The organism is Haemophilus parainfluenzae (assembly GCF_014931275.1).
Lineage (GTDB): Bacteria > Pseudomonadota > Gammaproteobacteria > Enterobacterales > Pasteurellaceae > Haemophilus_D.
Genome location: NZ_CP063110.1, coordinates 288,357 through 346,027, shown reverse-complemented (window position 1 = coordinate 346,027; position 57,671 = coordinate 288,357). Strand labels below are relative to the sequence as shown.

The following is a 57,671-nucleotide window of genomic DNA, read 5'->3' as shown; positions in this document are numbered from 1 at the left end:
ATTTGGCAGCATTATACCTTTAAATGTGTTTTGACGACAGACAGTAATCTCTCCAACTCTTTTTTGCCTTTTTCGGAAAGGACTTTGTTGTCGCGCAACATTTGGGTGGCTCGCGCTTCAATAAAACGGAGGTAATCGCTGTTTTGGGTTTCTTGGAATTGCTTTTCGGCTAACTGCATTTCGGTGAAATCTTTATTGGTTTGAGCAATCAGCATTTTTTGACCGATTAACACAATCAGCGCCGCAATTAATGCGATGACGGCACCGTAGCCGTTAGTGGGATAATAAAGAATGCCCGCCAGAACAAAAAGTGCGGTCACTAAATTGGATGAATTTTTGATATAGCCTTCAGCCGGTGGTGGCTTGATGAGATCTTTCAGGTTCATAGGATTTATATGTCATGCTAAAAAATTTGCCTTCCCTCAAGCGAAAGAGGGAAGGCAATATCATAATGTATTAGGCTAACACACCAAAATGATAGCCTAAAATACCCACGCCGAATAAGGCGAAGATGATGTACATGGCGTTGATTTTTTTACGTAATAAATACATACATAAGAAAGTTAAACCTAACGCCGCAAGGCCAGGGAGAAGATCGTTTAACACGCTTTGTACGGTGGTCACTACTTCTTCGCCCATTTGGTTTTTATAGCGGGAAAGTTCTAATGGAATGTTGATACTCGTCCATTTCGATACCAGTGAGCCCATGACAAAGAGACCGAGGATAGACGCCCCCTGAGTCAATTTTTGTAAGCGGCCGCCGCCCATATCGTTAACGATGGTGGTACCTTTTTCATAGCCATATTTAAAGCCATACCAACGGGTTAAGCCGCGGCAAAGGTTGATACCGATGAAGAAAAGTAATGGCCCTAAAAGGCTACCGGTAATGGCTAAACCTGCACCAAGTGCGGCCAATACAGGACGTAATGTTCCCCAGAAAATTGGGTCACCCACACCGGCTAATGGGCCCATTAAACCGACTTTCACCCCGCTGATTGCTGAGTCATCAATATCGTTACCGTTCGCACGTTCTTGTTCCATCGCCGCAGTAACACCAATGATAGATGATGCGACCCAAGGTTGGGTGTTGAAGAATTCTAAGTGGCGTTTTAATGCCGCTGCTTGATCTTCTTTTTTGCTGTAAAGACGTTTAATGGCTGGGATCATCGATACACAGAAACCCATTGCTTGCATACGTTCAAAGTTGAAGGAACCTAGCAAGAAAGTTGAACGCCAGTAAGTGCTACGAATATCGCCTTTTGTTAATGATTTTTTAGTTTGTTCAGTCATAATTTCTTCCTTATAGTCCTTCAAGTTCATCGTCAGCTAATTCACGTTTTGCAACTGCTTGTGGTGCAGTAGATTGATGGAAACGTGGGTTTAATTGAATGTAAATCATCGCTAAGCATGTGCCTAAAATACCGAGACCGACAAGGTTGTAATTGGTGAAAGAGGCGATTACGAAGCCTAGGAAGAAGAATGGCATTAATGCGCCTGCACGCATCATGTTGATTACCATTGCATAACCGACGACTACGATAAAGCCACCGGCGATTTGTAAACCACGAGTGACCACTTCTGGAATCGCGTTCAATGCTTCAGTCACCGTATCTGTACCTGCTACTAAGGCAACGAAGAAGGTTGGAATTGCCACACGTAACGCTTGTAATGCAAGACCGCTGAAGTGACAGAATTCAATACCGCGGAAGTTCGCTTTTGCGGCAAAATCATCGGCTTTGTGTTGAAGGAAGATGGTTAAAGTACGTACGAAGATGGTTAATACTTGACCTGCCGCGGCTACCGGAATCGCAATCGCTAATGCGCTCCCTTTATCTTGGCCGCCTTTGATGACGAGGATCGTTGCAATCACACTGGCTAATGCCGCATCCGGTGCCATTGCCGCACCGACGTTCATCCAGCCTAATGCCACTAATTCAAGGGTACCACCGACAATAATACCGGTTTCTAAATCACCTAATACTAAGCCGATTAGGGTACAAGCAACTAAAGGACGATGAGTTTGACGTTCGTCCAATACACTACCCATACCGCAAATAGCGGCAACGAGCGTGACTAAAATAATTTCCATTGTTGTCATAATGAATTGTCCTCGTAATTAAAATTGAATCGCATCAAGCTCTTTGTGTGTGAGCATTGATTTCGGGCTGCTCGCCACTTGTTGTAAGCTTAATTCCACGCCTTTATCTAAAAGCTGTTTAAATGCCGCCACATCAGTTGGATTGACAGCAACTGCTTGGGAAAGCATTTTGTCGCCTTCACGGAACGTCATACCGCCCACGTTGACTTTATCAATTTTCACACCGCCTTCGATTAAGCGCACGATATCTGTTGGATTAGTCACTAACCAAAGAATGTTTTTTCCCGCATATTTCGGGTTGTGATACACCTTAATGGCTTTTTCCACAGGAATCACATAAGCTTTCAAATGTTCAGGGGCGATTTGAAGTAATAAATCACGACGAAGCGCATCATTCGCCACATCATCATTTATCGCAAAAATCGCTTCACATTTCACTGCTTTCGCCCAAGAGGTTGCCACTTGACCGTGGATTAAACGGCTATCAATACGCAATAAGGAAATGTTCATATTGCCAGAAAGTGCGGTTGGATTTGGAGCGGTTTTTGGTGCTTCAGCTGGTTTAGCGGCTAGCGTTGGAGCAGGCTTGCTTTCTTTAGGTTGACGGAAGGATTTCACAGCAGCGACCCCGACTTCTTTCGCGGTTTCTACCAATTCATCTAAGCTGGCGCCATCTTTGGCATCAAGCACTTCTAGCAACATCGGTAGATTAATGCCGGTAACGATATCGGTATTATCCCTTTCACTGGCCACTCGGCTTGCCGCGTTGTATGGGCTGCCACCAAATAAATCGACCAGAAAGAGCACCGGTTCATTTTCAGGCAGTGTGGCAATAATCGCATTGTATTTCTCGATTAAATGCTCACCGCCTTCACCCGGTAAGAAAGTCACGACATGGCAGTTTTCATCTTCGCCATACACCATAGCGGCGGAATTGACGATTTCTTCAGAAAACTTACCGTGCGTTGCAACGATAATGTGGGTCATGGATATTCCTCCCATTGAGTTGATAAAATCAGTCTATTTTGCTTTCAATACGCATTACGCAAACGATTGCTCCGAATGGAGTTTAGTGTATGGATTTGAAGATTAGCGTCAAATAAAGAATAGTCAAATAGTGATCGAGATCAAATAAACAGGTAAGATGACTTACAACTTTTGAGGTATTTGTGAATGAAGTACAACGTGCGGTTGATTTTGGGACGATTTTTGCCGAATAGAAAGCATTTCACGGCAAATTAGAAAAGGTTAAAATAAACCAAATTTTATGTTGGGAGTTTCGATGTTTTTTGTTTATCTCATCGTCGCTTTAGCGGCAGGCGTAGCACTCGCGACGCAATCAGCGATTAATACGCAATTAGCAAAAGCCATGAGTGGCGAAGCGGTGATTGCTACCTTTATTTCTTTTGCGGTAGGCACGATTTTTCTCTTTTTTATCGCATTGGCTAAAACTGATTTATGGAGCAATCTATCCACAATTCCATCACAACCTTGGTGGAAATTAATTGGAGGGGTACTCGGCGCAGTTGTTGTGTTCACAACCGTTTTGCTTGCACCTAAATTGGGGATTACTGCGATGTTATTTTTTATCATCGTTGGACAATTAATTACGGCAACAACTATCGATCATTTTGGTCTTATTGGTATGCCGATCCGAGAAGTAAATATCACGAAACTCATCGGATTAATTATTGTCGCCTTTGGATTAGTGTTTTATTTCTTTGGGGATAAGTTGGTTGAGCTATTTGGAGCGAGATAGGATAGAATACGCCTCTATTTATTGATTAATCGCGTAATTGGGGAAACTATGCGAAAGCGTTGCCTGTGGGCTTTGATTATTTTGTTGCTGTTGCTCGTAGTAAGCGTTGGCTTAGTGCGCGTTTTTGCGACCCCGAAACGAGTGGAACAACTTGCAAATCATTTTTTAGCACCGCATTATCACGTTGAATTAGCCGATGATTGGCAATGGGAAACCACAGGTTTAACGCTGCCAGAGTTAAAAGTGAAAACAGACCAATGTACGCTTGTAAACCTGAATAATACTCAGGTGACTTGGTGGAATACGCATAGTCTTGATGTTGAAAAGGCTAGCTTGAATTATGATTGTTTAACCCATTTACCCAGTGATAATGGCGAAAAAACACCGCCAAATTTGACCGCACTTTGGGCAGCATTGCCTATTTCTCATGTTAACGTTAAACACTTTCAATTAACGAATGCCGAAGCCTTGACACAAGGGGCTTTAAAACCTTTCTTATCGGCTGATTGGGCGTTAGACGCAAACTATAACGGCAACCAATTAGTACTCGAAGCTCAAGCCAATAATGACGGGCTTGAGCTGCATCATCAATCGACTGTCACGCCACAAGATGGCATTTTCCAATGGGCGGGCAGTACCGACATTAAACAAGCGGAAGATAAAACCTACGATCTTCATTTCTCTGCGAATTTTGATCCTGATCTTTCTCAACTGCCTCAACAAGGCAATGTCTTACTCAACTGGAATAACTCAGAACTAGCCGTCACAAAAGGCGAGGCAAAAGTGTCGTGGCAAGGGGCGGATGGTCAGTTAAATGCCCAAGATTTAACAACTAATTCACCATTGTTGGATGTGCCTTTTGTGTTCACCAAAGATGGCTTGGATATTTCGTGGGGGAAATTTTATTGGACCTTTGATAGCTATCAACCAATCAAAGGTTTCCTTGGGTTATCTATTCACCGTGCGGCAGAAGGCTTATTGCCATTAAGCATTGATATGAACGTGATCTTGCAAACCTTTGGCGAAATGGGCAAAGGGGAGATCGTGATCTCAGGCAAAAATGGTGAAATCGGCGGTGGCGATGACAATAACGAATTGGATTTTGAGCTGAAAACACGCGGGGATTTACGTTATAACGCTACTGTGGCACAAACCAATTTAACCTATCATCTCGGCGGGCTCTTCACCCATCCAGTGGTGTATTTTTACCCGGGTTCCGTCTTTAAAATGGATACCGTTCAGCCAGAAACCAAATTACATGTTCGTTTACCGTTAGATGACATTATTATCGGTCGTTATGGCTTAGAAGGGCGTTTGCAGGCAACGTTGAATGGCACAACTCCGCAGTTTGAAAACCTCAATCTAAAATTAGACGGAAATGCCCACGAGTTTATTGCCGGTATTAAAACCGTGTTTGATTTGCGAGATGAAGAACATAAGTTGCAGTCTGTGGAAAAACAAGCGACAAACCGTTGGGATTGGACAATCAATGGCAGTGCAAACTGGAAATCTTTAAATACGCCAGTCAAAATGGAAGGGAAAGGCTTTTGGGAAGCGGATCATATTGAATTAAATCAGCTTTCTGCACGTTCTAATGAAGTAAATATGAAAGAGGTGAAAATGGCACCGCTTTCGTTGGAACTCAAAGATCGACTCCGCTGGGATTATGAAGAAGAGCATATTCGAGGTTTGTTGCAAGCTAAAACAGATTGGATTGAACTGGCTTATGGCGGTCGTTTTGTTTCGCCTGTTTTCGGTTTAGGTATTGATGGTAAGAGTATCAGTAACTTCAATTTTGCAGGTGATTTAAAGGCGGGTTCGCTTGGGCCTTTAGATGTCTTGGGTGTATATCAAAATACTGCACTTTCAGGCAAAATCAGCTGGAAAGAACAATCTGCAAAAGTATTCCAATCACTTTTCCCTCAACAATGGAATTGGTTAATTCATGAGGGCAGCATTAAAGGACAAAGTGAATTCGCAATCAATGGCAATGGCGTGAAGATGAAGGGAGAGCTGAACCTGAAAAACGGTAAAATCACTATGCCAGATGGTGAGATTTATGGCTTGAATATTCGTTTCCCAATGAATTATGAAAACTCTGCATTGCAAGTGGCTTCGGGTAAACCGATCCATATTTCGACTCAAAATATTCGCTATGGTGCGCTTTCCGTCGCAAATGGAGAATTGGATTTGTTTGGGCGTTATCCGAATACCATGAAAAATCCGCTTACTTTGAGAAATGTGAAACTTTCCTTATTTGATGGCGTATTGACGGTGCCTCAGCTCAGTTTTCCACAAAGTAAAATGGCGACACTTTCTTTTACTAATATTGATTTAGCCCAAGTGTTGGCCTTGGCACAATATAACCAAGTAACCTTAACCGGCCGCGCCAATGCGACCCTGCCATTTTGGCTTGGACATAAGGAATGTTTGATTTGTAATGGTACATTGGAACAAGTGGGGAATGTCTCTATCAAATTAACCGATGAAATGGTGAAAGGACTGAAAAAAGGCGGTTGGACAGAAAATATCTTGGTGGATTTATTAAAAGAAATGGAACTGCAAAATTCCCATGCAGCGGTGACGCTCGATCCTAAAGGGCAAATGACGTTGCGTGCGAGTATCAGCGGGTTTAATCCAACCAAGCGAACCAATAATCCGATAACGTTAAATTATACGCACCAAGAAAATATGTTTGAATTGTGGAATATGATTGACTATGGCTCGCAATTTGAACAAAATCTGCAATATAAACTTTATAAGCAATTAGACAAGACAAATGATAAAACACCTTAAATTTCAACCGCACTTTTTTATTTTTGCGGCGATGTTTACACTTACAGCTTGCACACCAACCATTCAATTGGATACACCAAAGGAAGGCATCACCATTAATATGAATGTGGTAGTGGATCACAATATTAAAGTGGAAATGGATGAAAAATCTCAGAAAGCCGTGGGTGAAGTAGAGCCTGCAAAGAAATAATTGAATAAAAAAGACAATCTGAAAAGATTGTCTTTTTTGTATAAACTATAAAAATATTGCATATATAAATAATTAGAAGTGCTAGAATAAATCTCATATAAATATCAATTTATTTATGTCTTATGTCTAAAGAAATTTATCTTCCTCGAGTTTTACATGGTACTGATGGCAAAGAATTTAATGAATCTGAATTGCTTTCATTTAAGAATAAAGTGATTATTGTTCTAGCTGAGCCAGGAGCTGGTAAAAGTTGTTTATTGGATAGCTTGTCAGAGCAATTAGGTATCAGAAAAAGTGTTGCCAATATATTTATTCATTCGAATCCACAGCAATGTTCTTCGTTTGCTATTGATGGTTTTGATGAGTTGGTAAAAATTGATTCATCAACAGTAGTAAAAGCACTTGTGATGGCTAACCAACCCTCGGTAGAAAGAATAATTCTATCAAGTCGTTCTAGTGAATGGTATGAGGGTTATACACAACACTGTAGAGATATTTTTGGTGAAGAGCCTTTGTTAGTTTATTTGAAACAATTTAATGAACAAGAACAAAAAGCGCTATTTTTATACCATTATCCAGGTCAAAATGTAGAAAAATTTTTAGAGGATGCAGCTAGTATTGAGTTAAGCCCTCTATTATCTAATCCTTTATTTCTGAAATTATTTTCAAAATCCTATGTGGAAAATAATCAATGTTTTGCAAATCGTCATTCTGCTTTTAAGTTGGCTATTGAAGGATTAGCAAAAGAAAATAATAGTGGTTATTCTTATGATAGAAATATATTGCCTGCATCTAAAAAAATTGAATTAGTAGAAGATGTTTTTACTAAGCTGATGCTATCAGGTTCGGAAGGCGTTAGTTTAAGTGATTCCGCATCTAATCGTTTTTACCCTCATATTGTTACTTTAAATTCAGATAAAAATATTAATCAAATTTTATCTACACAATTTTTTCTTCCTAGTGATGGAATAGAACAACACAGGCCTGTTCATAGGATTGTTGTAGAATATTGTGCTGGTAATTATCTTGCTAAAAGATTGACCTCAATAGACAATCCATTATCACTGTTCAAAATCTTATCTATTATTGCTCCGAATAATATTGTACGTGATGAATTACGCGGTTTGTTCGCTTGGATGGCTGTATTATCAGAAAATCAACGCATTCAGGAAGCGCTAATTGATTTAGATCCTTATGCTATTTTATCGAATGGAGACCCTGCTTTATTATTACCTTGTGCAAAGAAAAAACTACTATCCAAATTAAAAGTTTTAAATCAAGAAAATCCTTATTTTCGCCGTAGCGATAGATGGCGAAGTTTCAGTATCTCTGGATTTTTCACAGATGAATTGCTCGATGAACTGAAAAGTTTGTTATCTCCAGATAATTCTGATGGGGATTTACAAGGACTGTTATTAGAACTATTAATAGATTCTCCAATAGTTTCAAAACTAACTAATGAACTAAAAAGCATTGTTTGTAACATTAGCGTTGAATCTAGATATGAATATAACCGAAGATTGGCAGGAAAGTGTTTAGCAAAAATTAAAGACTCTAATTACCGAGAGATTTGGGAATATCTAATTGAAGCTAGAGATAATACCTCACTTGCTATCGTAGCGGATATGATGACCAAATCTAATACTGAATTTGAAATAGATGATTATATTAAATTTTTAAGAATTTGCTCCAAGTTATATCCTACAGATTATCGTATTGAAAGAGTTATTGATGAACGTTTCTTTATTAAGCGATTTATTCAAAAACTGAGTTTTGCTCTAGTTATGCCATTGTTAAATGAGTTATCTGCTAATTTATCTTGTTCTTGTCAAAAAAAATATGATTGCCAGTGCAGAGTTGGTATTAGCAAGATTATTAGTATGTTATTAGATCGCTATTTTGAACTAGTTCAAGAACCTTGGGAGCCTGAAAAAATTTGGGAGTGGACTAAAAATCTATATTTTCAGAATGCTGCAACAAAAAAAGAAAGTTTATCGGTAAAAATTTTATCTGAAAATGATGAATTAAGACAGAATATTATTAGAATTGCATTTAAAAATATATTTGATAATAAATCTATTCATGAAACTAAATTTTATATATTTGAACAAGGCCATTCCGGCTTAAATTTCCAATCGCAAGATTACAAATACATTGTTGATTTAGCCTTTGATATTGATGATGTTGAATTATGGTCGTACTTTATGGCTAGACATAATTTTTATGGCCATAAGGGACCTAATCAATTGCGTCAATACATGCGCATGCAAGCATTGAAAAAATATGAGTTCTTGCGTATTTGGTACAGAACGAATATAGAAGATAAAAATAATTACAAACACAATGTTTTAAGATGTCTCCGTAAGAGGAGATATCGAGAAGATAATAAAAGACAAAAAAATATTCATTATAAAAATATTCAATTTATTCAAGAAAATAGACAATTAATAGAAAGCGGGAAACACTGGAACTCTCTTTTACATTTTTCTCAAATTCTTTTACACGAACCTAATAAAATTGTAGAAAATTTTGGAGATGAGCAACTGGTTAGGAATGCGCTCTATAACTGTTTAGATTATATACAGCCGAATATCCCAAGTTTATCTAAATTAGCAGAATTACAATGTCAATCTAAATCTTTAAACCTTGAGTTCATTTTATATGCCGCGTGTTTAGAGATTTTAAAACGAGATGGGGCACTAAATGCTGTATCAGCTGAAATATTAACAGCTTTACGTACTAATTTATCTACTTATTGGCTAGGTGTAAATTCTGATGATAGAGATCGACTAAAACAAGAAGTGGATAGATGTCTATTCTCTAATCCTGCCGATGCAGAAAATTTTCTACGCAAGTATATTGAACCACAATTGGCTTGCATGGAGTGTAAAAGTGCACAAGTAAATTGGCTGGCAGATGATGAAACATTTAAATTTTTGCAAACCACTCTTCCTTTAGAGTGGTTGGAAGATTTTCCTGATATGAATTTTTCAGCACAAAAGGAATTATTAAAGTTAGCTATTCAGTTTGGTGATCGCGAAAAACTTAAAGAGATCGTGCAGCAATACTGTGAAAACTTACTCAATATAAATCCTACCTTAGAAGAGGAAGATATTAAATCTAAAAGAAATTTTTGGTTTGCTCACGCTTTTTATCTATTAGATGAAAATTATGAGATTTTTTGGCAAGAGTTAATTAAGGATGTTAATAGTATCTTTATTTTAGAAGAGCATTTTGGCAGTTTTGGTGATTATACAAAATGGATAATGCTTTCGCCTGTCAAAATTGAATTAATTCTGAATGCTTTTATTAAAAAATGGGAAGAAGTGTATTTACCTACCTCTTATGGCTCGGATAGCCCAGATTCAGAAAAAGCTTACCGTTTTTTAAGTGAACTAATTGGTAAATTAGGAGATAGTTATCAAGATAATCCAATACCTGTTCTAGATCGCTTATTGAATAATAGTCAATATAGAAATTTTTATAATAGTTTAAAAAGTATTCGATTTAATTACTTACGTAAATTATCAGTCCAAAATTTCCAAATGCCAACAGCGGATCAAGTGGCTAATTTTTTAGAGCAGAATGAAATAATTAGCGTTGAAAATTTACGCGCAGTTATATTGGAAGAATTACGAAATTATCAAAAAGATTTAGATGGACATGATATTACTACAAAATCAATCTTTTATCATGGAGAAATAAATATCCAGAATCGAGTTGATGAAAATACTGCAACACAGCGTATAGCAGAGCGTTTGAGATTACGGCTTGAAAATCAGCAAGTTAATATTATGCGTGAAGGCTATATGAAAGATAATAATCGATGTGATCTTGTTTTTTCTAAGCTGATTAACAGTAAAACAAAAATTCTACCTGTTGAAGTAAAAGGACAATGGCATCTGAAACTTTATTCTGCATTCGATTCGCAGTTGGATCGTTTATATACTATTCACCCAAATGCCGATGGACAAGGTATTTATTTAGTATTGTGGTTTGGTGCAAATGAAAAGGTAGCTAATCGGAGTACTCATGGAATAAATAATGCCAAAGAACTATATTTTGATCTTCAAAAGCACATGTCTGAAGAATTGAAAAAAAGGCTAGATGTTTTTGTTTTAGACTTATCAGTTGATTAAATAATATTCCTAGGGTATTTCTTGAAAGGCGGTCACTGTAATTAATATCCTAGACGCTCTTTTTCATTTCAAAGTGCGGTCAGATTTCAAAGCGTTTTTATAAATCGTCTTCAAAATCTGACCGCTTGTAAGCAACCTATTTTTGTAAAACCTCTGCTAATACGTCTAATTTTACCGTATCCAAACCTGCTTCGTAACGGGCTTTTTGAAAAGCGCGTAAGGCTTCAAATTCACGCGTAGACTCGGTGATTTTTCCTTTTTACCCCACTAAAACCGACGTCATACTAAGCGATCCCGCAATCAGATTATCGTTGAAAAACGTAATATTGTCTTGCGGTTCGCGTAATGCCATGATGTATAGCAACGGTAAGTAATGATCGGGTGTTGGCACAGAAAGCTCGGCCTTTTCGCCTAGCTGATCATAATGTACCAAGGTTTTATCATCTTGTGTCGCAATCGCCTGATTGACTGTTTCACGGAAAGCAAACGCCCAATCATACCCCGCGCCGATTTGATCAATATGTTCCCAACTTATCGCCCTCAGATTATGCACAATATTGCCGCTGCCGATAATCAGCACACCTTGTTCTCGTAAAGCAGCTAACTTTTTCGCCAAGTTGAAATGCCATTCTGCCGATTTCAAACGGTTAAGGCTAAGTTGCACCACGGGAATATTGGCATCGGGATAGAGATATTTCAACACCGCCCATGTGCCATGATCAAAACCACGCGTTGGGTTCAGCTCGACATTCTCCGGCTGTAATAATGACCGCACTTGCTCTGCCAACTCAGGTGAACCGGGCGCGGGATATTGCACTTGGCTGAGTTCATCGGGGAAGCCGTAGAAATCGTAAATCATTTCAGGGTGTTTGCCAGACGTAACCTGCAAACGGCTGCTGTACCAATGCGCTGAAATCATCAAAATGGCTTTTGGTTTGGCAAACTTTTGTGTAATTAGGCTGAAATTCTGATTGAACGGGTTTTCTTTATCTAACGCATTCATCGGGCTACCATGCCCAACAAACAATACAGGCATTTTTTTCATTATTTTCTCCTAAATATTTGGTGGAGCAGATTGTACGGTTAAATCTTTGTGTGAAAAATACCCGTTTATGAACAACATTTTTTACTAATCGGAAATAATGAATAGTAAGGTTTAGAGATATGGGTGTATTAAATAGGGGAAATATTACAAAGTGCGGTTAAATGTTACGAAAATTTTACTTAATTTTTACTTCATTTACAGTTTATTATCTTTATATTTAGGCGTATGATGACTATTAGTTTTACATAACCCCTAAATTTATTTAGGTAAATATATTATTTCTATTTAATAGGAGATTGAATGATGAAAAAATTATTCACAGCAGTACTTTCTGCGGCAGCGATTGCTGTACCTTTTTTTGCTTCTGCGAATACTGCACCACAAACAGAACAAAGCGCAGTACAACCAGAAAAAGCAAAAGGCGTTTGGATTGATGTACGTTCAGCCGAAGAATTTAATGCAGGTCATTTGCAAGATGCAGTGAATATTCCACACGATAAAATCATTGAAGGCGTTAAAGCGATTGGCTCAGATAAAGATGCACCGATCAACCTTTATTGTCGTAGCGGTCGTCGTGCCGAAGCCGCGCTCACTGAGCTGAAAAATGCAGGCTATACCAATGTAACCAACCACGGCGGTTATGAAGATTTGGTTAAAAAAGGTTTGAAATAAACAACGCATCATTTAACGTAAAAATCCCCTAGAGCAGACAGTAGGGGATTTTTACTATAAAGTGCGGTCAGATTTTTAAGTGTTTTGCAAATCATCTTAAAAATTTGACTACTTGCATCATTATCAAGACCGCAGCCGTCTGAAACATTGATAGACCTGTTACTGATGCCCGCTTTCTGCTACTTTTGTCCATTTTGCCAATGTCTGCTTCATCTGTGCCTGAGGGATGAAGCGGGCCATCCGTTCTACTTCCTTGCCTTGATAAAACAGCAGCCATGCAGGTGCGGTCAGCACGTGGAAACGTCCGGCCATTTCGGGTATTTCAGCAATATCGGCTTTTACGGCATACACATTTCCTTCCTCCGCCAAAGCTGAGTCAAGCTGGGCGGCCACGACCGTACAAACACCGCAGATTGGGGCTTTGATGTACAGTGATACTAAAGGGTGTGTGGCGATGGCCTGTTCGATGTCTTTCAGAGTGTGTAGTTGTTGCATGTCATGTACTCCTTTGAGCGATTAAGCAGGTTTCAAGTTGTCTAGAAAAGGGGCTTTCAACGAAATGAAAACAAGAAAACGGTTTGAGTCGTCTAGATTTTCTCTATTACTCTCGCTACATTTGCGCACCCGTTTTCCATGAAGCGATACGTTTCAAATTATCCACCGTGTCGTGATTGACGATGGCGGCGAACGTGCCGTCCAGTTTGGCAATTTCGGCCTTGTCTTCATCGCTGAGGGCAAAAGTCCACCGCTTCAAGTTGATGTTTTATCATTAACCGAACACTTTTTTCAAGTGTACTTGATAGTCTGCTAAGTATTGTTCTACTTGTGGATTTTTAACTACATCGTTACATGTAAATGTCGGTAAACGGCTCATACCGAGGAACTCGTTGAGTTTGTGGAAAGGCATGTACACAGCATCCACATCTTTGCCTTCAAAGAAGTCGCCTTCACGGGTGAACGCTTCAATCGGCGCATTCCAAGTAAGCGAAAGCATGTGTTTTTTGCCTTGCAATAAACCACCTGTACCGAAGCCTTCGGTCGGGCTGACACGATGACGGCCATCACTGTGGTAAAGCTTGCCGTGTCCAGCGATAAATACTTCGTCTATGTATTTCTTCACTGTCCAAGGCTCGTGCATCCACCAAACAGGCATCTGCCAAATCACGGCATCCATCCACAAGAATTTTTCGATTTCTGCCTCAATATCATAGCCAGCATCAATCACAGTTTCTTTTACATTGTGTCCAAGTGCGGTCAAAACTTCTTTTGCTTTTTTGTGAAGCGTGTGGTTTAACTCACCATGAGAATGGCCGAAAGCTTTACCACCGTTTAATAATAAAATGTTCATTTTTACTCCTAGAATAAATAATTTATAAAAAAAGGATGTGATGTTTACGGATATTGTCTTCTGTTTACTCTCATGAAGTTGCAGTCATTTTATGATTTGTTTTTATTGAGATAAATAGGGTTTAGCTTTATGATGTAATGAATTAAATTCACTAATAAAAGAGAGTTTAAAGAGAAAATGCAGAACTTTAACGAACTGAATTATTTTTTGACGTTGGCGCAAACACAGAGTTTTGTAAAAGCGGGACAGCTTTTGGGGATTTCTTCTTCGGCGTTGAGCCACAGCATGAAAAATTTAGAAACGCGGCTAAATTTGCGCCTGTTCAACCGCACTACGCGCAATGTATCGCTGACCGAAGCGGGGCAGCAGCTTTTCGACCAACTTTCCCCACTTTATCAAGCCATAAACCAAGAAGTCGATGCATTAAATGATTTTTTGAATACGCCATCGGGATTGATTCGCATCAACGCCCCGTCGATGGCAGCGGAAGCCGTGTTGTATCCAAAATTAAAGCCGATTTTGAACCAATACCCGAAAATCCGCTTGGAAATCGTGGTGGACGATCGTTGGGCAGATATTGTGAAAGAAGGATTTGATATGGGCGTTCGGTTAGGTAACAAGGTAGCGAAAGAGATGATTGCGGTGCCGATTTCTGCGCCGCTCAAAATGGTATTGGTTGCCTCGCCCGATTATTTGGCGCAACACGGTTCACCGAAAAATATTGATGATCTGCAACAGCACCGCCTTATCGGCATAAAACTCTCCGCTGAACACGGCACGGAGATGCAGTGGGAATTCAAATACAAAAAAGAGCTGATTACGTTCACGCCAAAATCGCAGTTTTCCATCAACAATCATCTGCGTCTGCAAGCCGTTTCAGACGGCCTTGGCATTGCGTGGATAGCACATATGAGCGTAGCAGATGCACTCAATTCTGGGCACCTGGTCGAACTGTTGCCTGAGTATGCTATGACTTACGAACCGCTTTACCTCTATTACCCCAGCCGCCGCGGGCATTCCAATGTGTTTAAGTTGATTGTGGATGCGCTAAAATTAAAAGCCGCCTGAAATTTCAGGCGGCCTTTTTCATAACAAAGAGCGGTCAGGTTTTCAGGTGTTTTTGTAAATCATCTTCAAAATCTGACCGCTCATCTTCATCTAACTTAATTCAGGCAAAACCGATTTGATAGCTTGCAATAGCCTGTTATTGGGTACTTTTAACTTCCGCATTAACCAGTTTTCAAAATCAGATTTTCGAGCATCTCTTAATATAGAAGCTGTTTTTGCAATAAACCTTTATCTTCATAAATCTCTAGCAACCCGTCTATATCTTGATGGTCAATGCATTTTTGAATTTCATTTTTCATTTCAGAAATCCATTCATTGATTTTAGAATTGGTTAAAGCTGATAACTCTGAAATAAGTTTATCTTTCATGTCATTACTATTCTGTGTATCTGATAAATCAATATTTTTCAGGTAAGTATCAATTCGTCTATGAATTCTCTTAACAACAAACTTCTCAAGCTTATCGCCAGATAGCTTATCTTGTATATAATCAAGTAATTCAGTTTTAAATTGTTCTTGTTTATTAGTTAATTCATCATCAGTGAAATCCTCTATCTTTAATATTTCATATGCCACAGAGGAACGACTAAATATATTTTCAATTTCAGAACATAGTAGTACTTTGATTCCTTCTCCTTCCAACTTTTGTATTTGAGAGTTATCTCGCGTATCTCTATCTACAATCCCTGCACACTTTATATTTAATATAGGCATATCTTCATTTAATTTTCGTAATGATGAAACAGCTTGAATGACATCTTTACAAGCACCTTTAGGTATAACTGTCCATTCAGGATAACAAAGACGATAAATTTCCATATCTAAACTTGTTTTTTCACCCTCTACAAATAAAATGGGTTTTCTGCTACCTAAAATCAAAGTAATCGTTTGCTCATCAAGTTCGCTATCTGGAATTTCTGAAATATCCCAAGCAGGATCAGAATAATAATTACGAATCACATATTTTTTCGCGATTCGTGTTGCTGCAAATTCAATATCATGCGTAATCATCAAAAAAGAGCAATCAGGACGTAATTTTTCAATTTCATCCCATAAATTAGAAATGATTGATTTGTGAATATGTAATTCTGGTTCATCAAAAATTAAGATAGAATCTTCATTTGCGGAAAGCACTTGCCCTAAAATATAAAAAACAGCTCGCTCCCCATCGCTCATCTCTGAAGCAGAATAATCAGCACTTTCAATACCAATAGAAGACACTCTTATATCATCTGCTGTTATACGCAGTTTTTTAGTCGGTAATAATCGTTCCCATACTTCTTGTAAAATGTCTAATTTAGTTTCGCTATTGGTAATTTCTTCACCACGCTTGCTTTTTTGGTGATTTTCAACAGCAAGATTATTTTGTTGAGCAAATAAATATTGTAGAAGGCGGTCAAAATCATTTAATAAATACGTTGATGATTTATTATTCCAACGAGCACTTTTTCTTTGGGAGATATCTTTTGCCCACTCAGGATTTCCATAAAAAAGCCCTTGTTTGGCTTTAGCCTCTGATATTTTTTCTATATTAGGATTTAAACTTAAGGCTCTATGCGCTGCGATTCGATGTGCTTTTTCGCCTAACTGTTCTTCTAAATATACAGCAAGCCGAGTTTTGCCTGAACCGTTTGCGCCAATAATAATTGTTGTTTTTCCAGCTTTTAGAGTTAATTCTAAATTTGAATTGTCTTTTCTGGGGATATTTACATTACACATCATTTTTCCTTTTTAAATAATATGGCTACTGTAATTATATTTACTTAAATAGAACAAGCATACAACGGCACATTCACCAGCCAATCCTGCTCCCGATAATCCGCCATGGAAAAACGAATAGCTTGCGCTGGCTGAAATTGTTCTACATACACTTTCAAACTTTTCGCTTTTAAATTTTCTTCTGCTTTGACTTCAATCGGAATCACAGCTTGCTTACGTTGTACAACAAAATCGACCTCTGCTGTGCCTTTTTCAGTGGCCCAATAAAAAACAGGGTTTTCTTGCGTGGCAATCAATTGTTGCAAGACATATTGTTCGGTTAAAGCTCCTTTAAATTCAGTGAAAATACGGCTACCTTCTAGAAGTACGCTGGCATCCAAATTGCTTTGTGCGGCAAGTAGCCCGACATCTAACCCATACAATTTAAAGGCGTTATCTTGATAAGCGGAAAGTGGTAAATGTGGCTTTTTCACACGAGGCACGCTATGCACTAAGCCGCTGTCTTTTAGCCATTGCAGAGCAATTTCATAGTCTTTGCTTCTCGCCCCTTTTTGTAGCTGAGCATAGATAAATTTTTTATTTTCTTTGGCAAGTTGCTCAGGAATGGAAGCCCAAATTGACCGCACTTTTTGCACAGTTTGGCCATCGTGAATATGTTTGGAAAAATCTTGTTCATACGCCATCAATAAATTACGTTGTACTTGACGCACTTCATCGACATTTTGTGTTTCGATAAATACTTTTAACGCTTCAGGCATACCGCCTACAAAATAATATAAACGGAGTAAATCAATATAAGTGGTTTTCATGGCTGAAATTAGCGACCAGTCTTTCAGCTCAAGCAATTTCACTAAATCTTGTTTGCCAAGTGCGGTTAAAAATTCATGAAAATCCATGGGATAAAGTGGTAGAAAGTCCACTTTGCCGACAGGAAAAGAGACTTGATGATGTAGCGACACCCCAAGCAATGAGCCTGCCGCGACGATATAAAACTGAGGTACATTTTCGTAAAAATATTTGAGTGATGATAATGCTTGCGGGACTTCTTGTACTTCATCAAAAATAATCAGAGTGTTTTCTGCTTGAATATCGACACCGCTTTCAATTTTCAAACCGAGCATTAAGCGATCGATATCATAGTCGCCAGAAAATAGCGTTTTCATGCGAGGGTTATTATCAAAGTTGATATACGCCACTTTTTCAAAGGATTGCTCGCCAAAGTGTTTCATCGCCCAGGTTTTTCCTACCTGTCTTGCTCCTTGAATAATTAATGGTTTTCTGTTTGTTTTGTGCTTCCACTTTTCTAAGGATTGTATGATTTTACGCTGCATAATGCCTCTCTAAAACAAGGGATATTGGCTAATTATACAGTACATAATACACTTTTTCTAATAATATAAGTTTACATTTATACATTTTTCCCAATGAAAAAATGTGTTACTTTGCATTTTTTTAGATGAAATATGAGGGTTTGTTTTTCAGACGGCCTTTTAGAAAAAGTGCGGTCAATTTTCAGCGCTTTTTGCCAATCCCTTTTCTTCACCAAAACAACATATTAAGCAATCCAATACGATGCGTACTTTTGCTGATTGGGTGCGATGCGCGGTGGTGGCATAAAGGGTGCGGGTGGGAAGCGTGTGTTCAGGTAATACAACACTTAGCTGACCATTTTCTATCAAAGGTGCCACATCGCCAGAAAGTAGCACCGCCAATCCCATACCGGCACAGGCATATTCGCGTGCGACCAGTGAAGAACCTGGGCAATCGGTGCGATTTTCGGGTAGCGTTTCAGGTAGCCCTAAACACTTGAAGGCGTGCAGCAGGACATTGCTATTGTGATTGAGCCAGTCGGCATTGAGTAAATCTTGCGGCTGGGCAATGGGGTGTTCACGCAAATAGTCAGGAGAAGCACAAATCAAGGTTTGCCATTGTGCCAACGGGCGCGCGATGCTGTCGGGGTCGTCAGGGTGTAAAACAACGCGGATAGCGATATCGGTATCGTTTTGTAAATCCACCAAGCGGTTTTTTTCATTGATTATTAAGCGAATTTTGGGGTAGCGATGGCGTAAGGTTTGCACGGTGCGTTTCATCGGTTCAACCGCGCTATAACCGGTCGGTAGGCTGATGCGGACTTCGCCTTCCGGTTCGGTTTGCAAAATGCCCATTTCGCGCTCAACGGCATCGTGCCAGTCGGTCAATTGACGCGCGTATTGTTGCAACTGCCGCCCTTCTGCCGTTGGTGTGAGGCTACGTGTGGTGCGGTTAAGTAATTTGACGCCGTAATGATTTTCCAGCTTGCGAATGGCTTGGCTGATTGCGCTGGCGGTCATGCCCAAATGTGGTGCGGCGGCATTCATGCTGCCGTATTGCAACACGGTGGCAAAAATATAGATAAGTTTAAATTTTATGCCGCCGCTAGGTTTCGACGAGGAGGGCTTTGTCGGCTTCATCGGGGTCGGGTCGGTCTTGATGGTGGTAGTAAAAGCTGCTTTTGGGCAGGTGTGCGATGTGCAGCAGGTATTTGAGCGGGTGTTGCGCCCTCAGTGTTTGGACGGTTTGGCTTTATCCTTTTCAGTCCGCTTTTGGCTGAGGGCTTTTAACTCCTTTAGGTAGGCAACCTTTGCGCGCATATAGCACAACTCTTCGATAAGCTCTGCCTGTGTTTTTTCGTGGTCGGGTTTGTCGGCAATGAAGGGGTTTTTGCGGTGGTCAGTCATGGTTTTGGATTGGGGATGTTCGAGTGCGCCGATGCCGCCTTCTTGATAGGCGCGTATCCATCGTCGCAGGTGGGTTCGGGAGATACCGTAATGATCTGCGGTACGCTGTTGGCTGCGTATATGCAGGTAGTGGAGTACGGCTTGGTATTTGAAGTGTAATGTATATTTGCTCATAAAAAAACTGCACCTTGTGAGTTGGAGGGGATGTCCAACTTTTGGGGTGCAGTTCAGGGTTTGCTCAGGTTTTCAGACGACCTTCGGATTTGGGCGAACCTTATTCCGTTACCGTTTTACGGATGAGCTTTTCCGCATTGGCGAGTGTGTTTTCCACTTCGGCGAACTCTATTTTGCTGCCCGACACCAGCGCGCGCGTATCGTTGAATACGACTTGGACTGCGCCGTCGGCTTCGGTAACGAGGACGCGCAACGGCAGTTGCAGGGCGAAGGCGGGGTCTTTTTGCATCAGCGGCGTGCCGGCTTTGGGCGTGCCGAAAACGATGACTTTCGCGGGCTGCATGTCCAAACCACTTTGTCGCGCTGCGGCTTGGTGGTCGATGACGGCGAACACGGTCATGCCTTTTTCTTTAACGACGGTTTCCAAACGGCGGACGGTATCGTCGAAGCTGTATTTGCTGATGGCGGTATGGGTTTGATTCATGGCTGAACTTTGTCGGGAATCGGTTTGTCGGGCGGCATCGCCGCTATGTGAAGCGCAGGCGGCTTTAGCAGCGGGCGCGGCATAAGATACGGCTGCAGGAAGGACGAGTGCGGCGGCAGTCAGCGCAGCAGTCAGTAATTTTTTCATGGTTGTTTCTCCAAACGGTTGAACAAAGACATCAATCTAAACGGTTCGGCGGCAAAAAGCAATGCCCGTCAGCAAAAGGGTCGTCTGAAACAGGAGTGGTTTTCAGACGACCCTTTGAGACAAAATCAACGCTGCGCGTCAACCGCTTCCAAAGTGCGCAGGGCGTAAGTGTAGGCTGCGCCTGCGTTCAGGGTGATAGCGGTTGCCAGCGCGCCGGCGATGGCAAAGTGTACGCGCACGTTTTCGTTTGCCGCTTTCTCCAACACGTCGCGCGTGCGGGCATCGTTTTTGCCTTCTTGGACGTAGAGTTCGGTAATAGATTTCGGGTTTTGCCACAGGCGGGCGTTGACGGCGTAGAAGCCGTAGATGAGTCTTTGGTTTGCCATGATTTTGCTTTATAAAAAATTTCAGACGACATTATAACAAGATAAGGTCGTCTGAAAGGGAAAGGTCGTCTGAAAACAAGTGTAACCGATATCACGAAAACGCAGCCGCCTACCGCATCAAATACCCCTACAGCCCAGAACTGCCGACGCCGATCAACACGGTAACCAACATGGAAAACCTGCTTGCGGCAAGCACGGTCAGTGCAATGGCAATCAATTCGTGCGGTTTGTTGGACACGAAATAAGGTGCGATGACGTAAATCAACACGCAACCCGGCGCAGCTTCCATCACGATTTGTGCGCGGCGGCTTAAGGTACGGTTGCGCAAGACGAAAAAACCAATAAGGCGAGTGGAATACGTTACCGCCAGCATGCCGGCAAACAGCAGGAACGACTACCAAGAGAGCAAATCCTTCATTCTTTCCCCCTGATAGCGCAAGCGTTCTCGCTTGTGCCATTACAATCTATTGTGGTTTCGGAGTTAGCAAAATCCCGAGGCAAGCTCACGAATAAAGTTTACCGGAAAAGTGATATTTGGCGATAAAGTGATTACCTGTTTAAGTTCTTCATTTTCTTCTAATGACAAAAAAGTGCGGTCATAAAATCAAAAGGATTCTGAACGTTGGCTTTGCCAACGGCTCCCCAGATAGCCCCCCTTCTGACGCGTAGTTTTATCTATCTAAAAAATAAGCAAATTGAAGTTATTCATGAAAATAGTAAAAATCTGAATCAAACGAAATTGATTTTCAGGCACGCGTTAGGAAACGTGCGCTATCGTGGTGAAGGTAAAATTCACAGTCCATCACCTTTCGCTTGGAAAACTGAAGCGATGCTGCGTTTATCCGGTTTAGATTTCGAAAAAGAATATGTTGCCGATCTCAGCAAAATGCCTAAAGGCAAAGTTCCGGTATTGCAAGATGGCGAGAAGTTGATCCCTGATAGCTCTCTCATTCAGCGTTATCTAACCGAAACCTACGGCATTGATTTAGATAAACATTTAACGCCTGAACAAAAAGCGATTGCTGAAGCCTTTCGCCGTATGACAGAAGAACATTTATATTGGATGGTCGTATATAACCGTTTCGTCGATCCTCTCAGCAAACCATTTATGATGAAGGCAATGTTTGATGGCATGCCGACCGAACAAGCCGAAGCGATTTTTGCTGTGTTACAGGAAAACGCGAAAAAAGAAATGTACGGACATGGTATCGGAAGACACACGCAATCCGATATTTACGCCTTCGGAAAAGGAGATTTAGACGCCATTAGCAACTACTTAGGCACAAAATCCTACTTTTTCGGCGAAGAATTAACCTCCGTTGATGTGTCCATCGTGCCTGTTGTTGCAAACCTGATTCTTACCCCCATCGACACTGAAATTGCGCTATATGCAAGAACCAAAGCAAATTTAGTCGCCTATATTGAACGTTTCGATCGGGCAGTATTTGGAGAATAAAGCAAGAAATAAAAGGCCGTCTGAAAATTCAGACGGCCTTTTTCATAACAAAGAGCGGTCAAACTTTTAGGTGTTTTTGCAAATCATCTTAAAAATTCGACCGCTTGTATTGTTCTCATTACACTAATTCTTATCTATTCGCTTAATCAATAAAAAGACCGCCAGTACTAATGCAATCGCACCGCAAATCAAGCTTGGTATTGGGATACCATTGAGCTGAGGGAGATTTTCGTTCAACGATAAAATAGACGCTGCAATAATGAGTGCGGCAATAATCAACATAATGCCCACTCGTTCGACAGTCTTACGAAAATGCTCTAATCCGTGGATTTCATGTTCAAGACGAATTTCCTTATTGCTGATTTTTTGTAAGAAAATTTTGATTTCTTCCGGAAGCGAAAGCCAGTTGTTGTAGCTGTCAGCAATTTTTTCGAAATTTTCACTCATCACGCGTTTAGGTGAAAATCGTTTCTTGAGCATTTGTGTAACATAAGGTTTAAGTACGGCTGCAATATCTAATTCAGGATAGAGATAACGTCCGATCCCCTCAATCTGAGCAAAGCCTTTTGCTAGCAAATAAACGCCCTCAGGCATAATAATGCTATTTTCGCTCATAATTTTGGTAAAACGATTCATCAATTCACTGACATCTAACCCTGCCAAATTGCTTTCAGTGAGGAGCATGAAAATCTCAGAAAGATCATTTTCTAGCGTTTTTTCATTCGGCACATTATAACTGACAGCAAGCTGCTTAATGGTCTCGATGATTTTTCGCACATTTTTTTGAGAGGCATAGTACAAACAATTTCCAAGTAATTCGCGTTCTTTAGGACTGAGTTTGCCCATTGCCCCCAAGTCAATAAAAGCAATCTGCCCGTCAGGCGTTAATAGAATGTTGCCAGGGTGGGGATCAGCATGAAAGAGGCCAAACTCAAATACTTGTTTCATATAGAGATCTAATCCAAGTAAAGCAACATCTTTAGCCAGTAAACCTTGTTGTTCAATCTGTGCTTTATTGGTTACTTTTGAGCCATACACAAAATCCATACAAAGAATGTTATTGTTTGATAAATTCGAATAGGTTTGTGGGACTAAAATACGTGAATCTTGCTTAAAATTATTAGCAAAACGCTCAATGCTACGACGCTCACTTTCAAGGGAGAGTTCTGTTGTAATGGATTCTTTGAAGGTATTTAATAACGCTTTAGGTTGAAGGTTAGAAATAATGTCGTTGCGTTGTTCTAGAAAATTCACGAGATCTTGTAAGATAAGTAAATCTGCCTTAATGACTTCATCAATGCCTTCTCGCTTGATTTTTACCGCAACATCTTGTCCGTTTTTCAACCGCCCTTTGAATACTTGACCGATAGAAGCTGATGCCATAGGCTCTGAAGCAAGCGTTTCGAAATGTTCATGAATATCTATGCCTAATTCACGCTGAAATTTCTCTGCAATATCAATGGGCTGAACTTCTACTTTATCTTGCAACTTTTGTAGTTCAGTAATCATTTCAACTGGTAGCAAATCGCGGCGATCACTTAACATCTGCCCTAATTTAACGTAAGTTGTGCCCAGCTCTTCCATCGCTCGACGGATACGTTCATATACGGACACGCTTCCACTTGATTCATTGGCTAACTTATTTGAAAGGGATTCCGGTAACCACTTCTCTAAATTACTGCGTTCAAAAAACTCATCTAAACCATAACGTAATAAGATTTCTGCAACTTGCTTGGCACGTTGAAATTTGTTAAAAATAGCCATTGTAACTTTCCTCTTTGTGCATGCTATTTGGCGAGTATTTAAAATAAGGTTGATTTGCGACTAAATTGAGACAGGCCTTTTACATCTCTAACTGAAGATTTTCGAAAATTGCTGATGATTTCAGTTTATCCATTCTTCAATTAGATTTCTATAATTATTTCCAAGGCAAGCCACATTAGATTTTTTTAATTTAATACTAATAATAAAAATCTCAATGCGCTAAGTTTTGAAGGCTTTTGGTTTAAAAGAGCGGTCAGATTTTTAGGTGTTTTTGCAACTTCTCTTTAAAAGATGACCGCTTGTATTTTTACTTTAACTTAATTGTAGTAATCCCTTATTTAAAGCCGTTTTTTTAATGTCGGCAATATCGCATCCCAAGCGGTTAAAGCCTCTTTCTCACTGAGTGGCGAACCCTTGGTATTTTTCTTATTGGTACCGAAAGTCATCTTAAATCTCACACTACCATCATCTTTTTCCCAGATAAATAGATATCGATTTCCCTGCCACTTAACCAGTTTTTCACTGCCGGTCATGCCATTTATGTTGCGCTTTCCTTTGCGGATGGTGCTGTATTTCGCCCACGAGAAGAGTTTATCCAAAGCACTATCTTTAGCGAAAAGATCTCGTTCTAATAGCGGTTTATCACCTTCCTCCAAAGAGCCACCCGTCGTTAGTTCGGCATAAACGTCTTTATAGTCTTTGATTTTAATGCCCGCACTGCCAAAAAATGGCTCATTTCCCTTATCGGCAATAAATCCCTCTGTTAAACAGACACCTTGTTGCTGTGGCATTTCAGTATCTTTACGATCTCTCAGTTTGTCGAAAAAATCATTCCGTATATGCCCAATAGCTTCGTCAACTTTACTTTTTTCCAGCTGCTTAAGGTTTGGGGGAGCTTTGCCGTTGACAGGCATAATGCGTACAAAAGCTCTAACCTTATAGGCATCGTTCTTACCTAACTTGAAACTAAAATCAAGATTGTAAAGCATTCCATTTACCTGAGTAAATAATGGGCTATCCCATGAACCAGGAGCCTGTGTGACCATTGCTATCGCTTTATTAGGAATAACCGTGCGGTTTTCTATAAAACTATCGCTTCCGTTATATCCTTTTTCTTTAACCTCTAATACGGATTCTACTTCCAGATTCCAATAATCTGGTCGCACAATTATCTGCCAACCATTGTATTTAAGCCAACCAGTTCCACTTATACGGTTAGATGGTAAGTTAATTTGGTAACGCCCACTACAAAATGGCTGCTCAGTCCAGTACGTAGCCGCTTTTTGAGCATAATTGCTTGCTGTATTTTCTACTGCTGAGTGGGTTTGGGGATGTTGACTGCAAGAAGACAACATAACACTAGTTAAAACAGTGCTATAAAACATCAGTCTAGAAATTTTCATCTTTGGCATGTGATCTCTTCCTTAGTGTAAATTTGAAGATGTTAAATAACATGGAAATTCTGCTAATACTTTTCTTTCCATATTGATCTTAATAGATGAGTTTACATGTTTTAAGTGTAAAGTGCAACTCTTCACTATTCAAAATGGTATCGAGTTAATTAAGAGAGGATTCAATACATTTTAGGGAGAATAAAAGGCCTTTTGACATTTCAAAAGACCTTTTTCACGTCAAAGTGCGGGCAGATTTTCGTTTACTAAATACAATAATCTTCTTTTAATAAGTGGCGATAGGCGTACAGATAAGATGCGCCGACAAATGCTGCACCACCGGTAACATTGCCTAAAAAGACTGGAATCATATTGAAGAAGAATTGGCTCCAAGTCACATTAGCACCAGCAAAAATCCCGGCAGGAATAATAAACATATTGGCGACAAAGTGTTGTAATCCGATAAGCACAAAAATCATCACTGGGAACCACATGGCGAGAATACGACCGGAGGTTTGTTTGGCGCCAAAATAGAACCAAATACCCATGCAGACCATCCAGTTACAAGCTATGGCAGAAACAAAGGCGCGACCAAAATCCATTTGCACTTTAGCCTCGGCAATCGCGATGGTTTTAGCGGCTGCAGCACCTTCTGATAAACCGACATAATGCCCTAAGAAATAGGCCATAAACAGTGCACCGAGCAGGTTGCCCAAACTCACGACAATCCAGTTACGAAATAATTTTTTAAGGCTTACTCTTTTTGTTAAACGGCCTAATGCCATCATCATCATGTTTCCCGTGGCCAATTCACCACCACCGATTAATATACAAATCAAACAAATAGGAAACACAGCCGCACCAAGTAATGTCGCCAGCCCTCCCCACTCAGGAGGAATACCGCTCACGACTTTTAAATAGGCCATATAACCAAAACTCACATAGCCGCCACCTAAAAAACTTAAAATAGACAGTGTTTTTAGATGTCCTTGCGACTTAGCATAACTTTTATCAATGACATCTTGTAAGATTTCGTGGGGATAAAGATCGCGATGCTGCATAGTTGTACCTCTAGTAAAAATAAGACGGTAAAAATGTAGCAAACCACATAGCAAAACCGAAAGAATTGTTAAATATATGTACTGATTTTTAGTTATAACGAAATTGAATAATAATCCGAACCTAAAATTAGGTGTCTAGGTTCTTTTTTGAGGGGCAAAGAGCGGTCGGTGGTGGAACAATGTCGCCCAAGTTAGAAACGGTATAAGGAAACATCGTCTGTTACATTTTTCTATAAATCAAAATCCGCGTAAATTCAGTCGGGTAGTCCAATCTGAATGTTGTACTGGGTGAATGGTAGAGACGAAACTCAACGGTAACGTTAGGGTATTTATCGATAGAAAATTCATAGGAAGTAAAAAAATATGTGGTTTCATCAAAAACTGTTTTCAATGTTTCTGATTTTTCTTCACTTTTTTTAAGATTCAGATGAAAGTATTTTGTCAATTCATCTTTGTCAAATAGGATATTTATTGCATCTTCACTTTCATCACAATAAACACTGAGCCTTGTATCAGGATTTAACTCTTTGGGTACTATCAAATGAATTTTAGATTTTTCCAAAGTGTAGCTTGTATAACCATTTTTCATGTTTGTATGAGTAAGAACCTTGATATTCCTACGTTTATATTGCAATGAATCAGGATCAATAGATTGTTTTTTCTCCATAATTTCAGATGCTATATCAATCATTTCTGCTAAATAAGCTTTTTCCAATTGGATTTCTGTTTGTGTCATGGAAAATATATTTTGCGAATAGAATAATAAAAAAATAACAGATAATTTCGAAAGGATTTGTTTAAAATTTTCCATATATTCTTACTCCTGAAGATGTTCAAAGGAAATAAAGCAAAGATACATCGTTTTCTTTTTCCTGATTCGAGTGATGTTGCCCATCTAAGAAATGTTCTCCTTGATATTTATACTATTTTCCAGTATTCAAATAAAGATATCTTAGATTCGGATGCTGTGCAATAAATTGAGTATTTATTGTGTTTTAGTGCTTGAGCGAGATAAGGCGCACGAATAATTGATGTCAAAATGAGAGATAAAAAAGAGACCTTTCAATGAAAGGTCTCTCTTCGTATTGATAATCTTGTATTAATACAATTTAGAATGGAATGTTGTCATCAAATGCGTCCATTGGTGGCTCAGCTTGTGGCGCTGGCGCAGATTGTGCTGGACGAGATTGATAGCTTGGTTGTGATGCTGATTGTGCAGGTGTATAACCGCCCATCTCTTGATTACGACCACCTAACATTTGTAAGTTATCACCTTGGATTTCAGTGGTGTAACGATCTTGGCCGTTGTTATCTTGCCATTTACGGGTTTTTAAACGACCTTCAACATAAACTTGTGAGCCTTTGCGTAAGTATTGACCCGCAATTTCCGCTAAACGACGATATAACACGATGCGGTGCCATTCGGTCACTTCACGACGTTCGCCAGTGTTTTTATCTGTCCAGCTTTCACTTGTCGCCACGCTGATATTTGCTACCGCTTCGCCATTTGGCATTGTGCGGATTTCAGGATCATTACCTAAATTACCTACGATGATTACTTTATTAATACCTGCCATAGAATCCTCTATATTTTAGAAATAAGATGAAAAATTTTGGCTATTTTGCCTTAAAAGAAACAAAAGATCCATAAAAATTAACTGGATATTTGCACAGATATTGAAATATGCGATAATGGTCGCAATTTTTGAATTTATTTTCTTAAGGCAATCGCTTTTTTTATGGATACTATCGACATTCGTGGGGCTAGAACCCACAACCTCAAAAACATCAATTTAACCATTCCGCGCGATAAATTAATTGTGATAACAGGCTTGTCTGGTTCGGGCAAATCTTCTTTAGCATTTGATACGCTTTATGCGGAAGGGCAGCGCCGTTATGTGGAATCACTTTCTGCTTACGCGCGCCAGTTCCTTTCTTTGATGGAAAAACCTGATGTGGATTCGATTGAGGGCTTGTCGCCGGCGATTTCTATTGAGCAAAAATCCACTTCTCATAACCCACGTTCAACCGTGGGCACGATCACCGAAATTTATGATTACCTGCGTTTGTTGTTTGCTCGCGTAGGGGAGCCTCGTTGTCCGGATCATGATGTGCCATTAACGGCACAAACCATCAGCCAAATGGTGGATAAAGTTTTAAGTCTGCCAGAAGAAAGCAAAATGATGTTGCTTGCGCCTGTGGTGAAAAACCGTAAAGGTGAGCACGTTAAGTTGTTAGATAGCTTGGCGGCACAAGGTTATATTCGTGCAAGAATTGATGGTGAGATTTGTGATTTATCTGATCCACCAGAACTTGCTTTACAGAAAAAACATACCATTGAAGTGGTGGTGGATCGTTTTAAAGTGCGGTCAGATTTAGCCACACGTTTGGCAGAATCCTTTGAAACGGCTTTGGAGCTTTCTGGTGGTACAGCAGTTGTGGCGGATATGGATAATCCTAAAGCTGAAGAATTGGTTTTCTCGGCGAATTTTGCTTGTCCACATTGTGGCTATTCCGTACCGGAATTAGAGCCTCGCTTGTTCTCATTTAATAACCCGGCAGGGGCGTGTCCGACTTGTGATGGCTTAGGTGTTCAGCAGTTCTTTGATGAAAGCCGTGTGGTACAAAATGAAAGTATTTCTCTTGCAGGCGGTGCGGTAAAAGGTTGGGATCGTCGCAATTTCTATTACTATCAAATGCTTACCTCGTTAGCGAAACATTATAAATTTGATATTGAAACGCCATACGAAGATTTGCCACAAAAAATTAAAGATATTGTGATGCACGGTTCAGGCAAGGAAGAAATTGAATTCCAATATATGAACGACCGTGGCGATGTGGTGATCCGCAAACATCCTTTTGAAGGGATTTTGAATAACATGGCTCGCCGTTATAAAGAAACGGAATCCATGTCTGTACGCGAAGAATTGGCAAAAAATATCAGCAACCGCCCTTGTGCAGATTGTGGTGGTTCACGTCTTCGCCCTGAAGCTCGAAACGTGTATATTGGCAGCATTAACTTGCCGCAAATTTCAGAGAAAAGCATTGGTGAAAGCCTTGAGTTTTTCCAAGGACTCACCTTAACGGGTCAAAAAGCACAAATTGCGGAAAAAATCCTGAAAGAGATCAAAGAGCGGTTGGAATTCTTAGTGAATGTGGGGTTGAATTATCTTTCCCTTTCTCGCTCAGCAGAAACCCTTTCGGGCGGTGAAGCGCAACGTATTCGACTAGCTAGCCAAATTGGTGCGGGATTAGTGGGAGTCATGTATGTTTTGGATGAGCCTTCTATCGGTTTGCATCAACGCGATAATGAACGCTTACTAAATACACTGATTCACTTGCGTAATTTGGGTAACACCGTGATCGTGGTGGAACACGATGAAGATGCCATTCGAGAAGCCGATCATATTATTGATATTGGCCCTGGAGCTGGTGTACATGGTGGCCAAGTGATCGCTCAGGGGACAGCCAAAGAAATTATGGCGAACCCAAATTCGATTACGGGTAAGTTCTTATCGGGTGAAGAAAAAATCGAAATTCCGAAAAAACGAACCGCACTTGATAAAAGCAAACTTCTAAAATTAAAAGGTGCGACAGGGAATAATCTGAAAGGTGTGAATTTAGAGATCCCAGTGGGCTTATTTACTTGTATTACGGGGGTATCAGGTTCAGGTAAATCAACGCTAATTAATGATACGTTATTCCCATTGGCTCAAAACGCCTTAAATCGTGCGGAAAAAACGGATTTTGCGCCTTATAAATCCATTGAAGGCTTGGAATATTTTGACAAAGTGATCGATATTAACCAAAGCCCGATCGGTCGTACACCACGTTCTAACCCTGCGACTTACACGGGGGTATTTACCCCAATTCGTGAATTATTTGCGGGCGTACCAGAAGCGCGTGCGCGTGGTTATAATCCAGGACGTTTTAGCTTTAACGTACGCGGTGGTCGTTGTGAAGCATGCCAAGGTGATGGTGTGCTAAAAGTGGAAATGCACTTCTTGCCGGATGTGTATGTGCCTTGTGATCAATGTAAAGGTAAACGCTATAATCGTGAAACCTTGGAGATCCGTTATAAAGGCAAAACTATTCACCAAGTGTTAGATATGACGGTAGAAGAAGCCCGTGAGTTTTTTGATGCCATCCCAATGATTGCGCGTAAATTGCAAACCCTAATGGATGTAGGCTTGTCTTATATTCGTTTAGGTCAGTCTTCTACCACGCTTTCAGGTGGTGAGGCACAACGTGTTAAGTTAGCAACGGAGCTTTCAAAACGTGATACCGGTAAAACCCTTTATATTTTGGATGAACCGACAACTGGTCTGCATTTTGCCGATATAAAACAGCTTCTCGAAGTGTTACATCGCTTACGCGATCAAGGCAATACTATCGTGGTGATCGAACACAACTTAGATGTGATCAAAACCGCAGACTGGATTGTGGATCTTGGTCCAGAAGGGGGCAGTGGCGGTGGTCAAATCATCGCGACAGGCACACCGGAAGAGGTCGCCAAAGTCAAAGGCTCGCACACTGCGAGATTCCTAAAAGACATTTTGGCAAAAGGCTAGAAAAAATAACCGTACTTTTGAATATCATCAAAGTGCGGTTATTTTTTGAGGTTTTTTAATGGCGATTTCCAAAAGGCGGTTTGGCGAACCAGACGATAATGAATAATGCTAGGAAAGTAATTGCCGATAGCCAGAAAATCTCATTAGCGCCAATAATAAAGCCCTGAGCGGTGATTTGTCTGGCAAGATATGATGCTGTTTGTTGTTCGTTTAGACCAAAACTTGCCATCGTCTGGAAGAACTGTTGGGAAATTGGATTATATGGAGTAATCGCTTCCGTGAGTTGAGTATGATGTACAGCTTCACGGTTATACCACATAAATGTCGTGAGGGATGTTCCTACCGAACCAGCAAGGGTTCGAAGGAAATTAAATAAACTCGATGCCGAAGCCATTTTTTCGGGTGGTAAACCTGAAAGCGTAATGGTTGTCAGCGGCATAAAGAAGCAAGCGACCGCTAAACCTTGCACAAATTGTGGCAATGCAACATCGGCAAAGGTCATGCCAGGCTCAAAGGTCACGGCTCGCCAATAAAAGGTCAGGGCATAAACCATAAAGCTGATTGTGACTAAAATTCGCATATCAATTTTATGCCCTAATTTACCAATGATTGGCGAAAGTAAAATCGGGAATAATCCCACAGGGGCGGCTGCGAGCCCTGCCCAAGTCGCGGTGTAGCCGTAAACTTGTTGGAGTAGAAGTGGGATAAGTACAACAGACCCCAAATACACCAAAAAGGCGAGACTGGTTGAAAGGCAGCCTACGCTAAAGTTGCGTGATTTGAACAGTGAAATATCCACAATGGGATTGTCATCAGTGAGTTCCCAAATGGTGAGCGCGATCAAACATACAACCGCAATCACGGTGAGAACAATAATCTCCGTTGAATTAAACCAATCTTGCTCTCTTCCTTGGTCCAGCATTAATTGCAAGCAGCCTACGCCAAGAACTAATAAAACAAGCCCAACGGTATCAATAGGTTGATGAGATATTTGGCTTTCTCTATCGCCTAGAATTTTCCAACTCATTAAGACGACGGCCAATCCAATGGGAACATTGATGAAAAAGATCCAACCCCAATGAATGTTATCGCTGATCCAGCCGCCTAAAATGGGCCCAAAAATAGGAGCGACCACCACGGTCATTGACCAAAATGCCAGTGCCATGCCACGTTTTTTAGGCGGATAGTTATTGAGTAATAAACTTTGCGAAAGAGGAATGATTGGACCGGCAACTGCACCTTGGATGACGCGGCAAATAATCAACATTTCCAAACTGTGTGAAATGCCACAAAGCCAAGAGGCAAGGACGAAAAGTAAGGTTGAGATTAAAAATAACCGCACTTCACCGAAACGTTTTGCCAGCCAACCGGTGATAGGAATTGAGATCGCATTGGCCACACCGAACGAAGTGATGACCCATGTGCCTTGGCTGAATGAAGCCCCTAAATCACCTGCAATAGTAGGAATGGCAACGTTAGCGATGGTGGAATCAAGCACCTGCATAAACGTCGCAAGCGAGAGCGCTAACGTGAGAATAACCAGTGCACCGCCTTGTACCGGCGTAAAATGAGATTGCGACATTGTGAAACCTAATAGCTATTGTCGCGAATAATGGATTCGATCAAATTATTGACCGCACTTTCATCATATTGCAGCACATTGGTGGAATAAAGCGTTGTGGTTGGTGCTTGGTTACGCAAGGTTTCGCCTTGGCTATCACTCACATCCACTTTCACGGTGGCAGAAAGTCCAATGCGTAATGGGTTTTCAGCCAGTTGTTGCGGATCTAATTGAATACGCACAGGCACGCGTTGCACCACTTTGATCCAGTTACCGGTCGCATTTTGAGTAGGCAATAATGAGAATGCACTGCCTGTACCCATTTCAATTCCGACAACTTTACCATCAAAGGTTTTATCTTTTCCGTAGAGATCGAAGTGAATTTTAACCGGTTGACCAATTCGCATATGGGTTAATTGTGTTTCTTTGAAGTTGGCGTCTAACCACATTTGATCCGTGGTAACCACTGCCATTAATGCCCCTCCAACAGAAACCGCTTGCCCTACTTGCGCATTGCGACGAGCCACATAGCCTTTAATTGGGCTACGGATTTTCGTACGTTCTAAATTTAACCAAGCTTGTTTTAAATTACTGACCGCACTTTGAATTTGGGGCTGTTCACTTAAAGGACCATCTAGCAATAAGGCTTGATTTGCCTCAAGTTGGTTTTGTGAGGTCATTAAGTTCGCTTTTGCCAGTTCAACGGCTTCTTTTGCATGTTGGAACGATTCTTTATCAATAGCCCCATCTTTGACTAATTGCACACGACGGTTCAAGTTTCCTTGTGCTTGAGCAAGGGTTATTTCATTCGCACGAACAGCAGATTTTAATTGTTTTACGGTGTAATTCAGTTGAGAAACTTGGCGAACGGCATTGGCTAAATTGCTTTTAGCTTGCTCAAAACTCAATTTGGCGTTGGTGTCATCCAGTTCTAATAACACATCGCCCGCTTGTACGGGATCCATATTATCGACATTAATTTTCGAAATATTCCCCGCGACTTGTGCCGATACCATCACCTGATTGCCGCTGACATAGGCATCTTCCGTTTCTTCAAAGCCTTTAATAAAGAAAAACCAATAAGCTGCAGAACCGATTGCAATCAGAAGAAGCAAAAGAATAAAAATGGAAAGCCCTTTTTTACGTTGTTGAGATTTATTATTTGAAGAGTTTTGTGTATCTGTTTGTTGATCGGACATAATGTGAGCCTTATCGGAAAATGCTGAAGTAAAAAAGCTTCAGTCTATAAAATATGAATGTTTGTTCATTATGAACGTGAATTAGAATTATTTCAAGAATGACCGCACTTGTTTAGATAAAAGTGCGGTCAATTTTAATGACGTTTTTTCATAACAAACAGGTGTCGGTATTGCTAAAGCAGAGAGTGGGATTTTGTTATAGTATTTGGATATAAAAGCAAAATTAATATGTGTTTGTTTTTTTAGGATAATTTATTTACATACATTTACATAAATTATATTGAAAATGCCTAGATTTTATTAAGCGTGTGTTAGATAATGGGGATTGGTCTCTGCTTGGGTGTTTTGAGGCAGGCTCATAGTTTTATATTATTAAATTTATGCAAGGGAGTTTCATTTTTTTATGAATAAGATTTTTAAAGTAATTTGGAATCGTACTACTCAGTCGTTGGTGGTGACGTCCGAATTAGCAAAAGGGCAAGTAAAATCATCTTCTGATATTTCAGTGCCGACAGTTGTAGGTCGAGTCAGTAAATTATTTAAATTAAGTGCTGTTGCATTGGCAACATTGGGTGTTGCAGGACAGGCAGATGCGATTTCGGCTCCTCTAAATAATTTCACTTATCAACCGAATAACTTTTTGATTGCTGGTGGCGGTGGTACAGCAACTGATACTGGCTCTGTTGCTATTGGTCATCAAGCCTCCGCAGATCATGGGGGTGTGGCTTATGGCCGTTTTTCTAAGGGAACAGGGGCTAATAGCGCGGCTTACGGTATTGCTACAAAAGCAACAGGTACTAAATCAGTTGCAGTTGGTTCAGATGCTGTAGCGAGCTCAAATTTTGCAGTAGCAGTAGGGGCTAGTGCTAATGCAAAAAATACTGATGATGTCGCGTTAGGTGCAGGTTCAGTCACTGGAAATCGTAATTCATTAACTTCAATTACAATTAATGGAAATGAAGTTGGTAATAATGGTCAAGAGAGTGGAACGTCTGTTCTCGCGGTCGGTAATAGTACCTCTGCTAGACAGGTTCAATATGTTTCAGCAGGCTTAATTAGCGCAACTTCTACCGATGCGATTAATGGTTCACAGCTTTACAACGTGATTACAGTCGTAAATTCAACGGCAAGTACGGCAACATTAGCACAAGCTACCGCAGATAATGCTAAAACTGTTGCAGATGATGCTAAAACTAAAGCAGAAAGAGCAGACGATGCAGCAGCCGGTGCGAAAGGTACGGCAAATAATGCTCTAGCTCTCGCAACAACGGCAAACACTACTGCAAATAATGCATTAGAGTTGGCTAATCAAGCCGCTAATATTTATTTCCATGTAAATGATGGAACAGAGGATATAGATAGACTTCCTTCAGAGGAGAGTTTAAGAACTAATGGCGGCTCAGTTCGTTCGTCTGCTGGTGCACAAGGTATATTTTCTATTACAGCAGGTATGCGAGCAACAACCACCGAAACAGCATATAATGCAATTGCTATGGGTAACGGTGCTTCAGCAGCATCTGAAGATGCAGTGGTAGTGGGGTCTAATAGTGCAGCTCGCACAGGGACAGTAAATGCAACCGTATTAGGTGCTAATTCTGTGGCCGAAGCAAATTCAGTGAATGCGACTGTAGTGGGACAATTCTCTGCAGCGGGTAAAGATTCTGTGAATGCAACCGTTGTAGGTTCAAGAAGTTATGTTCGTCCAAATACAAATGATGGTACAGCATTAGGTCATTACGCTGGTGTGGATAACAGCACAACAAATGGTACATCAGTTGGTGCTCGCACTTGGGTTGGTGAAAATGTAAAAAATGGTACAGCATTAGGGGTGTATAACCTTGTTGGTAATAACACCCAAAATACTATTGCTGTAGGTGTTGCAAATAACGTAAAAGATGGCGTTAAAAATAACACGATTATTGGACACGGTAATACTATTGCATCAAACGGTACAACCGTATTGGGTAATAACTTAAATATCGCTGCAGGTTTAGATGAAGCAGTGGTTTTAGGTAATCATTCAACTACGACAGGTTCTCATCCTATTGCAAATGTAACTGAAGCAACTGTGGGTAATTTAACCTATAGTGGCTTCAAAGGAACCGTTGCAGGTGCAGGTAGCTTTGTAAGCGTAGGTGCGGTAGATGATGAGCGTAAATTGATCAATGTTGCAGCAGGAAATATTTCCGCGACTTCAACAGAAGCGATCAATGGTTCACAACTTTATGCAGTAACTTCACAATTAGATAAAACAAACGAAACAGCGAAAACAGCAGCTTCAAGTGCAAGTAATGCAGTTTCTTTAGCCTCTACAGCAGCTTCAGCTGCAACATCAGCGGCGGAAGTGGTTACCAGCAACTTAAGTAAAATTGAAAGTGCAGCTTCAGCAGCTGTAAGTGCCGCTTCATCAGCAAATAGCTCAGCGACAGCTGCAAGTACTTCAGCGTCAGCGGCAGACAGCTCAGCGACAGCTGCAAGTTCATCCGCTTCAGCAGCAGATAGCTCTGCAACCGCAGCAAGCTCTTCAGCTTCAGCAGCAGATAGCTCTGCAACCGCAGCGAGCTCTTCAGCTTCAGCAGCAGATTCTTCAGCGACAGCAGCAAGCTCATCAGCGTCAGCAGCAGATAGCTCAGCGACAGCAGCAAGCTCATCAGCGTCAGCGGCAGATAGCTCAGCGAACAGCAGCAAGTTCTTCAGCTTCAGCAGCAGATAGCTCTGCAACCGCAGCAAGCTCATCAGCTTCAGCAGCAGATAGCTCTGCAACCGCAGCAAGCTCATCAGCGTCAGCGGCAGATTCTTCTGCAACCGCAGCGAGCTCATCCGCATCAGCAGCAGATAGCTCAGCAACCGCAGCGAGCTCATCCGCTTCAGCGGCAGATTCTTCTGCAACCGCAGCAAGCTCATCCGCTTCAGCAGCAGATAGCTCTGCAACCGCAGCAAGCTCTTCAGCTTCAGCGGCAGATTCTTCTGCAACCGCAGCAAGCTCATCAGCGTCAGCAGCAGATAGCTCAGCGACAGCAGCAAGCTCATCCGCATCAGCAGCAGATAGCTCAGCAACCGCAGCAAGCTCATCAGCGTCAGCGGCAGATTCTTCTGCAACCGCAGCGAGCTCATCCGCATCAGCAGCAGATTCTTCTGCAACTGCAGCGAGCTCATCCGCATCAGCGGCAGATTCTTCTGCAACCGCAGCAAGCTCATCCGCTTCAGCAGCAGATAGCTCTGCAACCGCAGCAAGCTCTTCAGCTTCAGCAGCAGATAGCTCTGCAACCGCAGCGAGCTCTTCAGCTTCAGCAGCAGATTCTTCAGCGACTGCAGCAAGCTCATCAGCGTCAGCGGCAGATTCTTCAGCGAAAGCCGCAAGCTCATCAGCGTCAGCGGCAGATTCTTCTGCGACAGCAGCAAGCTCTTCAGCTTCAGCAGCAGATTCTTCAGCGACTGCAGCAAGCTCTTCAGCTTCAGCAGCAGATAGCTCTGCAACAGCAGCAAGCTCATCAGCGTCAGCGGCAGATTCTTCTGCAACAGCCGCAAGCTCATCCGCATCAGCGGCAGATTCTTCTGCAACCGCAGCAAGCTCATCCGCATCAGCGGCAGATTCTTCTGCGACAGCAGCAAGCTCTTCAGCTTCAGCAGCAAGCTCTTCAGCTTCAGCAGCAGATTCTTCAGCGACTGCAGCAAGCTCTTCAGCTTCAGCAGCAGATAGCTCTGCAACAGCAGCAAGCTCATCAGCGTCAGCGGCAGATTCTTCTGCAACAGCCGCAAGCTCATCCGCATCAGCGGCAGATTCTTCTGCAACCGCAGCAAGCTCATCCGCATCAGCGGCAGATTCTTCTGCGACAGCAGCAAGCTCATCCGCATCAGCGGCAGATTCTTCAGCGAAAGCCGCAAGCTCATCAGCGTCAGCAGCAGATAGCTCAGCGACAGCAGCAAGCTCATCCGCATCAGCGGCAGATAGCTCTGCAACTGCAGCAAGCTCTTCAGCTTCAGCAGCAGATTCTTCAGCGACTGCAGCAAGCTCTTCAGCTTCAGCAGCAGATAGCTCTGCAACAGCAGCAAGCTCATCCGCTTCAGCGGCGGACAGCTCAGCAACCGCAGCAAGTTCATCCGCATCAGCAGCAGACAGCTCAGCGACAGCAGCAAGCTCATCCGCTTCAGCGGCGGACAGCTCAGCGACAGCTGCAAGCTCATCAGCTTCAGCGGCGGACAGCTCAGCAACAGCAGCAAGCTCATCAGCTTCAGCGGCAGACAGCTCAGCGACAGCTGCAAGCTCATCAGCATCAGCGGCAGATAGCTCTGCAACCGCAGCAAGCTCCTCAGCATCTGCAGCAGATAGCTCAGCAACCGCAGCAAGTTCTTCAGCTTCAGCAGCAGACAGCTCTGCAACCGCAGCGAGCTCTTCAGCATCAGCGGCAGATTCTTCTGCAACAGCAGCGAGCTCTTCAGCTTCAGCGGCAGATTCTTCTGCAACCGCAGCAAGCTCATCCGCATCAGCTGCAGATTCTTCTGCAACCGCAGCAAGCTCTTCAGCTTCGGCGGCAGATTCTTCAGCTTCAGCAGCAGATAGCTCAGCAACCGCAGCAAGCTCTTCAGCTTCAGCGGCAGGTTCTTCAGCAACTGCAGCAGCTTCTTCTGCAACAGCAGCAGAAAGTTCAGCAAAACGTATTGAAGACTCTGGCTTGATTAGTAAAGATGGCAAAACAGCCTTTGCAGCGGATAACACCAGCAAACGTGATAGTGCGAAAGCGAAAGGTAAAGATGCAACTGCTGTTGGCTATGGTGCGAATGCAAGTGGTGAAAATGGCACTGCGTTAGGTAATAACTCACAAGCTTCAGGTAAAAACTCAACAGCTGTGGGTCAAGGTGCGAAAGCAACTGCAGATAACTCAGTGGCGTTAGGTCAAGGCTCTGTAGCAAATGAAGCCAATACTGTTTCAGTTGGTTCAGTTGGTAATGAGCGTCGAATCACCAATGTGGCAGATCCAGTTCGTGGTACGGATGCAGCAAACAAACAATATGTTGATCGTTCTGTTGGTGCAGTTCGTGGCGAAATGAAGAAAACTGATAAGAAACTTCGTGGTGGTATCGCAGGGGCAACTGCTGCTGCAAATATTCCACAAGTGACTAAACCAGGTGGTTCAATGGTTGGCCTTGGTGTAGGTAACTACAAAGGTGAAAGTGCAGTTGCAGTAGGTTACTCACGTGCGAGTGATAACAATAAAGTTATCTTCAAAGTGAGTGGTGCAGCAACTACACAAGGTGATTACAATGTTGGTGCCGGTGTAGGTTACCAATGGTAATAATCAACTAATCAAGATAAATCACTCGGGTAGGAATATCCGAGTGATTTTTATTATTTAAGTCATTTGAAAATACGTTTATTTTTGACCGCACTTTCAGATGATTTAAATAATAAAAAGGAAGAGAATTATGCGTAAATATAAAATTGGGATCACCTTTAATTTAGAAGCAAAAGTCACAGATATTTGGGCAAATGGTGCGAATCAAAATGTTATTCATCTTTTTCATTTATTTCAACATTCGTCAATTGTAGAAGATGTTATTCTGGTTTCTTGGGGGCCTGAGAAACGCACTACACCTCCAGAAGGGTTTATGCTTGATGGATTAAATTTGAAATACGCTTATATTGAGGATGTAATTGATCAATTAGACGTATTGATTGAGGGAACATTGGTGATTGAACCTCATCAAGTTACTCGAATGCATCAGCATGGTGGTAAAGTTGTTTGCTATAAAATGGGTAATGACTTCATTATGGATATGGAAAATTTCCTTTTTGATAAAAAAGCAGGCAGAATCTTTAACGGGACCTTATTTGATTCAGTGTGGATGATTCCACAACATGAAAATACCTGTAAATCTTATTTTTCCATTATGTATCGTTGTCCTGCTTATGTGGTGCCTGCAATTTGGTCGCCGGTATTCTGTGATCAGGTGATTAAGCGAATCAAAGAGAAGCATAATCTTACTTTTGGTTATAAACCAGATGCTGAGAAAAAAGCTAAACGTATAGCCTCTTTTGAAGCCAATATTAACGTAGTGAAAACTTGCTTTACGCCAGTGTTAATTGCTGAACAAGCCTATCGTGAAGCTCCTGAGAAAATTAAAAACGTCTATATGTGCAACACCTACGATAAAAAAGATAATCCAACCTTTTTTAATTTCATAGGACGAACTAATCTTGTCAAAAATGGAGTAATGACGGTAGAAGGGCGTTATCAAATGCCAGATTTTCTGACCCGTTATGTGGATATTGTGCTTAGTCATCAATGGGAAAATGGCTTAAATTATGCTTATAATGATGCATTGTATGGTGGCTATCCATTTATTCATAATTCAAAACTTATCCCTAAAGGCGTGGGGTATTACTACGATCAGTTTGACGCATTTGAAGGTGCAAAAGTGTTGCTTGATGTGATTGATAACCATGATAAGCATCATGAAGAATATGTGAAAAGAGCAAATGAATATTTGGATTCTCAATTACCAACTAATCCTGTGAATATTTATTTGTATGAGAAAGAGATCAAGCGGTTGTTTTCTGAATAAGATTTGTAAAAATCCCTCAGTGAGCACTAAGGGATTTTTTATTCAACTTATAAATCTTGATTAGTATTAATAGTGTGTTTATCTATAATATTTACCACAAAGCATTAAATTCTTTTTCATATTTTTCTTTCAAATTAAGAAAATCTACTTTTTCATTCTCTGGCAGTAGTTCATAGCATGTTATTACATACCCATAAATATCATCTACATATTTTTTAAATCCAGGCAACAACTCATTGTTGAGTTTCATATTTTCTATTTCAGTTATTACATCAGATAGATTTTGAAATAGACTTACTTGATTTTTAGAGGTCGCAACAGAACTAATTGAACCTTTTCTTTCTCTTCTATACATATAAAAGCAGTTTTTATAAATCGCATAACTACTAATATATTTAGTAAGAAAAAAACTCCATACCACATCTTCAAAAGATCGCCCTTTTATAAAAAAGAGGTGGTTTGTTAAAATTAATTCTCTTTTTATTGTTTTTGTAAAGGGGAACCCAAGATAAATTCCATCTTGATAAAGACCTTGAAAGTCTTCCCTAAAAGAACCTATTAGCTTATCTCGGTTGATGTAATGGTTTACAATTTTGTCAGGATAGATACTGCTCATATAATTGAAGATAATATCGGGATTATTTTCAGTAATTATCTTTTGTAAATCAGAGAGAACAGTTGTTCCTTCCCAATAATCATCACTATCTAAAAACATTAAATACTCGCCTCGAGCAATTTGAATGCCTGCATTTCTTGCGTCGGATACTCCACCGTTAATTTTATGGATAAAAACAATATTAGAATATTGTTTAGCATATTTGGCGCAAATGTCGATAGAATTATCTGGTGAACCATCATCAACTAAAATAAGTTCATAATTCTGATAATCTTGTGCCAAGACAGATTCAATACATTGCTCGAGGTAACGTTCAACATTATAGATTGGCACAATGATACTAAATAGTGGGTTTTCAACTTTATCTTGTTGTTTTTGGACTGGATTTTCCCCCAATAGATAACGTGCTTGAGCAATATTTTGAGGTTCATGGAATGCAGTAAATTGATCTGCAAGCCAGTAGGGTTTTGTTTCACTTAAAAGTGCGGTCAATTTTTTTGCGACATTTTTGCGGATGAGATAAAGCGAACAACCATAGTTGTACTGATTTGTGTCGCCATAGATTAATGCATCAGGCTCATCACCTATTTGAAATAAACGCTCTCCAGAACGACCCTCGCTATCATGCTGTAATTTAATAATTCCGTAAGAAGAGTATTTATTAGCATAATTGATAGCATGCTGAATGAAGTTTTCAACAGGTTGTATTTCACTTTCAGCAATTAAAACAAAATCATTATCTTGTAACTGTTCATTTTCAGCAATCGTCTTCCAGCACTGAATATGAGATAGCGTGTGGGCAATTTCTTTGTTATTGGGAATCCGATCAAGTAGTTCTTCTGCTTTCTTTAAATTAAATAAGGCTGAAGAATTACCGACTAAGCTAACCTGTTCTTTAGTTACTGCAGAAATAGGAACAACATGAGAGTCAGAGGCGAATTGTAAAAAATGACTCAGTCTCTCTATTTTTTCAGAAGCATAAATCACATAACAGGTTAGTTTTTCCATCGTTTTGATTACCCTTTATTTTTAGCAGTAGTCACTTTCAACGCCATATACCCCACAATCGCTGAAACAGTAGAGCCTAATAAGATCCCTAATCGAGAAAGGGAGTTAATGCTTTCACCTGCATCGGCATTGAAGGCTAGGCTTGCTAAGAACATCGACATAGTGAAACCGATACCGCATAAAATCGCCACAGCAAAAATTTGTTTGAAGTTGATGCCTTGTGGAAGTTTTGCAATGCCAAGTTTAACGGAAAGATAACTGAAACCAAATACACCCAGAGGTTTTCCGATAATTAAGCCAAGAGAAATCGCGAGCAATAATGGTGATGTCAGCATGCTGAGATCAATGCCATCGAAGCTTACACCCGCATTAGCAAACGCAAATAATGGCAGGATAACAAAGGATGACCAAGGAGCAAGAATGTGCTCAAAGTCATGTAACGGTGTTTCGCCATTTTTACCTTTTAATGGAATACAAAATCCGATGATAACGCCAGCAAGGGTAGCATGCACGCCTGATTTTAATACCGAAGCCCATAGGATTATTCCCACCACTATATAGGCGCAAAGTGCGGTCACTTTAAAGCGATTTAATGCGATAAGTACAACAATAGCAACTGCAGCAAAAATGAGTGCTTGTACACTTAATCCGTGTGAGAAAAACAGTGCAATAACGACAATGGCGCCTAAGTCATCAATAATGGCTAAAGCAAGTAAGAAGATTTTTAGTGGGAGTGGCACTTGTTTACTTAATAACGCCATGATTCCAAGTGCAAAGGCAATGTCTGTTGCCATTGGAATAGCCCAGCCATCGGCTAAAGCGGGATCGTGTTGGGCGATAAATACATAAACTAATGCAGGAATAATCATTCCCCCCACCGCTGCAATAGCGGGGAAAATCGCTTGTTGATAGCTTGAAAGGGAGCCTTCAAATAATTCTTTTTTGACTTCCATTCCTACTAAAACAAAGAATACCGCCATAAAACCATCGTTAATCCAATGGATTAAGGTTTTATCAATGGAAAAAGATCCTACTTGAATGCTGACTGGTAAATTTAAAAAGTCATTATAGGTTTGATTAAGCGGTGAGTTAGCTAATAGCATTGCGACTACCGCTGAGAAAAGTAATAAAATTCCGCCAGCTGATTCTAATTTTAAAAAACGCTGAATTTGTTGAATCAAACTCAGTTTATTCATTCATTCTCTCCTAAAAAAGTAATAAAAAATAATAAAGCTTAGATACTATCACAAATTTACTGATTTTGGAAAAAGCGTCGCTGGATAATGTGAGATTTAATCGGAGTGTGATAGATTTCGTGATCTATTTCACAAAATTTATTTTCATTTTTGGAATAAAAAACAATTTAATAGTAAAATCCTTAAAATTTATTTATTCGAGAATACTTATGTTTTCAAAGAAAGATATCATCGTATTAGGCATGATGATTTTTGCTTTATTTTTAGGCGCAGGAAATATTATTTTTCCACCGATGGAAGGTTACTCCGCAGGTAACCATTGGGCAACCGCTTCGCTAGGATTTGTGATAACAGGCGTACTCATGCCATTTATTACATTAGTTGTTGTGTCAGTATTAGGACGTGGTGAAGAACTGACTAAGGACTTACCCAAGTGGGCAGGCGTATCCTTCTTAACCATTCTTTATTTAGTCATCGGTTCAACCTTTGCCATGCCTCGAATTACCAATGTCGCTTATGAAATGGCATGGTTACCATTGGGGCTCGTTGAAGATAGCGCGACGACACGTCTTATTTTCTCTGTGATCTTTAATATTATCGCCATGGGATTCATGATTCGCCCAAGTACCATTATTTCAACAGTGGGTGAAGTGATGACGCCGGCATTGTTGGTATTATTACTCGTTGTTGGGATCACGGTTTTTGTTTCACCTCTTTCTGACATTGTTGCCCCATCGCAGGCTTATGCCGAGAATTCAGCATTAACCACAGGATTAATTAGTGGTTATCAAACAATGGATGTACTGGCTGCGATTGCCTTTGGTGGCATTGTTGCACGGGCGTTGTCTGCAAAAAATGTGACCAATCCACAAAAGATTGTTCAATATACGATTTCAGCGGGTTTTGTATCTGTCATTTTATTAGCTTGTCTATATTTTGCCTTATTCTACTTAGGGGCGACTTCTGATGCGGTGGCACAAGGTGCAACAAATGGCGGCCAAATCTTCTCTCGTTATGTGAACAGTTTATTTGGCACGGCGGGAACCTGGATTATGGCGGGTATTATTACTTTAGCAAGTCTAACCACATTAGTGGGCGTAACCAGTGCGTGTGGTGATTACTTCTCCAAGTTTTCGACGCGTTTTTCTTATCCATTTTGGATTGTCTTCTTCACCGCCATGACGACAATTATTTCACAATATGGCTTAACAAAATTACTCCGAGTGACGATTCCTGCCTTGTTGTTGATTTACCCAATGGCGATCATGTTAGTGGTTTTACAGCTTGTGCGTAATAAATTGCCTTTTATTCGATTGAGCTATTACACCACTATTTTTGTGACAGTTTGTTTTAGTTTGATTGATAGCCTGAAAAACTTGGATATGTTGCCAGAAGGGTTACATCAGATCATGACTCATTTCCCGCTCTATTTACAAGGGCTTGCGTGGCTTGTGCCCGCATTATGTACTTTAGTGCTTTCCATGATATTCGGGAAAACAATTTCAAAATAATAAAAATGCCGACAATGATTTGTCGGCATTTTTTATATCAAGTGCGGTCGTTTTTTCACGTATTTTTAGGCGGCAAGACGTTGTCTCACAATTTCAAATAAACATACGCCTGTCGCAACGGAAACATTCAGAGATGAAACAGAGCCCGCCATTGGAATACTAATGAGTTGATCACAATGCTCACGAGTAAGACGGCGCATGCCTTCACCTTCGGCCCCCATCACTAAGGCAAGAGAACCAGTAAGTTTGCTTTGATAAATGGTTTCTGTTGCTTCGCCAGATGTACCTACTACCCAAATATTATGATTTTGTTGTAGATCTCGTAAAGTACGAGCTAAATTGGTTACGCGAATTAATGGCACAGTCTCCGCAGCACCGCAAGCCACTTTACGTGCAATAGAAGTGAGTTGAGCAGATTTATCTTTTGGCACAATAACAGCGCTCACACCAGCAGCATCCGCAGTACGTAAACAGGCACCCAGGTTATGGGGATCTGTCACGCCATCAAGCACTAACAGAAGTGGATTTTGCTTACGAGTAAGAAGTTCATCCAGATCATGTTCATTCAGCTCTTTCGCTTCTTGCACACGAGCAATCACACCTTGATGCACTTCACCGTTGGATTTTTTATCTAATGTTTGACGGTTTACAAATTGCACCGCAATGCCTAAAGCATAGAGCTCATTGAGTAAGGATTGTAGGCGTTTATCTTCACGGCCTTTCAGCACAAATACTTCAATTAAACGCTCAGGGCTATTTGCTAAAATGCTGTTTACAGCATGGATACCATAGATATTTTCTGACATAGGGTTCTCTTGTTTATTATTTCTTCCGTTTTCTCGTCGGTTTCTTCGAAACATCTTTATTTTTAACCGCACTTTTACGTTTTTTTGACGCTTTAGGTGGCAGTTCCTTAAAGACTTTTTTCACTTTTTGTTTCGCCGTTTTGCCAACACGACGTGGTTTTCTGGCACTTTCGACTAAACTGAAATCTACCATTTTTTGTTCTAAATGAACGGCAACTACACGAATTTTTACTTTATCGCCAAGACGGTAGATCATACCACTATTTTCACCGATTAAACGTTGTTTTGCCGCATCAAATTGATAGTAGTCGTTATCTAAAGTAGAAATATGGACTAAGCCATCAATGAATAAATCATCTAAACGCACGAATAAGCCAAAGCCCGTTACAGATGAGATCACTCCGCTAAATTCAGCACCCACGTGATCTTGCATATATTCACATTTCAGCCAATCTGCTACTTCGCGAGTGGCATCATCGGCACGGCGTTCTGTCATCGAGCAGTGATCGCCTAATAAATCCATTTCATCAAAGGAATAGTGATAGCCGCCAGTATCCGTCGTTTTACGTTTGGCGCCTTTTTCTTTCGCTAACAAATACTTAATCCCACGATGTAGGGTTAAATCTGGATAACGACGAATCGGGGAAGTGAAGTGTGCATATTCTTCTAACGCCAAACCAAAGTGGCCGATATTATCCGCATGATAAACTGCTTGGCTTAATGAACGGAGCAACATGGTTTGAATAAGCTCATGATCCGGACGATCTTTCACTTGCTCTAATAATTTCGCATAATCTTTTGTGGTCGGTTTCATGCCGCCTTCAAGGCTTAAACCGCATTCACTTAAAAATGCACGGAAAGACGTCAGTTTTTCTTCGCTCGGTGTGGCATGAATACGATAGAGTGCAGGTTCTTTATGCTTTTCCATAAAGTTTGCTGCTGCAATATTTGCAAGAATCATGCATTCTTCAATGATTTTGTGAGCATCATTTCGCACAACAGGTTCAATGCGATCAATTCGTCCCATGGCATTGAAAATAAATTTGGTTTCGATGGTTTCAAAATCGATGGCACCACGTTGTTTGCGTGCATTGAGTAACGCTTGATAGAGATGATGCAATTCTTCTAAATGTGGTACTAGCCCTTGATAACGGGTGCGGAGCTCATCATCGCCGTCTAAAATCGCCGCGACTTTCGTATAGGTTAAACGTGCATGAGAATTCATTACCGCTTCATAAAAATGATAATCGGTGAGTTTACCTTTGGCGGAAATGTGCATTTCACACACCATACACAAGCGATCAACTTGTGGATTCAGTGAACACAATCCGTTGGATAAAATCTCTGGCAGCATTGGTACGACACGATTTGGGAAGTAAACAGAGTTACCTCGATTATAAGCTTCAGTATCTAATGCAGAACGTAAACGCACATAATAGCTGACATCGGCAATCGCCACCCAAAGTTTCCAGCCTTTACCGCTTTTTTCGCAATATACGGCATCATCAAAATCGCGTGCATCTTCGCCATCAATGGTCACCAGTGGCAGATTGCGTAAATCTACACGGCCTTTTTTTGCTTCTTCAGGCACTTCTTCCGTGAATTTTTTAACGTATTTTTCGACCGCACTTGGGAATTGGTGAGGAATGTCATGATTACGAAGAGCAATCTCCACTTCCATCCCTTTTGCCATATTGTCACCCAGAATTTCGGTGATGATGCCAACTGGTTGAGTAAAGGAGGCAGAGCGTTCCTGCAATTCAACCACAACAACTTGTCCCATTCGGGCCCCATTGCGATGTTCATTAGGGACTAAAATATCTCGTCCGATACGACTGTCATCAGGCACCACATAGCTAAAACCATTTTCTAAGAAGAAACGGCCGACAATTTGTTTTTTACGACTTTCAAGTACGCGAACAATACGGACTTCGCGACGACCACGGCGATCTAAGCCTGCAGGTTGGGCTAATACAAAATCACCATGCATTACACGTTGCATTTGGTGATTAGGAATAAAGAGATCCTCTTTTTTACCTTCGACTTGTAAAAAGCCATAGCCTTCGCGATGGCCGATGACCATGCCTTTGAATAAATCTAATTTTTCAGGCAAGGCATAGCGTTTACGTTTAGTGAAAACTAACTGTCCATCATTTTCCATGGCACGCAAGCGACGACGCATGGCTTCTTGTTGTTCGTCACTTTTAATTGAAAGTGCGGTCAGAATTTCTTCCCGACTCATCGGGGCATTATTTTCACGAATAATTTGCAGAATGTAGTCTCTGCTTGGGATCGGATTACCATATTTGGATAATTCTTTTTGATAATTCGGATCTGTTTTTTTAAAAGATTTTTTGGTCATTTATTGTTTATTTTATGATTAATTTTTAAGTTATGGGGTAGTTTACAGGTTAAAGGAGGGAATGCAAGCTCGTTATCGGGCGTTTGTGGTAGGACGGTTTACGGCAAACAAAAACCGCACCAAAGTGCGGTTTTATTTTTAAGCTGTTTTAATGCTTTAATTACGCTAATTTTTTGATTTGAGCAGCTAATTTCGCTTTGTGGTTTGCTGCTTTGTTAGCGTGGATTAAGCCTTTAGAAGCCATACGGTCAACAACTTTTTGCATTTCAACGAATGCTGCTTCAGCTGCTGCTTTTTCACCTGCTGCTACTTGAGCATATACTTTTTTGATGTAAGTACGCATCATAGAGCGTTGGCTTGCGTTGTGTTGGCGGCGTTTTTCAGATTGAACCGCGCGTTTTTTTGCTGACTTGATATTAGCCAAGGTCAAACTCCTAAAATTTCTGTTAGATGATTATGACAAAATAAGGGCGTAGAATATGCCGATTTTTTATACTTTTGTCAATGAATAATTTGTGTTGATTTCGGTGAGACACAACCGAAAGTAAGCATCGTTATTTAAAAAAAGCGCTTTCTATTGGCTCACACAAACGATGTGGGCAGGATTTTATCAGTTTTTTTCGTTGGAATATAGCGTAAAAACAAAAATTCTATACAATTAAGGCAAATTTTTTTGAAGAGACCCCTATTTTGAGTAAACGACTTTTAAAATCCGGCATTATCGTGAGTGGGATGACATTAGTGTCCCGTGTGTTAGGTTTAGTCCGCGATGTGGTAATTGCCCATTTAATCGGTGCTGGCGCGGCGGCGGACGTGTTTCTATTCGCTAACCGTATCCCAAACTTTTTACGTCGTTTATTTGCGGAAGGGGCATTTTCTCAGGCTTTCGTGCCGGTATTAGCTGAATATCAAAAATCGGGCGATCTTTCTAAAACGCGAGAATTTATCGGAAAAGTATCGGGTACGCTAGGCGGTTTAGTCAGTATTGTTACTTTGCTTGCCATGGTGGGATCACCTGTTGTTGCGGCGATCTTCGGGATGGGCTGGTTTACCGATTGGCTAAATGACGGACCCGATGCACACAAATTTGAACAAGCCTCTTTACTCTTAAAAATTACTTTTCCTTATTTATGGTTTGTCACCTTTGTGGCACTTTCAGGCGCGATTTTAAATACGATAGGCAAATTTGGTGTGATGTCGTTTTCGCCTGTTTTGTTAAATATTGCCATGATTGCAACCGCACTTTTCCTTGCACCAAGATTAGACAATCCCGATCTTGCCCTTGCTATCGGGATCTTCTTAGGTGGTTTGCTACAATTTTTATTCCAAATCCCTTTTTTGAAGAAAGCAGGCTTGCTCGTAAAACCAAAATGGGCATGGCATGATGAGGGGGTAGCAAAAATCCGTCGATTAATGATTCCTGCCTTGTTCGGGGTTTCCGTAAGTCAAATCAACTTGTTGCTTGATACAGTCATTGCCAGTTTCTTAATGACGGGATCCATTAGTTGGCTTTATTATTCTGATCGTCTATTGGAGTTTCCACTTGGCTTATTTGGTATCGCAATTTCCACTGTGATTTTACCGACGCTTGCTCGCCATCATGTGAATCGAGAAGATAATTCTCCCCAAAGTGCGGTTGATTTTCGCAACACAATGGACTGGGGCGTACGAATGATTTTATTACTTGGTGTGCCTGCCGCCATTGGTATTGCCGTGTTAGCCCAGCCGATGTTACTGGTATTGTTTATGCGTGGCAGTTTTACCTTAACAGATGTGCATGCAGCCTCTTATTCTTTATGGGCATTCAATGCCGGTTTGCTTAGCTTTATGCTGATTAAGATTTTGGCTAATGGCTATTACGCACGCCAAGACACTAAAACGCCTGTAAAAATCGGGATTATCGCCATGGTGAGCAATATGGGCTTTAATGTGTTGGCGATTCCATTTAGTTATGTGGGTTTAGCGATTGCTTCTGCCATGTCAGCAACCTTAAATGCTTATTTGCTTTATCGTGGTTTAGCTAAAGAGGATGTATACCATTTTTCACGTAAAAGTGCGGTCTTTTTTCTGAAAGTTTTAGGTGCAGCCTTAGCCATGGGCGGTTTGGTTTGGTATAACTGCCCGTCGATTCAAGAATGGGCAGCCATGACATTTTTAATGCGTATCTATTGGTTGGTTTGGTTAATTGGACTGGCTGCGGTCGTTTATTTAGGCGTATTGGCGCTCTTGGGTGTTCGTAAACACCATTTACTGACAAAACATTAAGTTACCGCTATAATGCACCGATTATTTTTCGTTTTTTGGAATAAGATGTAATGCAATTAATTCGTGGGCTTCATAATTCACAGCCATATTTGTCAGGGTGCGCATTAACCATTGGCAATTTTGATGGGGTGCATTTGGGGCATCAGGCGATTTTGCGTCATCTTCGTCAGAAAGCGAATGCGCTGAATTTACCCATGGCGGTGATGCTTTTCGAACCACAACCGCGAGAATATTTTATGGGTGACAAAGCCCCTGCGCGCTTAATGCGTTTAAGAGATAAATTGCATTATTTGGCTCAGGCGGGTGTGGATGTGGTGATCGTCGCGAAATTTGACCGCTCTTTTGCTGATCTACCCGCAGAACAATTTATTGAAGATTGGCTTGTACGCAAATTAAATGTGAAGTTTCTCAGTATCGGTGATGATTTCAAATTTGGTGCGAAACGTTTAGGCAATTTTGCGATGTTGCAACAAGCCGGAAAGCAGTTTGGTTTTGAAGTAGAAGACAGTCGCACCTTCTGTTTAGATGAGTTACGTATCAGTAGCACCGCTATTCGTGAAGCGTTGGCTAAAGATGATTTACAGCATGCGGAAAATTTACTCGGTAAGCCTTATCGTATTTTTGGACGAGTGATACATGGCAATAAATTAGGGCGAACCATTGGTTTTCCTACCGCGAATGTTCGCTTACATCGCCAAGTGAATCCAGTAAAAGGGGTTTATGCGGTGAAAGTGCGGTTAAAATCGGGCGAGATTTTTAACGGCGTTGCAAACATGGGAAAACGCCCAACGATTAACGGTACGATACAATTATTAGAAGTCCATTTATTTGATTTTTCTCAGAATATTTATGGGCAAATGGTCGAAGTGGAATTCTGCCAGAAGATTCGAGATGAGATAAAGTTTCCGTCTTTTGAAGCGTTGAAAGTTCAAATTGAACAAGACGTAAAAACAGCAAAAGCATTTTTTGCAAAATAGAATTATATTGAAATATAAAATTGGAAAATAACATGACAGTTGATTACAAAAACACGTTAAATTTACCTGAAACAGGTTTTCCTATGCGTGGCGATTTAGCCAAACGCGAACCTGTAATGTTAAAAAATTGGTATGACAAACAGTTGTATCAAAAAATCCGCCAAGCGACTAAAGGTAAAAAATCCTTTATTTTGCACGATGGCCCTCCGTATGCGAACGGCAATATTCATATCGGTCACGCCGTTAATAAAATTCTGAAAGATATTATTGTTAAATCTAAAACTGCATTAGGTTTTGACTCGCCTTATATCCCAGGTTGGGACTGTCACGGTTTGCCAATTGAATTAAAAGTAGAAGGTTTGGTAGGTAAACCAAACGAGAAAGTGACAGCAGCTGAATTCCGTCAAAAATGTCGTGAATATGCCGCGGAACAAGTAGAAGGCCAGAAAAAAGATTTTATCCGTTTAGGGGTATTAGGCGATTGGGATAATCCTTATTTAACGATGAACTTCAATACCGAAGCAAACATCATTCGTACACTCGGTAAAGTGATTGCGAATGGCCACTTATACAAAGGTTCAAAACCAGTGCACTGGTGTTTGGATTGTGGCTCTTCTTTAGCAGAAGCAGAAGTGGAATATGAAGACAAAGTTTCTCCGTCTATCTATGTTCGTTTCCCAGCAGTAAGTGCGGTTGAAATTGAAGAGAAATTTAACGCAGTAGGTAAAGGACATGGCAAATTATCTGCGGTGATTTGGACAACCACACCTTGGACAATGCCATCTAACCGTGCGATTGCAGTAAATGCAGACTTAGAATACAACTTAGTACAACTTGGCGATGAGCGTGTGATTTTAGCCGCTGAATTAGTTGAATCCGTAGCGAAAGCGGTGGGTGTAGAACAAGTTGAAATTTTAGGTTCAGTAAAAGGTCAAGCACTTGAGTTAGTACGCTTTAACCATCCGTTCTATGATTTCACTGTGCCGGTGATTTTAGGCGATCACGTGACTACCGATGGCGGTACGGGGTTAGTACATACTGCACCGGATCATGGTTTGGACGACTTTATTGTAGGACAAAAATATAATTTACCAATGGCGGGGCTTGTATCGAATGACGGTAAATTTATTTCAACGACTGAATTCTTTGCGGGCAAAGGCGTATTTGAAGCCAATCCATTGGTTGTTGAAAAATTGCAAGAAGTGGGCAACTTATTAAAAGTTGAGAAAATCAAACACAGCTACCCACACTGCTGGCGCCACAAAACCCCGATTATTTTCCGTGCGACTCCGCAATGGTTTATCGGGATGGAAACACAGGGTTTACGCCAACAAGCATTAGGTGAAATCAAAGGCGTGCGTTGGATTCCAGATTGGGGTCAAGCACGTATCGAGAAAATGGTTGAAAACCGCCCAGACTGGTGTATTTCCCGTCAACGTACTTGGGGCGTGCCGATGACCTTATTTGTGCACAAAGAAACCGAAGAACTTCATCCGCGTACTTTAGAGTTACTTGAAGAAGTGGCGAAACGTGTAGAGAAAGCCGGTATTCAAGCATGGTGGGATTTAGACGAAAAAGAATTATTAGGGGCTGATGCAGAAACCTATCGCAAAGTGCCTGATACTCTTGACGTATGGTTTGACTCAGGATCAACCTATTCTTCTGTTGTCGCGAATCGCCCAGAATTTAACGGTCAAGATATCGACATGTATTTAGAAGGTTCTGACCAACACCGTGGTTGGTTTATGTCTTCTTTAATGCTTTCTACAGCAACAGACAGCAAAGCACCATACAAACAAGTATTAACCCATGGTTTCACTGTGGATGGTCAAGGTCGTAAGATGTCAAAATCTATTGGTAACATCGTGACTCCACAAGAAGTGATGGATAAATTCGGTGGTGACATTTTACGTTTATGGGTGGCATCTACCGACTATACCGGTGAAATGACCGTTTCTGATGAGATCTTAAAACGTGCCGCGGATAGCTATCGTCGTATTCGTAATACTGCGCGTTTCTTACTAGCGAACTTGAATGGTTTTGATCCGCAACGTGATGCCGTTAAACAGGAAGACATGATTAGCTTGGATCGTTGGGCGGTAGCTTGTGCGTTAGATGCACAAAAAGAAATTAAAGATGCGTACGATAATTATCAATTCCACACAGTAGTACAACGTTTAATGCGTTTCTGTTCTGTAGAAATGGGCTCCTTCTACCTTGATATTATCAAAGACCGTCAATATACCACCAAAGCAGACAGCCTTGCGCGTCGTAGCTGCCAAACAGCGTTATGGCACATCGCAGAAGCATTGGTTCGTTGGATGGCACCAATCCTGTCATTCACGGCGGATGAAATTTGGGGCTACTTGCCACAAACGGCAACTGCACGTGCAGAATTCGTCTTCACTGAAGAATTCTACGAAGGCTTATTTGGCTTAGGCGAGAATGAAAAACTAGACGATGCTTACTGGCAACAACTCATTAAAGTTCGTTCTGAAGTGAACCGTGTATTAGAAATCGCCCGTAACGACAAAGTGATCGGTGGTGGTTTAGAAGCAGAAGTAACGGTTTATGCTAACGATGAATATCGTGCATTGTTAGAACAATTAGGCAATGAATTACGTTTTGTGTTAATTACCTCAAAAGCAGAAGTGAAAGCATTAGCAGACAAACCTGCGGATGTGGCTGCGGGTGAGTTAGAGGGAATTGCCGTAAGCGTAGCACGTTCTAACGGTGAAAAATGCCCACGTTGTTGGCATTATTCTGACAAAATCGGCGTGAATCCTGAACATCCTACACTTTGTCCACGTTGTGTGGAAAACGTAGCAGGTAACGGCGAAGTACGTCAGTTCGCGTAATCTTAAAATCATGAAGAAAAGAGCGGTCAAAATTGACCGCTCTTTTTTATGTTTAAATGAACAGAAATAAAAAAGGCTGATATTAACCAGCCTTAAAGATCTTATTGGTTAAAGGTATTACATACAGAAGGGTTGGCACTTTGTAAGCCTTTTCTGAACCATTCTAGACGCTGTGCAGATGTACCGTGAGTGAAACTATCCGGTACCACATAACCTTGGCTGCGTTTTTGTAAACGGTCATCACCCACAGCTTCTGCTGCATTAAACGCTTTTTCTTCATCACCGCGTTCAAATAAACCACTTTTCACCGCTTGGCTCGCCCAAACACCGGCGAAACAGTCAGCTTGAAGTTCTAATTGAACAGAAAGTTGATTTGCCGTTTTACGATCGCTGCTTTGTTGTGCGCGATTCACTTGCGGCAGAATGCCAAGCATATTTTGCACGTGGTGACCGACTTCGTGTGCAATTACATAAGCAAAGGCTGAATCACCTGCTGCACCCAGTTTATTTTTCATTTCATTATAGAATGATAAATCAAGGTAAACTTTGCGATCGCTTGGGCAGTAGAACGGGCCCATTGCAGATTGACCGGTACCACAAGCAGTTGGCGTTACACCATTGTAAAGTACCATGGTTGGCTCACTATAGGTTTTCCCCATTTGTCTAAAATATTGTCCCCAAACGGTTTCAGTATCCGCTAATACAACTTTAGAAAGACTCGCAAGCTGCTGTTCTTCTTGGGTTTCTAATCGTTGAGAGCTTTGTCCTGAAAAATCCGGTGTGCCCACTAAGCCTGAAAGATCCACGCCATAATAAGCACCAACTAATAAGATAATAATACCGAAAATACCAGTGCCTCTTCCGCCACCGAAGTTACCGCCGCCAGAGCCACGTCTATCTTCAATATTTGAGCTTTCTTTACGACCTTGCCAACGCATAATTTGTCCTTTCTGAGTGAGTAAATTTAAAATCGGCGTATTCTATCAAAGTGCGGTCAATTTTAGATCAGTTTTCTTGAAATATTTACATAGCTTTACACTCTGATTTATAGACTTCTTAAGGGAATTTCAGTATCGTAATAATCCCTTAAACAAACATACAAAAGGAACTTTAAAATGGGTTTATTTGATTTTGTCAGTGACATCGGTAAGAAAATTTTTTCTAAAGAAGAAGAGGCGTCTAAAGCTGTGACTCAACACATCGCAGAAGACAATCCAGGCGTGGAAAACTTATCTGTTACCGTTGAAAATGGTGTAGCAAATATCCAAGGTGTGGCATCAACTGCAGCAGCATTAGAAAAAGCAGTATTAATGGCGGGTAACATTCAAGGTATCCACTCAGTAACAAGCGATGCAAGCATCAATAACGGTGAAACCTTAAGCAGTGATGATACATTCTATGTAATCCAAAAAGGTGACACCTTGTGGAAAATCGCTGAGAAAGCTTACGGAAATGGCGCGAAATATACCGCTATTGTTGAAGCGAACAAAGAAGTGATTAAAGACGCGGATAAGATTTTTCCAGGTCAAAAAATTCGTTTACCGAAAGGTTTATAATTCGATAAAAAGTGCGGTTATTTTTGACCGCACTTTTTTCTTTATTCAAAATTGTTGATAAATTGTGCAATTTTAGCGGGTTTTCTATTGAATTTTCCGGTTTCTATCGACTGTTTGATTTTCTTTCGCTATAATTTGGCGGTTTTTTATTTTTACAAACAATAACGTGTTCGGTGTGGTTTTTACCGAGTGCAACATTAATTGAGGTTACAAATGTCATTAAATATTGAAACAACTCAAGGTTTAGAGCGTCGTGTGACGATCACCGTTCCAGCTGAAGCTGTAGAAAAAGCAACTCGTGAAGAATTCAAACGTGCAGCAAAAAATGTACGTGTTGATGGTTTCCGTAAAGGTCATGTGCCAGCGCACATCATTGAACAACGTTTTGGTGCATCAATCCGTCAAGATGTATTAAACGATTTATTACCACGTCATTTCTTTGATGCAGTAATCGCTGAGAAAATCAATATCGCAGGTCGTCCAACTTTCGCTATCGAAACGTTCAAACCTGGTAAAGATTTATCATTCACTGCAACTTTCGAAGTGTACCCAGAAGTTGAATTAAAAGGCTTAGAAAATATCAAAGTTGAGAAACCAACTGTTGAAATCACTGAAGCTGATATCGATAAAATGATCGATGTATTACGTAAACAACAAGCAACTTGGGTTGAAAGCAAAGCAGCAGCGAAAGCAGATTCACGCGTGACCATCGACTTCGTTGGTTCAGTAGATGGCGAAGAATTCGAAGGCGGTAAAGCAACTGATTTCGTTCTATTCATGGGCCAAGGCCGTATGATCCCTGGTTTTGAAGAGGGCATTGTAGGTCACAAAGCAGGTGAACAATTCGATATCAATGTGACTTTCCCAGCTGAATACCATTCTGAAAACTTAAAAGGTAAAGACGCGAAATTTGCGATCACCTTGAAAAAAGTAGAAGAAATGGAATTACCAGAATTAACAGATGAGTTCGTTGCTAAATTTGGTCCTAACACCAAAACTGTGGCAGATTTACGTGCAGAAATCCGTAAAAACATGGAACGTGAATTGAAAAACGCATTAGTTTCTCGCGTTAAACAACAAGTCATCAACGGTTTAATCGAACAAAACCCAATTGATGTTCCAGCTTCTGCAGTAGAAGAAGAAATCAATGTGTTACGTAACCAAGCAGCACAACGCTTCGGTGGTAATGCACAACAAGCTGCACAATTACCACGTGAATTATTTGAAGCGGATGCAAAACGTCGTGTTCAAGTCGGTTTATTATTCTCTGAAGTGATCAAATCAAACGAATTGAAAGCGGATGAAGAACGTGCGAAAGCAATGATCGCGGATATCGCTTCTGCTTACGAACAACCAGCTGAAGTAGTTGAATATTACAGCAAAAATGAAGAGTTAATGAACAACATTCGCAATGTAGTATTAGAAGAACAAGCAGTTGATGCCGTTCTTGCTAAAGCTCAAGTGACTGAAAAAGCGTCTTCATTTGATGAGATCATGAATCCACAAGCATAATAATTGATAGAAAGTGAATTAAATTCACAGGTATATCATCGAAAAGTGCGGTCGTTTTTTCAATGAAAAGCGACCGCATTTTGTTTTTACTGATTTTCGGGTAGAATATTGCCCAATTTTTTAGCACATATTTAGGGGCAAAAATGAGTGTAATTCCTATGGTTGTCGAACAAACCTCTCGTGGTGAACGTTCGTACGACATTTATTCCCGCCTATTAAAAGAGCGCGTGATCTTCTTGAATGGTGAAGTAGAAGATCATATGGCAAATTTGATCGTGGCACAGCTACTTTTCTTAGAATCAGAAGATCCGAAAAAAGACATCAATATTTATATTAATTCACCGGGCGGTTCAGTGACTGCGGGTATGGCAATTTACGATACCATGCAATTTATTAAACCGGATGTGCGTACTCTTTGCATTGGTCAAGCTTGCTCAATGGGCGCATTTTTACTTGCAGGAGGTGCAGCAGGAAAACGTGCTGCATTACCGAATGCACGAGTGATGATTCACCAACCGTTAGGTGGTTTCCGTGGACAAGCATCAGATATTCAGATCCACGCGCAAGAAATTTTAAAAATCAAACAAACCTTAAACGAGCGTCTTGCTTTCCATACAGGTCAAAGCATCGAACGTATCGAAAAAGACACCGATCGTGACAACTTTATGTCGGCGGAAGAAGCAAAAGCTTACGGCT

The 57,671-nt window shown here is 40.9% G+C and carries 46 protein-coding genes (1 of these 46 only partly in view); 18 read left to right on the top strand and 28 right to left on the bottom strand.

Annotated elements, in window-relative coordinates; genetic code table 11:
- Positions 1 to 11: 11 nt before the first annotated feature.
- From INQ00_RS01660 to INQ00_RS01645, 4 genes are all read right to left on the bottom strand, one after another.
- On the bottom strand, positions 12 to 386 hold the full coding sequence (locus tag INQ00_RS01660; protein ID WP_197547105.1) for a hypothetical protein: 375 nt from the start codon (positions 384 to 386) through the stop codon (positions 12 to 14).
- 70 nt (positions 387 to 456) lie between these two features.
- Positions 457 to 1,290: a PTS mannose transporter subunit IID gene (gene manZ / locus INQ00_RS01655; RefSeq protein WP_014064279.1), complete on the bottom strand. Its 834-nt coding sequence runs from the start codon at positions 1,288 to 1,290 to the stop codon at positions 457 to 459.
- Between the two features lie 10 nt (positions 1,291 to 1,300).
- Positions 1,301 to 2,098, bottom strand: coding sequence for a PTS mannose/fructose/sorbose transporter subunit IIC (locus INQ00_RS01650; RefSeq protein WP_005695178.1), 798 nt, complete (start codon positions 2,096 to 2,098; stop codon positions 1,301 to 1,303).
- Positions 2,099 to 2,116: 18 nt separating this feature from the next.
- Positions 2,117 to 3,085 carry a mannose/fructose/sorbose PTS transporter subunit IIB gene (locus INQ00_RS01645; RefSeq protein WP_197547104.1) on the bottom strand — a complete coding sequence of 323 codons (969 nt, stop codon included), beginning with the start codon at positions 3,083 to 3,085 and terminating at the stop codon, positions 2,117 to 2,119.
- 295 nt (positions 3,086 to 3,380) lie between these two features.
- Here INQ00_RS01645 and INQ00_RS01640 point away from each other — a divergent pair, with 295 nt between their 5' ends.
- The 4 genes from INQ00_RS01640 to eruA all read left to right on the top strand — a co-directional run bounded on the left by INQ00_RS01640 (position 3,381) and on the right by eruA (position 10,982).
- Positions 3,381 to 3,857 (top strand): DMT family transporter, encoded by a 477-nt coding sequence (locus tag INQ00_RS01640; RefSeq protein ID WP_197547103.1) that lies wholly within the window; start codon positions 3,381 to 3,383, stop codon positions 3,855 to 3,857.
- Positions 3,858 to 3,905: 48 nt separating this feature from the next.
- The gene (locus INQ00_RS01635; RefSeq protein WP_197547102.1) at positions 3,906 to 6,653 is read left to right on the top strand and encodes a YdbH family protein; all 2,748 of its coding nucleotides are present in this window, start codon (positions 3,906 to 3,908) and stop codon (positions 6,651 to 6,653) included.
- Positions 6,637 to 6,843 carry a YnbE family lipoprotein gene (locus tag INQ00_RS01630; protein WP_005695183.1) on the top strand — a complete coding sequence of 69 codons (207 nt, stop codon included), beginning with the start codon at positions 6,637 to 6,639 and terminating at the stop codon, positions 6,841 to 6,843. Before INQ00_RS01635 ends, INQ00_RS01630 begins: the two co-directional genes overlap by 17 nt.
- 122 nt (positions 6,844 to 6,965) lie before the next feature.
- On the top strand, positions 6,966 to 10,982 hold the full coding sequence (gene eruA, locus INQ00_RS01625) for an NACHT domain-containing antiphage protein EruA (protein WP_197547101.1): 4,017 nt from the start codon (positions 6,966 to 6,968) through the stop codon (positions 10,980 to 10,982).
- 259 nt (positions 10,983 to 11,241) lie between these two features.
- Here eruA and ygiD read toward each other — a convergent pair whose 3' ends face one another.
- Complete coding sequence (gene ygiD, locus INQ00_RS01620; protein WP_197547100.1) at positions 11,242 to 12,027, bottom strand: 4,5-DOPA-extradiol-dioxygenase; 786 nt, start codon at positions 12,025 to 12,027, stop codon at positions 11,242 to 11,244.
- A gap of 303 nt (positions 12,028 to 12,330) precedes the next feature.
- Here ygiD and INQ00_RS01615 point away from each other — a divergent pair, with 303 nt between their 5' ends.
- Positions 12,331 to 12,699, top strand: coding sequence for a rhodanese-like domain-containing protein (locus tag INQ00_RS01615; protein WP_014064271.1), 369 nt, complete (start codon positions 12,331 to 12,333; stop codon positions 12,697 to 12,699).
- 159 nt (positions 12,700 to 12,858) lie between these two features.
- Here the strand turns inward: INQ00_RS01615 and INQ00_RS01610 are convergent, their stop codons facing one another.
- Together INQ00_RS01610 and INQ00_RS01605 are read right to left on the bottom strand one after the other, a co-directional pair.
- A complete protein-coding gene (locus INQ00_RS01610) occupies positions 12,859 to 13,194 on the bottom strand; it encodes a thioredoxin family protein (RefSeq protein WP_002641729.1) in 336 nt (111 codons plus the stop codon).
- A gap of 274 nt (positions 13,195 to 13,468) precedes the next feature.
- Complete coding sequence (locus INQ00_RS01605; RefSeq protein WP_197547099.1) at positions 13,469 to 14,047, bottom strand: NAD(P)H-dependent oxidoreductase; 579 nt, start codon at positions 14,045 to 14,047, stop codon at positions 13,469 to 13,471.
- 177 nt (positions 14,048 to 14,224) lie between these two features.
- Between INQ00_RS01605 and INQ00_RS01600 the strand changes: the two genes are divergently transcribed.
- A complete protein-coding gene (locus INQ00_RS01600) occupies positions 14,225 to 15,115 on the top strand; it encodes a LysR family transcriptional regulator (RefSeq protein ID WP_197547098.1) in 891 nt (296 codons plus the stop codon).
- Positions 15,116 to 15,312: 197 nt separating this feature from the next.
- Here the strand turns inward: INQ00_RS01600 and INQ00_RS01595 are convergent, their stop codons facing one another.
- The 7 genes from INQ00_RS01595 to INQ00_RS01565 form a co-directional block, all read right to left on the bottom strand.
- Positions 15,313 to 16,836, bottom strand: a complete 1,524-nt coding sequence (locus tag INQ00_RS01595) for an AAA family ATPase (protein ID WP_232086612.1) — start codon at positions 16,834 to 16,836, stop codon at positions 15,313 to 15,315.
- 41 nt (positions 16,837 to 16,877) lie between these two features.
- Complete coding sequence (locus INQ00_RS01590; RefSeq protein ID WP_197547097.1) at positions 16,878 to 18,164, bottom strand: ATP-binding protein; 1,287 nt, start codon at positions 18,162 to 18,164, stop codon at positions 16,878 to 16,880.
- 174 nt (positions 18,165 to 18,338) lie between these two features.
- Positions 18,339 to 19,283: a LysR family transcriptional regulator gene (locus INQ00_RS01585; protein ID WP_197547096.1), complete on the bottom strand. Its 945-nt coding sequence runs from the start codon at positions 19,281 to 19,283 to the stop codon at positions 18,339 to 18,341.
- 90 nt (positions 19,284 to 19,373) lie between these two features.
- Entirely contained in the window at positions 19,374 to 19,724 is a 351-nt protein-coding gene (locus INQ00_RS01580) for a helix-turn-helix domain-containing protein (RefSeq protein ID WP_003745332.1), read from the bottom strand.
- A gap of 100 nt (positions 19,725 to 19,824) precedes the next feature.
- A complete protein-coding gene (locus INQ00_RS01575; RefSeq protein ID WP_232086611.1) occupies positions 19,825 to 20,355 on the bottom strand; it encodes a DUF302 domain-containing protein in 531 nt (176 codons plus the stop codon).
- A gap of 125 nt (positions 20,356 to 20,480) precedes the next feature.
- Positions 20,481 to 20,741: an RNA methyltransferase substrate-binding domain-containing protein gene (locus tag INQ00_RS09830; RefSeq protein ID WP_332103097.1), complete on the bottom strand. Its 261-nt coding sequence runs from the start codon at positions 20,739 to 20,741 to the stop codon at positions 20,481 to 20,483.
- 127 nt (positions 20,742 to 20,868) lie between these two features.
- Positions 20,869 to 21,126 (bottom strand): branched-chain amino acid transport AzlD family protein, encoded by a 258-nt coding sequence (locus INQ00_RS01565; protein WP_269473887.1) that lies wholly within the window; start codon positions 21,124 to 21,126, stop codon positions 20,869 to 20,871.
- A gap of 381 nt (positions 21,127 to 21,507) precedes the next feature.
- On the opposite strand from INQ00_RS01565, the gene INQ00_RS01560 reads away from it, so the two are divergent.
- On the top strand, positions 21,508 to 22,197 hold the full coding sequence (locus tag INQ00_RS01560; protein ID WP_197547094.1) for a glutathione S-transferase family protein: 690 nt from the start codon (positions 21,508 to 21,510) through the stop codon (positions 22,195 to 22,197).
- Between the two features lie 123 nt (positions 22,198 to 22,320).
- On the opposite strand, the gene INQ00_RS01555 is transcribed toward INQ00_RS01560, so the two are convergent.
- From INQ00_RS01555 to INQ00_RS01535, 5 genes are all read right to left on the bottom strand, one after another.
- Entirely contained in the window at positions 22,321 to 23,961 is a 1,641-nt protein-coding gene (locus INQ00_RS01555; RefSeq protein WP_197547093.1) for an ABC1 kinase family protein, read from the bottom strand.
- Positions 23,962 to 24,299: 338 nt separating this feature from the next.
- Positions 24,300 to 25,373, bottom strand: coding sequence for a T6SS immunity protein Tli4 family protein (locus tag INQ00_RS01550; RefSeq protein ID WP_197547092.1), 1,074 nt, complete (start codon positions 25,371 to 25,373; stop codon positions 24,300 to 24,302).
- Positions 25,374 to 25,618: 245 nt separating this feature from the next.
- Complete coding sequence (locus INQ00_RS01545; protein WP_126469765.1) at positions 25,619 to 26,413, bottom strand: formate/nitrite transporter family protein; 795 nt, start codon at positions 26,411 to 26,413, stop codon at positions 25,619 to 25,621.
- 220 nt (positions 26,414 to 26,633) lie between these two features.
- Complete coding sequence (locus INQ00_RS01540; protein WP_197547091.1) at positions 26,634 to 27,224, bottom strand: hypothetical protein; 591 nt, start codon at positions 27,222 to 27,224, stop codon at positions 26,634 to 26,636.
- A gap of 298 nt (positions 27,225 to 27,522) precedes the next feature.
- Entirely contained in the window at positions 27,523 to 27,990 is a 468-nt protein-coding gene (locus INQ00_RS01535) for a single-stranded DNA-binding protein (RefSeq protein ID WP_197547090.1), read from the bottom strand.
- 162 nt (positions 27,991 to 28,152) lie between these two features.
- On the opposite strand from INQ00_RS01535, the gene uvrA reads away from it, so the two are divergent.
- Positions 28,153 to 30,984 carry an excinuclease ABC subunit UvrA gene (gene uvrA, locus INQ00_RS01530; RefSeq protein WP_197547089.1) on the top strand — a complete coding sequence of 944 codons (2,832 nt, stop codon included), beginning with the start codon at positions 28,153 to 28,155 and terminating at the stop codon, positions 30,982 to 30,984.
- Positions 30,985 to 31,039: 55 nt separating this feature from the next.
- On the opposite strand, the gene INQ00_RS01525 is transcribed toward uvrA, so the two are convergent.
- Positions 31,040 to 32,566 carry a DHA2 family efflux MFS transporter permease subunit gene (locus INQ00_RS01525; RefSeq protein ID WP_197547088.1) on the bottom strand — a complete coding sequence of 509 codons (1,527 nt, stop codon included), beginning with the start codon at positions 32,564 to 32,566 and terminating at the stop codon, positions 31,040 to 31,042.
- Between the two features lie 8 nt (positions 32,567 to 32,574).
- Positions 32,575 to 33,744, bottom strand: a complete 1,170-nt coding sequence (locus tag INQ00_RS01520; protein ID WP_197547087.1) for an EmrA/EmrK family multidrug efflux transporter periplasmic adaptor subunit — start codon at positions 33,742 to 33,744, stop codon at positions 32,575 to 32,577.
- 403 nt (positions 33,745 to 34,147) lie between these two features.
- Between INQ00_RS01520 and INQ00_RS01515 the strand changes: the two genes are divergently transcribed.
- Complete coding sequence (locus INQ00_RS01515) at positions 34,148 to 36,457, top strand: ESPR-type extended signal peptide-containing protein (RefSeq protein WP_197547086.1); 2,310 nt, start codon at positions 34,148 to 34,150, stop codon at positions 36,455 to 36,457.
- Here INQ00_RS01515 and INQ00_RS01510 read toward each other — a convergent pair.
- Positions 36,416 to 38,437: a coiled-coil domain-containing protein gene (locus INQ00_RS01510; protein WP_197547085.1), complete on the bottom strand. Its 2,022-nt coding sequence runs from the start codon at positions 38,435 to 38,437 to the stop codon at positions 36,416 to 36,418. The two genes, INQ00_RS01515 and INQ00_RS01510, sit on opposite strands and share 42 nt — an antisense overlap.
- Here INQ00_RS01510 and INQ00_RS01505 point away from each other — a divergent pair.
- Positions 38,418 to 39,038: a YadA family autotransporter adhesin gene (locus INQ00_RS01505; protein WP_155512104.1), complete on the top strand. Its 621-nt coding sequence runs from the start codon at positions 38,418 to 38,420 to the stop codon at positions 39,036 to 39,038. The two genes, INQ00_RS01510 and INQ00_RS01505, sit on opposite strands and share 20 nt — an antisense overlap.
- A gap of 130 nt (positions 39,039 to 39,168) precedes the next feature.
- Positions 39,169 to 40,308, top strand: coding sequence for a DUF2827 family protein (locus INQ00_RS01500; RefSeq protein ID WP_197547084.1), 1,140 nt, complete (start codon positions 39,169 to 39,171; stop codon positions 40,306 to 40,308).
- Between the two features lie 91 nt (positions 40,309 to 40,399).
- Here INQ00_RS01500 and INQ00_RS01495 read toward each other — a convergent pair whose 3' ends face one another.
- Both INQ00_RS01495 and nhaA read right to left on the bottom strand, forming a co-directional pair.
- Positions 40,400 to 41,932 (bottom strand): glycosyltransferase, encoded by a 1,533-nt coding sequence (locus INQ00_RS01495; RefSeq protein WP_197547083.1) that lies wholly within the window; start codon positions 41,930 to 41,932, stop codon positions 40,400 to 40,402.
- Positions 41,933 to 41,940: 8 nt separating this feature from the next.
- Positions 41,941 to 43,128 carry a Na+/H+ antiporter NhaA gene (gene nhaA / locus INQ00_RS01490; RefSeq protein WP_197547082.1) on the bottom strand — a complete coding sequence of 396 codons (1,188 nt, stop codon included), beginning with the start codon at positions 43,126 to 43,128 and terminating at the stop codon, positions 41,941 to 41,943.
- A gap of 209 nt (positions 43,129 to 43,337) precedes the next feature.
- Here nhaA and brnQ point away from each other — a divergent pair, with 209 nt between their 5' ends.
- On the top strand, positions 43,338 to 44,639 hold the full coding sequence (gene brnQ / locus INQ00_RS01485; RefSeq protein ID WP_197547081.1) for a branched-chain amino acid transport system II carrier protein: 1,302 nt from the start codon (positions 43,338 to 43,340) through the stop codon (positions 44,637 to 44,639).
- 65 nt (positions 44,640 to 44,704) lie between these two features.
- Here the strand turns inward: brnQ and rlmB are convergent, their stop codons facing one another.
- From rlmB to rpsT, 3 genes are all read right to left on the bottom strand, one after another.
- Positions 44,705 to 45,445 (bottom strand): 23S rRNA (guanosine(2251)-2'-O)-methyltransferase RlmB, encoded by a 741-nt coding sequence (gene rlmB, locus INQ00_RS01480; RefSeq protein ID WP_197547080.1) that lies wholly within the window; start codon positions 45,443 to 45,445, stop codon positions 44,705 to 44,707.
- Positions 45,446 to 45,461: 16 nt separating this feature from the next.
- Entirely contained in the window at positions 45,462 to 47,807 is a 2,346-nt protein-coding gene (gene rnr, locus INQ00_RS01475; RefSeq protein WP_197547079.1) for a ribonuclease R, read from the bottom strand.
- A gap of 160 nt (positions 47,808 to 47,967) precedes the next feature.
- Positions 47,968 to 48,231: a 30S ribosomal protein S20 gene (gene rpsT, locus INQ00_RS01470; protein ID WP_005695217.1), complete on the bottom strand. Its 264-nt coding sequence runs from the start codon at positions 48,229 to 48,231 to the stop codon at positions 47,968 to 47,970.
- A gap of 266 nt (positions 48,232 to 48,497) precedes the next feature.
- Between rpsT and murJ the strand changes: the two genes are divergently transcribed.
- Genes murJ through ileS form a run of 3 tightly spaced genes read left to right on the top strand, consistent with a single transcriptional unit; the run spans position 48,498 to position 53,907 of the window.
- Positions 48,498 to 50,072: a murein biosynthesis integral membrane protein MurJ gene (murJ, locus tag INQ00_RS01465; protein WP_197547078.1), complete on the top strand. Its 1,575-nt coding sequence runs from the start codon at positions 48,498 to 48,500 to the stop codon at positions 50,070 to 50,072.
- A 50-nt stretch (positions 50,073 to 50,122) separates the two neighbouring features.
- Entirely contained in the window at positions 50,123 to 51,049 is a 927-nt protein-coding gene (gene ribF, locus INQ00_RS01460) for a bifunctional riboflavin kinase/FAD synthetase (RefSeq protein WP_197547077.1), read from the top strand.
- A gap of 32 nt (positions 51,050 to 51,081) precedes the next feature.
- Positions 51,082 to 53,907, top strand: coding sequence for an isoleucine--tRNA ligase (gene ileS, locus INQ00_RS01455; RefSeq protein WP_054420241.1), 2,826 nt, complete (start codon positions 51,082 to 51,084; stop codon positions 53,905 to 53,907).
- Between the two features lie 101 nt (positions 53,908 to 54,008).
- Here the strand turns inward: ileS and ypfJ are convergent, their stop codons facing one another.
- Entirely contained in the window at positions 54,009 to 54,845 is an 837-nt protein-coding gene (ypfJ, locus tag INQ00_RS01450) for a KPN_02809 family neutral zinc metallopeptidase (protein ID WP_054420242.1), read from the bottom strand.
- Between the two features lie 177 nt (positions 54,846 to 55,022).
- Here ypfJ and lysM point away from each other — a divergent pair, with 177 nt between their 5' ends.
- From lysM to clpP, 3 genes are all read left to right on the top strand, one after another.
- Positions 55,023 to 55,463, top strand: a complete 441-nt coding sequence (gene lysM, locus INQ00_RS01445; RefSeq protein ID WP_197547076.1) for a peptidoglycan-binding protein LysM — start codon at positions 55,023 to 55,025, stop codon at positions 55,461 to 55,463.
- 213 nt (positions 55,464 to 55,676) lie between these two features.
- Complete coding sequence (tig, locus tag INQ00_RS01440; RefSeq protein WP_197547075.1) at positions 55,677 to 56,975, top strand: trigger factor; 1,299 nt, start codon at positions 55,677 to 55,679, stop codon at positions 56,973 to 56,975.
- Between the two features lie 143 nt (positions 56,976 to 57,118).
- On the top strand, positions 57,119 to 57,671 hold the 5' portion of the coding sequence (clpP, locus tag INQ00_RS01435; protein ID WP_005699645.1) for an ATP-dependent Clp endopeptidase proteolytic subunit ClpP. Its footprint extends 29 nt past the window's final position; 553 of the gene's 582 nt are visible here — the first part of the coding sequence; the start codon lies at positions 57,119 to 57,121; the stop codon falls past the right edge of the window.

Bases quoted from the DNA above. Each gene is read 5' to 3' on its own strand.
- uvrA (WP_197547089.1), top strand. From the start codon at position 28,153: ATGGATACTATCGACATTCGTGGGGCTAGAACCCACAACCTCAAAAAC.
- INQ00_RS01580 (WP_003745332.1), bottom strand. From the start codon at position 19,724: ATGAGCAAATATACATTACACTTCAAATACCAAGCCGTACTCCACTAC.
- INQ00_RS01610 (WP_002641729.1), bottom strand. From the start codon at position 13,194: ATGCAACAACTACACACTCTGAAAGACATCGAACAGGCCATCGCCACA.
- INQ00_RS01615 (WP_014064271.1), top strand. From the start codon at position 12,331: ATGAAAAAATTATTCACAGCAGTACTTTCTGCGGCAGCGATTGCTGTA.
- INQ00_RS09830 (WP_332103097.1), bottom strand. From the start codon at position 20,741: ATGGCAAACCAAAGACTCATCTACGGCTTCTACGCCGTCAACGCCCGC.
- tig (WP_197547075.1), top strand. From the start codon at position 55,677: ATGTCATTAAATATTGAAACAACTCAAGGTTTAGAGCGTCGTGTGACG.
- INQ00_RS01650 (WP_005695178.1), bottom strand. From the start codon at position 2,098: ATGACAACAATGGAAATTATTTTAGTCACGCTCGTTGCCGCTATTTGC.
- INQ00_RS01515 (WP_197547086.1), top strand. From the start codon at position 34,148: ATGAATAAGATTTTTAAAGTAATTTGGAATCGTACTACTCAGTCGTTG.
- INQ00_RS01525 (WP_197547088.1), bottom strand. From the start codon at position 32,566: ATGTCGCAATCTCATTTTACGCCGGTACAAGGCGGTGCACTGGTTATT.
- INQ00_RS01605 (WP_197547099.1), bottom strand. From the start codon at position 14,047: ATGAACATTTTATTATTAAACGGTGGTAAAGCTTTCGGCCATTCTCAT.
- INQ00_RS01590 (WP_197547097.1), bottom strand. From the start codon at position 18,164: ATGCAGCGTAAAATCATACAATCCTTAGAAAAGTGGAAGCACAAAACA.
- INQ00_RS01660 (WP_197547105.1), bottom strand. From the start codon at position 386: ATGAACCTGAAAGATCTCATCAAGCCACCACCGGCTGAAGGCTATATC.
- nhaA (WP_197547082.1), bottom strand. From the start codon at position 43,128: ATGAATAAACTGAGTTTGATTCAACAAATTCAGCGTTTTTTAAAATTA.
- INQ00_RS01630 (WP_005695183.1), top strand. From the start codon at position 6,637: ATGATAAAACACCTTAAATTTCAACCGCACTTTTTTATTTTTGCGGCG.
- INQ00_RS01500 (WP_197547084.1), top strand. From the start codon at position 39,169: ATGCGTAAATATAAAATTGGGATCACCTTTAATTTAGAAGCAAAAGTC.
- ribF (WP_197547077.1), top strand. From the start codon at position 50,123: ATGCAATTAATTCGTGGGCTTCATAATTCACAGCCATATTTGTCAGGG.
- INQ00_RS01635 (WP_197547102.1), top strand. From the start codon at position 3,906: ATGCGAAAGCGTTGCCTGTGGGCTTTGATTATTTTGTTGCTGTTGCTC.
- ygiD (WP_197547100.1), bottom strand. From the start codon at position 12,027: ATGAAAAAAATGCCTGTATTGTTTGTTGGGCATGGTAGCCCGATGAAT.
- INQ00_RS01555 (WP_197547093.1), bottom strand. From the start codon at position 23,961: ATGGCTATTTTTAACAAATTTCAACGTGCCAAGCAAGTTGCAGAAATC.
- ypfJ (WP_054420242.1), bottom strand. From the start codon at position 54,845: ATGCGTTGGCAAGGTCGTAAAGAAAGCTCAAATATTGAAGATAGACGT.
- INQ00_RS01595 (WP_232086612.1), bottom strand. From the start codon at position 16,836: ATGATGTGTAATGTAAATATCCCCAGAAAAGACAATTCAAATTTAGAA.
- INQ00_RS01495 (WP_197547083.1), bottom strand. From the start codon at position 41,932: ATGGAAAAACTAACCTGTTATGTGATTTATGCTTCTGAAAAAATAGAG.
- INQ00_RS01640 (WP_197547103.1), top strand. From the start codon at position 3,381: ATGTTTTTTGTTTATCTCATCGTCGCTTTAGCGGCAGGCGTAGCACTC.
- rnr (WP_197547079.1), bottom strand. From the start codon at position 47,807: ATGACCAAAAAATCTTTTAAAAAAACAGATCCGAATTATCAAAAAGAA.
- lysM (WP_197547076.1), top strand. From the start codon at position 55,023: ATGGGTTTATTTGATTTTGTCAGTGACATCGGTAAGAAAATTTTTTCT.
- brnQ (WP_197547081.1), top strand. From the start codon at position 43,338: ATGTTTTCAAAGAAAGATATCATCGTATTAGGCATGATGATTTTTGCT.
- INQ00_RS01585 (WP_197547096.1), bottom strand. From the start codon at position 19,283: ATGAAGCCGACAAAGCCCTCCTCGTCGAAACCTAGCGGCGGCATAAAA.
- INQ00_RS01545 (WP_126469765.1), bottom strand. From the start codon at position 26,413: ATGCAGCATCGCGATCTTTATCCCCACGAAATCTTACAAGATGTCATT.
- INQ00_RS01535 (WP_197547090.1), bottom strand. From the start codon at position 27,990: ATGGCAGGTATTAATAAAGTAATCATCGTAGGTAATTTAGGTAATGAT.
- rlmB (WP_197547080.1), bottom strand. From the start codon at position 45,445: ATGTCAGAAAATATCTATGGTATCCATGCTGTAAACAGCATTTTAGCA.
- ileS (WP_054420241.1), top strand. From the start codon at position 51,082: ATGACAGTTGATTACAAAAACACGTTAAATTTACCTGAAACAGGTTTT.
- INQ00_RS01550 (WP_197547092.1), bottom strand. From the start codon at position 25,373: ATGCCAAAGATGAAAATTTCTAGACTGATGTTTTATAGCACTGTTTTA.
- eruA (WP_197547101.1), top strand. From the start codon at position 6,966: ATGTCTAAAGAAATTTATCTTCCTCGAGTTTTACATGGTACTGATGGC.
- INQ00_RS01520 (WP_197547087.1), bottom strand. From the start codon at position 33,744: ATGTCCGATCAACAAACAGATACACAAAACTCTTCAAATAATAAATCT.
- INQ00_RS01540 (WP_197547091.1), bottom strand. From the start codon at position 27,224: ATGGAAAATTTTAAACAAATCCTTTCGAAATTATCTGTTATTTTTTTA.
- INQ00_RS01575 (WP_232086611.1), bottom strand. From the start codon at position 20,355: ATGAAAAAATTACTGACTGCTGCGCTGACTGCCGCCGCACTCGTCCTT.
- INQ00_RS01600 (WP_197547098.1), top strand. From the start codon at position 14,225: ATGCAGAACTTTAACGAACTGAATTATTTTTTGACGTTGGCGCAAACA.
- INQ00_RS01645 (WP_197547104.1), bottom strand. From the start codon at position 3,085: ATGACCCACATTATCGTTGCAACGCACGGTAAGTTTTCTGAAGAAATC.
- manZ (WP_014064279.1), bottom strand. From the start codon at position 1,290: ATGACTGAACAAACTAAAAAATCATTAACAAAAGGCGATATTCGTAGC.